Annotated in this window: 29 protein-coding genes; 21 read left to right on the top strand and 8 right to left on the bottom strand. The window is 70.1% G+C overall.

The window, feature by feature from the left end:
* Positions 1-146 precede the first annotated feature (146 nt).
* Positions 147-1,379 (bottom strand): trypsin-like serine peptidase, encoded by a 1,233-nt coding sequence (locus ACFVDP_RS25265; protein WP_383493723.1) that lies wholly within the window; start codon positions 1,377-1,379, stop codon positions 147-149.
* Positions 1,380-1,823: 444 nt separating this feature from the next.
* On the opposite strand from ACFVDP_RS25265, the gene ACFVDP_RS25260 reads away from it, so the two are divergent.
* From ACFVDP_RS25260 to ACFVDP_RS25240, 5 genes are all read left to right on the top strand, one after another.
* The gene (locus ACFVDP_RS25260) at positions 1,824-3,266 is read left to right on the top strand and encodes a diaminobutyrate--2-oxoglutarate transaminase family protein (RefSeq protein ID WP_383493720.1); all 1,443 of its coding nucleotides are present in this window, start codon (positions 1,824-1,826) and stop codon (positions 3,264-3,266) included.
* Positions 3,267-3,816: 550 nt separating this feature from the next.
* The gene (locus tag ACFVDP_RS25255) at positions 3,817-5,889 is read left to right on the top strand and encodes an IucA/IucC family protein (protein ID WP_383493717.1); all 2,073 of its coding nucleotides are present in this window, start codon (positions 3,817-3,819) and stop codon (positions 5,887-5,889) included.
* Between the two features lie 53 nt (positions 5,890-5,942).
* Positions 5,943-6,842: a GNAT family N-acetyltransferase gene (locus ACFVDP_RS25250; RefSeq protein WP_383493714.1), complete on the top strand. Its 900-nt coding sequence runs from the start codon at positions 5,943-5,945 to the stop codon at positions 6,840-6,842.
* A 58-nt stretch (positions 6,843-6,900) separates the two neighbouring features.
* The gene (locus ACFVDP_RS25245; RefSeq protein ID WP_383493712.1) at positions 6,901-8,859 is read left to right on the top strand and encodes an IucA/IucC family protein; all 1,959 of its coding nucleotides are present in this window, start codon (positions 6,901-6,903) and stop codon (positions 8,857-8,859) included.
* 40 nt (positions 8,860-8,899) lie between these two features.
* Positions 8,900-10,873: an ATP-dependent DNA helicase gene (locus ACFVDP_RS25240; protein ID WP_383493709.1), complete on the top strand. Its 1,974-nt coding sequence runs from the start codon at positions 8,900-8,902 to the stop codon at positions 10,871-10,873.
* A gap of 82 nt (positions 10,874-10,955) precedes the next feature.
* Here the strand turns inward: ACFVDP_RS25240 and lexA are convergent, their stop codons facing one another.
* The gene (gene lexA / locus ACFVDP_RS25235; RefSeq protein ID WP_383493706.1) at positions 10,956-11,744 is read right to left on the bottom strand and encodes a transcriptional repressor LexA; all 789 of its coding nucleotides are present in this window, start codon (positions 11,742-11,744) and stop codon (positions 10,956-10,958) included.
* Positions 11,745-12,259: 515 nt separating this feature from the next.
* Between lexA and nrdR the strand changes: the two genes are divergently transcribed.
* The gene (gene nrdR / locus ACFVDP_RS25230) at positions 12,260-12,814 is read left to right on the top strand and encodes a transcriptional regulator NrdR (RefSeq protein WP_383493703.1); all 555 of its coding nucleotides are present in this window, start codon (positions 12,260-12,262) and stop codon (positions 12,812-12,814) included.
* A 135-nt stretch (positions 12,815-12,949) separates the two neighbouring features.
* The gene (locus ACFVDP_RS25225; protein WP_383493700.1) at positions 12,950-15,850 is read left to right on the top strand and encodes a vitamin B12-dependent ribonucleotide reductase; all 2,901 of its coding nucleotides are present in this window, start codon (positions 12,950-12,952) and stop codon (positions 15,848-15,850) included.
* A 100-nt stretch (positions 15,851-15,950) separates the two neighbouring features.
* On the opposite strand, the gene ACFVDP_RS25220 is transcribed toward ACFVDP_RS25225, so the two are convergent.
* Both ACFVDP_RS25220 and ACFVDP_RS25215 read right to left on the bottom strand, forming a co-directional pair.
* Positions 15,951-16,487, bottom strand: a complete 537-nt coding sequence (locus ACFVDP_RS25220; RefSeq protein WP_383493696.1) for a TerD family protein — start codon at positions 16,485-16,487, stop codon at positions 15,951-15,953.
* A gap of 93 nt (positions 16,488-16,580) precedes the next feature.
* Entirely contained in the window at positions 16,581-17,537 is a 957-nt protein-coding gene (locus ACFVDP_RS25215; protein ID WP_383493694.1) for a DUF1152 domain-containing protein, read from the bottom strand.
* 241 nt (positions 17,538-17,778) lie between these two features.
* On the opposite strand from ACFVDP_RS25215, the gene ACFVDP_RS25210 reads away from it, so the two are divergent.
* From ACFVDP_RS25210 to ACFVDP_RS25200, 3 genes are all read left to right on the top strand, one after another.
* Entirely contained in the window at positions 17,779-18,384 is a 606-nt protein-coding gene (locus ACFVDP_RS25210) for a YdbC family protein (protein ID WP_383493691.1), read from the top strand.
* A 98-nt stretch (positions 18,385-18,482) separates the two neighbouring features.
* Positions 18,483-19,142, top strand: coding sequence for a histidine phosphatase family protein (locus ACFVDP_RS25205; protein WP_383493689.1), 660 nt, complete (start codon positions 18,483-18,485; stop codon positions 19,140-19,142).
* Between the two features lie 12 nt (positions 19,143-19,154).
* Positions 19,155-20,069, top strand: coding sequence for an ADP-ribosylglycohydrolase family protein (locus ACFVDP_RS25200; protein ID WP_383493686.1), 915 nt, complete (start codon positions 19,155-19,157; stop codon positions 20,067-20,069).
* A 120-nt stretch (positions 20,070-20,189) separates the two neighbouring features.
* On the opposite strand, the gene ACFVDP_RS25195 is transcribed toward ACFVDP_RS25200, so the two are convergent.
* Entirely contained in the window at positions 20,190-21,707 is a 1,518-nt protein-coding gene (locus tag ACFVDP_RS25195; protein WP_383493926.1) for an MFS transporter, read from the bottom strand.
* Between the two features lie 479 nt (positions 21,708-22,186).
* Here ACFVDP_RS25195 and ACFVDP_RS25190 point away from each other — a divergent pair, with 479 nt between their 5' ends.
* The 3 genes from ACFVDP_RS25190 to ACFVDP_RS25180 all read left to right on the top strand — a co-directional run bounded on the left by ACFVDP_RS25190 (position 22,187) and on the right by ACFVDP_RS25180 (position 24,267).
* Positions 22,187-22,813 carry a TetR/AcrR family transcriptional regulator gene (locus ACFVDP_RS25190; RefSeq protein ID WP_383493684.1) on the top strand — a complete coding sequence of 209 codons (627 nt, stop codon included), beginning with the start codon at positions 22,187-22,189 and terminating at the stop codon, positions 22,811-22,813.
* Positions 22,814-22,864: 51 nt separating this feature from the next.
* Positions 22,865-23,566 (top strand): ribonuclease HII, encoded by a 702-nt coding sequence (locus tag ACFVDP_RS25185; protein ID WP_383493681.1) that lies wholly within the window; start codon positions 22,865-22,867, stop codon positions 23,564-23,566.
* A 68-nt stretch (positions 23,567-23,634) separates the two neighbouring features.
* The gene (locus ACFVDP_RS25180; protein WP_383493678.1) at positions 23,635-24,267 is read left to right on the top strand and encodes a hypothetical protein; all 633 of its coding nucleotides are present in this window, start codon (positions 23,635-23,637) and stop codon (positions 24,265-24,267) included.
* An 82-nt stretch (positions 24,268-24,349) separates the two neighbouring features.
* Here the strand turns inward: ACFVDP_RS25180 and ACFVDP_RS25175 are convergent, their stop codons facing one another.
* Together ACFVDP_RS25175 and ACFVDP_RS25170 are read right to left on the bottom strand one after the other, a co-directional pair.
* Positions 24,350-24,988, bottom strand: coding sequence for a hypothetical protein (locus ACFVDP_RS25175; protein WP_383493675.1), 639 nt, complete (start codon positions 24,986-24,988; stop codon positions 24,350-24,352).
* A 224-nt stretch (positions 24,989-25,212) separates the two neighbouring features.
* Complete coding sequence (locus ACFVDP_RS25170; RefSeq protein ID WP_383493672.1) at positions 25,213-27,375, bottom strand: RecQ family ATP-dependent DNA helicase; 2,163 nt, start codon at positions 27,373-27,375, stop codon at positions 25,213-25,215.
* A gap of 133 nt (positions 27,376-27,508) precedes the next feature.
* Here ACFVDP_RS25170 and ACFVDP_RS25165 point away from each other — a divergent pair, with 133 nt between their 5' ends.
* From ACFVDP_RS25165 to ACFVDP_RS25135, 7 genes are all read left to right on the top strand, one after another.
* Entirely contained in the window at positions 27,509-28,972 is a 1,464-nt protein-coding gene (locus tag ACFVDP_RS25165) for a DUF4192 domain-containing protein (protein ID WP_383493669.1), read from the top strand.
* Between the two features lie 338 nt (positions 28,973-29,310).
* Entirely contained in the window at positions 29,311-31,434 is a 2,124-nt protein-coding gene (locus tag ACFVDP_RS25160) for a glycogen debranching N-terminal domain-containing protein (protein ID WP_383493666.1), read from the top strand.
* A 105-nt stretch (positions 31,435-31,539) separates the two neighbouring features.
* Entirely contained in the window at positions 31,540-32,301 is a 762-nt protein-coding gene (locus ACFVDP_RS25155; protein WP_383493663.1) for an NUDIX domain-containing protein, read from the top strand.
* Positions 32,302-32,521: 220 nt separating this feature from the next.
* Positions 32,522-34,477, top strand: coding sequence for an ATP-binding cassette domain-containing protein (locus ACFVDP_RS25150; protein ID WP_383493660.1), 1,956 nt, complete (start codon positions 32,522-32,524; stop codon positions 34,475-34,477).
* 163 nt (positions 34,478-34,640) lie between these two features.
* Complete coding sequence (locus ACFVDP_RS25145) at positions 34,641-35,525, top strand: FadR/GntR family transcriptional regulator (protein ID WP_383493657.1); 885 nt, start codon at positions 34,641-34,643, stop codon at positions 35,523-35,525.
* A gap of 431 nt (positions 35,526-35,956) precedes the next feature.
* Positions 35,957-37,492 carry an RNA polymerase sigma factor gene (locus tag ACFVDP_RS25140; protein ID WP_383493654.1) on the top strand — a complete coding sequence of 512 codons (1,536 nt, stop codon included), beginning with the start codon at positions 35,957-35,959 and terminating at the stop codon, positions 37,490-37,492.
* Between the two features lie 161 nt (positions 37,493-37,653).
* Positions 37,654-38,484: a S1 family peptidase gene (locus tag ACFVDP_RS25135; RefSeq protein WP_383493651.1), complete on the top strand. Its 831-nt coding sequence runs from the start codon at positions 37,654-37,656 to the stop codon at positions 38,482-38,484.
* Between the two features lie 114 nt (positions 38,485-38,598).
* On the opposite strand, the gene ACFVDP_RS25130 is transcribed toward ACFVDP_RS25135, so the two are convergent.
* Entirely contained in the window at positions 38,599-38,829 is a 231-nt protein-coding gene (locus tag ACFVDP_RS25130) for a hypothetical protein (RefSeq protein ID WP_383493648.1), read from the bottom strand.
* A gap of 442 nt (positions 38,830-39,271) precedes the next feature.
* On the opposite strand from ACFVDP_RS25130, the gene ACFVDP_RS25125 reads away from it, so the two are divergent.
* Positions 39,272-41,395: a type IIA DNA topoisomerase subunit B gene (locus tag ACFVDP_RS25125; RefSeq protein ID WP_383493645.1), complete on the top strand. Its 2,124-nt coding sequence runs from the start codon at positions 39,272-39,274 to the stop codon at positions 41,393-41,395.
* Positions 41,396-41,461: the final 66 nt, after the last annotated feature.

Raw genomic sequence — 41,461 nt, 5'->3', positions numbered from 1 at the left:
CATGTCGTTCGTTCCGGCGGCGACCGACGGACCCAGGACCAAAGAGGGTGGTGCGGGGGTGGCCCCACCCCGGAAGTCCGGGGCGGGCCCACTCACGTACAACTGCCGTGCTGCTACTGGTCTTGCCGGGCCTTTCAGACGGCCTTCTACTGGCCGGCGAACTTCTTGCTCACGGACTCGTAGACCGCCTTGGCCTCCTTGCCCAGCCTCGGACCGGCGAGCCACCCCGAAGTCACCGGGCCGATCGAGGTGTTGGACACCAGCGCAGGCTTGCCGTCGGAACCCTGCCCGACCCAGCCGCCGCCCGACGAACCGCCGGTCATGGTGCAGCCGATGCGGTACATCGTCGGGTCCGTCTCGGCCAGCGAGAGACGGCCGGGCTTGTCCGCGCACTGGAACAGCTTCTGCCCGTCGAACGGCGCGGCCGCCGGATATCCCTTCGCCGTCAGCTGGGAGATCTTCGGCACCGCGGGCGCGTTGAAGTTCACCGACAGGGCCGAACCGACCGTCTCCTCAAGGGACTTGTCGGTGGTGCCCTTCTCCGGCTTCACATGCAGCACTGCGAAGTCGTACGGGGCGCCGGCGCCGCCGGTCGGCCCGCCCTGCTCGATCCACTGGTCGGAGGTCTGCGCCGCATCGGCCCACCAGACGCCGTACGGGGCGATCTCCTCCCGCGTGGCGCCCTGCAGCTGGGCCCCGGACTTGGCGCTGTCGTTGTACGAGGGGACGAACGCGAGGTTGCGGTACCAGCCGCCGTTCTTACCCGCGTGCACACAGTGGCCGGCCGTCCAGACCATGTCGGACTTGCCGGGGTGCGCGGGGTCGGTGACCACGGTCGCCGAGCACTGCGCCTGACCCTCAGGGGTGTCGAAGACCAACTTGCCCGCATACGGGACATTCTGGTGGTAGGTGGCCGGGACGGCAGCCGCCGTCACGGGCCGCGGCTCCGGGTCGGTCACGCCCTGGTCGCCGGAGAGGTCGCTGTCGTCGACCTGGCCGCCCGGGTTCTTGTTGGCATCGCGCATCCGGTCCGAGTCCCACAAGCCGGCGATGATGGGATTGACGAAGTCCTGCGCCTCACGCAGCCACTTGTCCCTGTCCCAGTTCTTCCACTCGCCGTTCTTCCACTTGTCCAGATCGACGCCGTGCTCCTTGAGCCGCTGCTTGATCTTGTCCGGAATCTGGATCTCGTCGCCGCCCGCGGTCGCGGACGCGGATGGCTTGTCGCCGGCGTTGTCGTTGCTGTCGTCGCCCGTCCCACAGGCCGTGGCGGTCAGGGCGAGCGCCGCACCGAGCGCGACCGCAGCCGCCACCGGGGACGTCCTGCCGCGCGCGCTCCGGGCGCGGCGAGCGGCGAACAACGGGCGTATGGGTCGCATGTCTTGAATCCCCCTGGGCTTCGTGGTGGTTGTGCTGTCGTACGCGTGCGACGGGCGAGCGGCGCGCTCCGCCGTCTCCTCCGCGTCCGAACGGCATCCCACACTATGCCGATGCCGTCGGGGACGACCGACGGAACAGCAACGGTTCCGTCACGGAGGGATCTTGGAGAAAGTGCCGTTCGTTGAAAGATGCCCTTCCCGCCGCCGAGAGACGCCTTTTCGGTCATGGGTCGCCCGAGTATCCGTTCCACCCGTGGCCCTCCGCTCCTGTCGTCGTTGGGTACGTACGGGGGGTCCGCATCAGGCGTTCAGTCCTCGGTCCGTCCTGGCTCACCGCCGTCACCGCCAGGACGGACCGAGGTCGCGTCCGCGTGAAATCGCTCCGCCCACAGGTGAGTCGGCAGCAATTGCCGGCCGTACATCCCAGCGGGAGGACCAACAGCCGTGGCCGTGACCGATCCTGCGCCGGTGGCGCTGCCCGCTCCGCACGACGGGGCGGCCCGCGACGAGGCATCCGCAGACGACAGCGCCGAGCACGAAGGGATCCTGCGCCGCCAGTCAGCTCGGGAGTCGGCGGCCCGCACCTATGCGCGCTCACTGCCGATCGTGCCCGTGCGGGCCCGTGGACTCACCATCGAGGGCGCCGACGGCCGCCGCTATCTGGACTGTCTCTCCGGCGCGGGCACCCTCGCGCTCGGCCACAACCACCCCGTCGTACTCGAAGCCATCCGCAAGGTGCTCGACTCGGGAGCCCCGCTGCACGTCCTCGATCTGGCCACGCCGGTGAAGGACGCGTTCACCACCGAGCTGTTCCGCACCCTGCCGCCCGGACTCGCCGACCGGGCCCGCATCCAGTTCTGCGGCCCGGCCGGGACGGACGCCGTCGAGGCCGCCCTCAAACTGGTCCGTACCGCCACCGGCCGCTCCGGCCTCCTCGCCTTCACCGGCGCCTATCACGGCATGACCGCGGGGGCGCTCGCAGCATCCGGCGGCGCGCAGGACGTCCGGGTCACGCGCCTGCCCTACCCCCAGGACTACCGCTGCCCCTTCGGCATCGGCGGTGCGCGCGGTGCCGAACTCGCCGCCCGCTGGACCGAGTCGCTGCTCGACGACACCAAGTCCGGGGTGCCGCTGCCCGCGGGCATGATCCTCGAACCCGTCCAGGGCGAGGGCGGGGTGATCCCCGCCCCGGACGCCTGGCTGCGCCGGATGCGGACCATCACCGAGAACCGCTCCATCCCGCTGATCGCCGACGAGGTGCAGACCGGCGTCGGCCGCACCGGCGCCTTCTGGGCCGTCGACCACAGCGGCGTCGTACCGGACGTCATGGTCCTGTCCAAGGCGGTCGGCGGCAGCCTGCCGCTCGCCGTGGTCGTCTACCACGAGGATCTCGACGTCTGGAGCCCCGGCGCCCACGCCGGCACCTTCCGCGGCAACCAGCTCGCCATGGCGGCCGGCGCCGCGACCCTCGCGTACGTACGGGAGAACAGGCTCGACCGGCGTGCCGCGGAACTCGGAGCCCGCATCATCGGCCAACTGGAGCAGGCCACCAAGGAGTTCGCCTGTGTCGGCGACGTCCGCGGACGCGGCCTGATGATCGGCGTCGAACTCGTCGACCCGTCGGCGGCGGCGACCGCACCGGCCACCGCCGACGACCCCCTCCTCGAAGCCTCTTCGGCAGGGCCGCTCCCCGCGGCCCCCGCCCTCGCCGCCGCGGTGCGCGACGCCTGCCTGGACCGGGGCCTGATCGTCGAACTGGGCGGCCGTCACTCCAGCGTCGTACGGCTCCTGCCGCCCCTCACCCTCACCGACGAACAGGCCGCGGCCGTCGTCGACCGCCTCACGGACGCCCTCGCCGCCGTGGCCCGGGTGGCGGACCGCCTGTAGGCGCGCGGGCCCCGGTGGGAGCCCCGCCGTCGTCCGGACGGCGGCAAAAGCCCCGCCATGTGTCCGGCAAGTCCTTTGCGTACCCGTGTCTTTCGAGGCGCGGGGTCGTTGTGTACCTACGGGGGATCTGCAGTCGGCGCTCAGCGCTCGGCCTGTCCTGGTGCGCGCCCGGACGGTTTCTCGGGGTTGTGGCTGCCCACTCGTCCCGCCCACAGGTGAGTCGACGAGCCCTGTCGACCCTTCGTCCCAGCGGGAGGACCACCAGCTGTGCCTGCGAGCGAACCGACGCCGACGCCGCTGCCCGTCCCGTACGGAGGGCAGACTGGTGGACCGGTGACGCCCGGCCTCCCGCGTCCCCGCACCCCCGTCGCGGCCGGCGCCGTCGCGAGGTGAGTCGGTCACCGATAGCCGCACCGGAGCCGACAGCAGGCCCCGCACCGCGCCCCAGAGCATGCCCCACACCACGCACCACCGGCGCACACGGTGGCTCACCGGAGCAGAGCCGGACCACCGCCGCACGGAGCCCACCACACCGAACAAGGAATCACTCTTGAACGCCACTCCCGCATCCGACGGCCGTCCCCGTCCCACCGCCGGCGGAATCTGCGATACGCAGACCCCGCAGGCGCAGGAACGCGAAACGGTTCCCCGGCAGAAGGGCAGCGGCCAAGAGGCCGAGCGTCCGCGTACGTCCACCGCCGACCTCCTGGACCATCCGGACGCCGCGACCGCCGCCCAGTCGGCGGCGATCGAGAACCTGCTGCGCTGCTGGGTGCGCGAGAACGACATGGCTCCTCCCTCCCACGATGTCCTGCGGATCCCGCTGCCCGCCAGCGGCACCGCTCTCCTTGTCCCCGTCCACTACTGGTCGCCCACCGGATGGCACCGCTTCGGCCTGCCCCGCTTCGAGAACGGCCCCCGAGGCGCTCCTTGCGTCGACGCCGTGACCTTGGCCGCGCTGGTCAGCCGCGAGTCGGCGCGCACCGACTCCGGCGAGACGACCCCGGACGCCAACGGCACCCGGCGGCACCCCCCGGTCCCGGCCTCGGTCACCGTCCAGGCTCCGGCCCCGGACATGGACCCGACCGCGGTGTCGAGCCCGGCCGAGGCAGGTCGACCCGGCCCCTCTTCCGTCGACGCGAGTGCAGGCGCGCCCGGCGACAGCGGTGACCTGGTCGGCCGGGTCGCCGACTCGGTGCGCCGCACCGCCGAGTTCATCGCCGACCGCCGGCGCAGGCCGACCGACGCCGCCGACCCCTTCCTCGCCGCGGAACAGTCCCTCCTCCTCGGCCACCCGCTGCACCCGACACCGAAGAGCCGCGAGGGACTCTCCGAGGCCGAAGCGCGCCTCTACTCACCCGAGTTGCGCGGCTCCTTCCCTCTGCACTGGCTCGCTGTCGCCCCGGACGTCCTCGCCCACGACTCCGCCTGGACCGAGCGGGGCCGCACCGTCCCCGCCGCCGACCTGACCGCCCGGCTCGCCGGCCCCGGCCTCGCCGTGCCCGACGGCCACGCCGCCCTGCCGCTGCACCCCTGGCAGATCCGCGAACTCCGGCACCGCCCGGCCGTCGCCGCACTCCTCGACGCCGGCCTGCTGATCGACCTCGGCCCGCACGGCGAGCCCTGGTTCCCCACCTCCTCCGTCCGCACCCTGTACCGGTCCGGCGCGCCCGCGATGCTGAAGCTGTCGCTCGGCCTGCGCATCACCAACTCCCGTCGCGAGAACCTCCGCAAGGAACTCCACCGCGGTGTCGAGGTCCACCGGCTGCTGCGCAGCGGAATCGCCGAGCAGTGGCGCGCGGCCCACCCGGGCTTCGACATCGTCCGCGACCCGGCCTGGCTCGCCGTGGACCTCCCGGACGGCAGCGCGGCCCCCGGGCTCGACGTGATGATCCGCAACAACCCCTTCGGCCCGGCCGACGACGCCTCCTGCATCGCCGGGTTCGTCTCGCCCAGGCCACCGGCAGACCCCGACGCCGCCGGTCCGCTGGGCCGCGCACCGATGGCCTCACGTCTGGAAGCCGTCATCACCGGACTCGCGGCCCGCACCGGACGCCCCTGCGGAGCCGTGTCCGCCGAGTGGTTCCTGCGCTATCTCGAACACGTCGTGCGTCCCGTGCTCTGGCTCGACAGCGAAGCCGGCGTCGCCCTCGAAGCCCACCAGCAGAACACGCTGCTGCTGCTCGACCCCGACGGCTGGCCCACCGGCGGCCGCTACCGAGACAACCAGGGCTACTACTTCCGCGAGTCCCACCGCGACCGACTCGACCGACGACTGCCCGGCATCGGCACGCTCAGCGACAGCTTCGTCTCCGACGAGGTCACCGACGAGCGATTCGCCTACTACCTCGCCATCAACAACGTCCTCGGTCTCATCGGCGCCTTCGGATCCCAACAGCTCGCCGACGAGCGGGTGTTGCTCGCGGCGTTCCGGCGCTTCCTCACCGAGGCCGCCACCGGCCCCACCCGGCTGCGCAGCCCGCTGCCGAGCCGGCTCCTCGACTCGCCGACGCTGCGCTGCAAGGCGAACCTGCTCACCCGGCTGCACGGCCTCGACGAACTCGTCGGCCCGGTCGACACCCAGTCCGTCTACGTCACCATCGCCAACCCCCTCCATTCCTGAGCCCCCGTTCATGAGGACCACGTCCGACACGACATCCTGAGAGGAGCGCCGCCGTGCCCCCGACCGATGCGAGCACCGACGCCGGCACCACTCCTGTCGCCGACTCCAGCGACATCTCCGAGCCCGCACCCGCACACCGCCCGGAGAACAGCGACTGCCAGGACACCCTGGACCTTCGCCTGCCCGACGAACTCATCGCGCTCATCGCCGAGCAGGACACGCCCCGTCCTGCCCGCCACGAGCCGGACGAAGACCGTCGCGAAGCCTCCGGAACCCCGGCCCCGCCGGCCAGGACCTCCCTGTCCAAGCCGTCCATGAGCAAGACGCCCATGACCAGGACGTCCATGGTCGAGAACCCTGACGCGACGGCTCTCGCCGGGCACGATCTGCTCGACGACGTGGGGGAGTGGGGGCCGGTCACTACCGCAGCGGGCGTGTTCCAGCTCGTCCCCGCCCGCATCGACCGCGACCTGGTGCTCATCAGCCGCTGGATGAACGACCCTGCCGTGGCCGCGTTCTGGGAGCTGGCCGGTCCGGAGAACGTCACCGAGCGTCATCTACGGCCCCAGATCGAGGGCGACGGCCGCAGCGTGCCCTGTCTCGGGGTCCTGGACGGCAGGCCCATGAGCTACTGGGAGGTCTACCGCGCGGACCTCGATCCGCTGGCCCGCCACTACCCCGCCCGCCCGCACGACACCGGGATCCACCTCCTCATCGGTGGCGTCGCCCATCGCGGCCGAGGACTCGGCACCACGCTGCTCAAGGCCGTCTCCGACCTCGTACTCGACCATCGCCCGCAATGCGCACGCGTCGTAGCAGAACCAGACCTTCGCAACACCCCCTCCGTGTCCGCCTTCTTGAGTGCCGGGTTCCGCTTCTCCGCCGAGGTGGACCTCCCCGACAAACGGGCCGCGCTCATGGTCCGCGACCGAGCCCTGCGCGCCGTGCTCTGACCCAGTCACTCTCAGTAACGATGCTCGACCTGATCCGGTTCCCTCCCGAGGAGTCCCCGTGCCGAATCCGCCCGTCGTCCCGAGTTCCGGAGAGCCACCCGTCCTCTACGACCCGCCCGAACTCACGCCCGACAACTGGAACCGGGCAGGCGCACGGCTGCTGGCCAAACTGATCGGTGAGTTCGCCTACGAGGGAATCCTCCGCCCGGTCCTCGACGGCATAGGGGTGCCGGCGGAGCCCTCTCGCTCCCTCTACTCCCTGTACTCCCTGACCGTGCCGGGCGCTGACACGCCACAGGCCGGATCGGAGGATCCCGATGCCGCGCATCCGGGCGAGGGGGCCGAGGAGGGGGGAGTCCTCCGATTCCGCGCCCGCCGTGGCGCGTACGGCAGTTGGCAGGTCGATCCCGCGGGCATCACCTGGACGCCGAACCCGGGGCCGGCCCCGACATCGACTCCGGAGCCGGAGCCCGCGCCCCAGCCCCTCACCGACCCCCTCGCGTTCCTCGTCCGCGCCAAGCACGCCCTCGGCCTCGACGGCATCACCCTCGGCCACATCATCCGCGAGCTCACCGTCACGCTCGCCGCCGACGCCCGGCTCGACCACAGCGCCCTGACCGCGGCCCAACTCGCCGACCTCGGCTACGCCGAACTCGAAGGGCACCAGACCGGCCACCCCTGGCTCGTACTGAACAAGGGGCGCCTCGGGTTCTCGGCGACCGACACCGCGCTCTGGGCCCCCGAGTCGCGCCGCCCCACCAGGCTCCCGTGGATCGCCGTGCACACCGAACTGGCCAGCTATCGGGGTGCGCCGGGGGCGGGCCTGGAGGCCGCCGAGGCCCTCTACGCCCGTGAACTGAACGAAGAGACACGGGAGCTGTTCGCCGGGACACTGCGCGCCCGTGGCCTGGACCCGGCGTCGTACCTCTATCTCCCCGTGCACCCCTGGCAGTGGGACGACGTCGTGCTCCCGCTGTTCGCGCCGGCCGTCGCGGCGGGCACGATCGTGCCGCTGCCCGCCGACAGCGATCTCCGTCTGCCGCAGCAGTCGATCCGTACGTTCCTGAACGCCACGCATCCCGAGCGGCTCACGGTGAAGCTGCCCCTGTCCATTCTCAACACCCTTGTATGGCGCGGACTTCCTACCGAGCGCACCCTGGCCGCACCGGCCGTCACCACATGGATGCACGCCCTGCGCGACGCGGACCCCTTCCTGCGGGACGAATGCGGGGTCGTCCTGCTGGGAGAAGTGGCGTCGGTGGCCGTCAGGCACCCGCTCTACGACGGGCTCGACGAAGTTCCCTACCAGTACAAGGAATTGCTGGGAGCGATCTGGCGCGAACCGGTCTCCCGGCAGCTCGCCCCGGGGGAACGCGCGCGTACGCTCGCCTCCTTGTTGCACGTCGACCCCGAGGGAAGCGCGTTCACCGCGGAACTGGTCGCCCGCTCCGGCCTCGACCCGAGGACCTGGCTGCGCAGGCTTTTCGCGGCCCTGCTGCCGCCCCTGCTGCGCTTCCTTTACCGCTACGGAACGGTTTTCTCACCCCATGGGGAGAACGCCATTGTCGTCTTCGACGACCAGGACGTCCCCGTGCGGCTCGCGGTCAAGGACTTCGTGGACGACGTGAACATCAGCGCGGTACCCCTCCCCGAGCACGACGCCATGCCGCAAGAGGTCCGCGACGTGCTGCTCACGGAGCGTCCCGACTTCCTCACCCAGTTCATCCATTCCGGTCTTTTCGTGGGTGTCTTCCGCTACCTGGCTCCGCTGTACGAGGAACAACTCGGCGTGCCGGAGGGCGAGTTCTGGTCGCTGCTGCGTGCCGAGATCCTCCACCATCACGCCCGATTCCCCGAGCTCAAGGACCGCTACGAGATGTTCGACCTGCTCACCCCGCAGATCGAGCGCCTGTGCCTCAACCGCAACCGGCTGCACCTCGACGGATACCGCGACCGCGCCCACCGCCCGCACGCCGCCGTGCACGGCACCGTCGACAATCCCCTGCACCAGCTGTGATCGCAGGATTGTCAGTGGGGCCCCTTAGGGTGGTCGAGCTATGACGAAGCCCTCACTCCCCGATCTCCTGCACGCCGCCGTGACCGCTGTCGGCGGCTCCGAGCGCCCTGGCCAGGTGACCATGGCCGAGACCGTCGCCGAGGCGATCGACGACGGTTCCCATCTGCTGGTCCAGGCCGGCACCGGCACCGGAAAGTCGCTCGGCTATCTGGTGCCGGCCCTCGCTCACGGGGAGCGCGTCGTGGTGGCGACCGCCACCCTGGCGCTGCAGCGCCAGCTCGTGGAGCGTGACCTGCCGCGTACGGTCGAGTCGCTGCACCCGCTGCTGCGGCGCCGCCCCGACTTCGCCATGCTCAAGGGCCGGTCGAACTATCTGTGTCTGCACCGCCTCCACGAGGGTGCCCCTCAGGAAGAGGAAGAGGGGCTTTTCGACCAGTTCGAGGCGGCCGCGCCGACCAGCAAGCTGGGCCAGGACCTGCTGCGGATGCGCGACTGGGCGGAGGAGACGGAGACGGGCGACCGCGACAATCTCACCCCCGGCGTCTCCGACAAGGCCTGGTCCCAGGTGTCCGTCTCCTCGCGCGAGTGTCTCGGTGCCTCGAAATGCGCGTACGGGCAGGAGTGCTTCGCCGAGATGGCCCGCGAGCGCGCCAAGCTCGCCGATGTCATCGTCACCAATCACGCACTCCTCGCGATCGACGCGATCGAGGGCGCCCCGGTGCTGCCCCCGCACGAGGTGCTGATCGTCGATGAGGCCCACGAGCTGGTCTCGCGGGTCACCGGTGTCGCCACGGGCGAGCTGACCCCCGGGCAGGTCAACCGCGCGGTGCGGCGCGCCGCGAAGCTCGTGAACGAGAAGGCCGCCGACCAGCTGCAGACCGCCGCCGAGGGCTTCGAGCGGATCATGGAGCTGGCCCTGCCGGGCCGACTCGAAGAGGTCCCCGAGGATCTCGGATATGCGCTGATGGCACTGCGCGACGCGGCCCGCACGGTGATCACAGCCCTGGGCACCACCCGGGACAAGTCCGTCCAGGACGAGGACGCTGTACGCAAGCAGGCCCTCGCCTCGGTCGAGACGATCCACGACGTCGCGGAGCGGGTGACGAACGGATCGGAGTGGGACGTCGTCTGGTACGAACGCCACGACCGCTTCGGCGCCTCGCTGCGCGTCGCCCCCATGTCCGTCTCGGGACTGCTCCGCGAGAAGCTCTTCACGGACCGTTCGGTGGTCCTCACCTCGGCGACCCTCAAACTCGGCGGGGACTTCAACGGCGTGGGCGCTTCGATGGGCCTCGCCCCCGAAGGCACCACGGGCGACGACCTGCCTGTATGGAAGGGCGTCGACGTCGGCTCACCGTTCGATTACCCGAAGCAGGGCATCCTCTACGTCGCCAAGCATCTCGCCCGCCCCGCGCGCGAGGGCACCCGCACCGACATGATGGACGAGCTGGCCGAGCTGATGCAGGCGGCCGGCGGTCGCACCCTGGGGCTCTTCTCGTCGATGCGCGGCGCGCAGGCCGCGGCCGAGGAACTGCGCGGCAGGATCCCGGAATTCCCGATCCTGCTGCAGGGCGAGGACACCCTCGGAGAATTGATCAAGGACTTCGCGGCCGATCCGAAGACCTGCCTGTTCGGCACGCTCTCCCTGTGGCAGGGCGTGGACGTGCCGGGTGCCAGCTGTCAGCTGGTGGTCATGGACAAGATCCCGTTCCCGCGCCCCGACGACCCGCTGATGAGTGCCCGGCAGAAGGCCGTGGAGGACGCCGGCGGCAATGGCTTCATGGCGGTGGCGGCGACCCACTCGGCGCTGCTGATGGCGCAGGGCGCGGGCCGTCTCGTCCGTGCGACGGGCGACCGTGGCGTCGTCGCGGTCCTCGACCCCCGTCTGGCGACCGCCCGGTACGGCAGCTACCTGCGCGCCTCCATGCCCAACTTCTGGTACACGACGGACCGGAACCAGGTGCGTCGCTCCCTGGCGGCGATCGACACGGTGGCGAAGGCCGACGGGAATTGACCCACGATCCGGGGCCCGGTGCGGACAGCGCTGGGCCCCGGAACCGGCGCAGTTGGTTCCGGGGCCCGGTCGGGGAGGAGCGTCACACGCGCCGCAGAACGGCCACCACCTTGCCCAGGATGGTCGCCTCGTCACCGGGGATCGGCTGGTACGCGGAGTTGTGCGGGAGCAGCCAGACGTGGCCGTCCTCGCGCTTGAAGCGCTTCACGGTGGCCTCACCGTCGAGCATCGCCGCGACGATGTCACCGTTCTCCGCGACCGGCTGGCGGCGGACCGTCACCCAGTCGCCGTCGCAGATCGCGGCCTCGATCATCGAATCGCCGACGACCTTCAGCACGAAGAGCTCGCCGTCGCCGACCAGCTGCCGGGGGAGCGGGAACACATCTTCGACCGACTCCTCGGCGAGGATCGGCCCACCGGCGGCGATCCGGCCGACCAGAGGTACGTACGAGGCGGCCGGCTTGCCGGCCGTGTCCGTGGGCTGCGCGCTGGGCTGGTCGGAGCCGCGAACCTCGTACGCCCGGGGACGGTGCGGGTCGCGACGCAGGAAGCCCTTGCGTTCGAGCGCCATCAGCTGGTGGGCGACCGACGATGTGCTGGACAGGCCCACCGCCTGGCCGATCTCCCGCATCGACGGCGGGTACCCCCTGCGCTGCACCGAGTCCCGGATGACCTCGATCACGCGGCGCTGGCGGTCGGTGAGCCCCGAACTGTCCGCCCGGATCCCTGGAGGTCGGCCGGGCAGGGAGCGGCCGGGCTTGGGCCCCTCCTGGCTCATGGCTGCGTCATTCATGGCATGCACCGGCTCGAGTCGGCCCTGGGAGCGGCCCTGGGCAGTGATGGTGGCACTGTCTGCGGCGGTCGTGGTCACGTCGGTCGGCCCCTCTCGAGAATGTCTCCCTAGCTAGCCAACGGTAGTTCCTTTCGAAAGGTTGCGCCAAACACACGTTCGAGTGAAAAATCGCAGATTACTTGTTGTGATCATGCGCCTAGGTGTATGGCTACCGCCGCGACAGAGTGACAATTCGGTTTAATCCGGTACTCTTCACCGCCGGGACCGAGACCCGCCGAGCGGGCTCGCCCAGTCTGCCACTCGCCACCCCGCCGTTCAGGCACCGCCCCCACTTCGCGTGCGTCGCGCCGCTGGGGCCCTGTGCCTTGTGGGGTCTGCGTACGGTGCGCCAGGGGTCCGGGACCCGCGACACGCGCTAGGTCCGAAAAAGCAGCCAAACCCCAGATGTAGTGGTTGGATTGCATCAGCAGCCCAGAAGTTGTGGTCCCTGGTCTTCCGGGGCCGTGGCCATCACCTATGCTTGGGGCTGCTGCGAGAGGCGGGATCAGCCTCTCGGGGCTATCGCGTCGTGCCGTGAAGGAGGGTTGGGAGTTATGCACTGCCCCTTCTGTAGGCATCCCGACAGCCGTGTCGTCGACAGTCGCACCACCGACGACGGCACATCGATCCGCCGACGCCGTCAGTGCCCGGAGTGCTCCCGTCGTTTCACGACCGTGGAAACCTGCTCACTGATGGTGGTCAAGCGGAGCGGGGTGACCGAACCCTTCAGCCGCACCAAGGTCATCAACGGCGTACGCAAGGCCTGCCAGGGCAGGCCGGTGACCGAGGACGCCCTCGCTCTGCTCGGCCAGCGGGTCGAGGAGGCGGTGCGTGCGACCGGCAGCGCGGAACTGACCACTCATGACGTGGGCCTGGCCATACTGGGTCCGCTTCAGGAGCTCGACCTCGTCGCCTACCTGCGCTTCGCGTCCGTGTACCGGGCGTTCGACTCGCTGGAGGACTTCGAGTCGGCGGTCGCGGAACTGAGGGAACATGCGCCCGGCGCGGAAGCGGACGGCCCGGGCGGAGAGCGCGTAGAGGGCGACAGCGGGCCCGGAGGGACCGGCGGTGTCCCCGTGGTCCCCGTGCCCGCCCACGCCGCCGACTGACCGGCAGGGGCCGGACGGCGGCGATCCACAGACCTGTTGCGGTCGGCAAAAGCGGCGGCCGCAACACAAGAAATACACAGTGCCACGGGAAGATCGAGGCACTTTAAGGCGTTTTAGCCTGATATGGGAGGCGGCATGACAGAGACGGCGAGCGGCCCGGCGCGAGGTTCCCGCACCAAGGGATCCAAGGCGACCAAGGGTCTGCGGATCGAGCGCATCCACACCACCCCCGGCGTGCACCCGTACGACGAGGTGGAGTGGGCGCATCGCGACGTCGTCATGACCAATTGGCGCGACGGCTCGGTCAATTTCGAGCAGCGTGGCGTCGAGTTCCCCGAGTTCTGGTCGGTGAACGCGGTCAACATCGTCACCAGCAAGTACTTCCGCGGCGCTGTGGGCACCCCGCAGCGTGAGGTGAGCCTCAAGCAGCTCATCGACCGCATCGTGAAGACGTATCGGAAGGCCGGCGAGGACTTCAAGTACTTCGCGTCGCCCGCCGACGCCGAGATCTTCGAGCACGAGCTGGCGTACGCCCTCCTGCACCAGATCTTCAGCTTCAACTCCCCGGTGTGGTTCAACGTCGGGACGCCGCAGCCCCAGCAGGTCTCCGCCTGCTTCATCCTTGCCGTCGACGACTCCATGGAGTCGATCCTCGACTGGTACAAGGAAGAGGGCATGATCTTCAAGGGCGGCTCCGGCGCCGGCCTGAACCTCTCCCGTATCCGCTCCTCCAAGGAACTGCTGTCCTCGGGCGGCAACGCCTCTGGGCCGGTCTCCTTCATGCGCGGTGCCGACGCCTCCGCAGGAACGATCAAGTCGGGTGGCGCCACGCGTCGCGCGGCGAAGATGGTCATCCTGGATGTCGACCACCCCGACATCGAGGACTTCATCAAGACCAAGGTGACGGAAGAGGAGAAGATCCGCGCCCTGCGCGACGCGGGCTTCGACATGGACCTGGGCGGCGATGACATCACGTCCGTCCAGTACCAGAACGCCAACAACTCGGTCCGCGTGAACGACACGTTCATGAAGGCGGTCGAGGAGGGCGGCAAGTTCGGCCTCACCTCGCGCATGACCGGCGAGACCATCGAGGAGGTCGACGCCAAGTCGCTCTTCCGCACGATGGCCGAGGCGGCCTGGGCCTGTGCCGACCCCGGCATCCAGTACGACGACACCATCAACCACTGGCACACGTGCCCGGAGTCCGGCCGTATCAACGGCTCGAACCCGTGCAGCGAGTACATGCACCTGGACAACACGTCCTGCAACCTCGCCTCGCTGAACCTGATGAAGTTCCTGAAGGACGACGGCAAGGGCAACCAGTCCTTCGAGGTCGAGCGCTTCGCCAAGGTCGTCGAGCTGGTCATCACGGCGATGGACATCTCGATCTGCTTCGCGGACTTCCCCACCGAGAAGATCGGTGAGAACACCCGCGCCTTCCGTCAGCTCGGTATCGGCTACGCGAACCTGGGCGCCCTGCTCATGGCGACCGGCCACGCCTACGACTCGGACGGTGGCCGCGCCCTCGCCGGTGCCATCACGTCGCTGATGACGGGTACGTCCTACAAGCGCTCCGCCGAGCTGGCCGCGGTCGTCGGCCCGTACGACGGCTACGCCAAGAACGCCACCCCGCACCAGCGCGTCATGAAGCAGCACGCCGACGCCAACACCGTGGCCGTCCGCATGGACGACCTGGACAGCCCGATCTGGGCCGCCGCCACGGAGGCCTGGCAGGACGTCGTCCGCATCGGTGAGAAGAACGGTTTCCGTAACGCTCAGGCGTCCGTCATCGCGCCGACCGGCACCATCGGTCTCGCGATGTCCTGCGACACGACCGGTCTTGAGCCCGACCTCGCCCTGGTCAAGTTCAAGAAGCTGGTCGGCGGCGGCTCGATGCAGATCGTCAACGGCACCGTCCCGCAGGCCCTGCGCCGCCTGGGTTACCAGGAGGAGCAGATCGAGGCGATCGTCGCGCACATCGCCGAGAACGGGAACGTCATCGACGCCCCCGGTCTCAAGCCCGAGCACTACGAGGTCTTCGACTGCGCGATGGGCGAGCGCTCCATCTCCGCGATGGGCCACGTCCGCATGATGGCCGCCATCCAGCCCTGGATCTCCGGCGCCCTCTCCAAGACCGTCAACCTGCCGGAGACGGCGACGGTCGAGGATGTCGAAGAGGTCTACTTCGAGGCCTGGAAGATGGGCGTCAAGGCGCTCGCCATCTACCGCGACAACTGCAAGGTCGGTCAGCCCCTCTCCGCGAAGAAGAAGGAGAAGGAGAAGACCGAGGTGACCGCGAAGACCGAGGCGACGATCCGCGAGGCCGTCGAGAAGGTCGTCGAGTACCGCCCGGTCCGCAAGCGCCTGCCCAAGGGTCGTCCCGGCATCACCACCTCCTTCACGGTGGGCGGCGCCGAGGGCTACATGACGGCCAACTCCTACCCGGACGACGGTCTGGGCGAGGTCTTCCTGAAGATGTCCAAGCAGGGTTCCACCCTCGCGGGCATGATGGACGCCTTCTCCATCGCCGTCTCGGTCGGCCTCCAGTACGGCGTGCCGCTGGAGACCTACGTCTCGAAGTTCACCAACATGCGCTTCGAGCCCGCCGGTATGACGGACGACCCGGACGTGCGGATGGCGCAGTCGATCGTCGACTACATCTTCCGCCGCCTGGCGCTCGACTTCCTGCCCTTCGAGACGCGCTCCGCGCTCGGCATCCACTCGGCCGACGAGCGTCAGCGCCACCTGGAGACGGGTTCGTACGAGCCGTCCATGGACGAGGTCGAGGTCGACGTCGAGGGCCTGGCCCAGTCGGCGCCGCTCGCCCAGGAGCTGAAGGCCGTCGAGACGCCGAAGGCCGAGGCTGCCGCCGTCGTGCCCGCCCCGCAGCAGGCGCACACCAGCGCCGAGCTGGTCGAGATGCAGCTGGGCATCCAGGCCGACGCACCGCTCTGCTTCTCCTGCGGTACGAAGATGCAGCGCGCCGGCTCCTGCTACATCTGCGAGGGCTGCGGCTCCACCAGCGGTTGCAGCTGATCGCGCGGTCCGGTCCGACCCCACCGGTCGGACCGGGCGCCTGACCTGAGGGCGGCGGAACCCCTGCGGTTCCGCCGCCCTTCGGCATGGGCCGCCGACGCTACAAGGCGCCCATCGCCGAGGCGAAGGCGTTCAGATCACCGTCGAAGCCGTGGATGATCTCCTGGAACGTCCACTCGCCGTCCGCGTCCCGGGTGAACTCCGCGATCGTGGTCGCCGAGTGCGCGGCCACCGCGGAGAGGTCGTGCTCCGACAGATCGGTGTATCCCTCGCGTATGCGCACGGCCGTGCTCGCCACGTTCCAGAACGCCTTCGGCCTGGCGGACGGCTGCTCGTTCTGCTGGAGGGCGACGCCCACCACCACGCGCGCGTACTGCGCGCCCAGACGGTCCAGTTCGAGCGTCATGACCTCGTCGAACCCGAAACCCTGACCGTTCCTGCTGTCCCGGTTCAGGACGATCGTCCCATCGGGCGACCGGCTGTCGAAGTGGACGACATAGGCCGGGGCGCCTCGCGGGTCCTCGCGGGTGTACGTGGCCGCGACCAGATCCAGGTCGTCGGGTGGCGAGCCGACCGGGCTCGGGTCCCACTTCAGACCGACCTCGACCTTCTCGATCCCCTTGCGGAGACTGCTCACCGAACTCCCCCTTCTCGGTGCGACATTGAGTGCTACCCACACGCTACGTCGTCCCACCGACAACGGTGAGTCCGTCTCCGTCCATGGGACCCGTCAGTGGGGTATGCGTCGCGGTGGCCGGGACGGGATCTCCTCGCGGAAGGACTCGATGGCGCTGCTGACCTGGCGCATGAGGTGGGTGTTCTCGATCCGGTCGAGGTAGCGGCAGTGCCGGGCCACTCCGTCGAGTTCGAAGGCGAAGTACAGCGCCATCAGGGGATTGATGAACAGCTCGCTGCCGCGGGTGCGCTCGGTGAACTGCACGTTCCCGAAGTCGCCCTGGACCGCGGCGGCGATGGATCCGTTGACGATGCTCGGGTGCTCAGGAGTGTGCTCCTGGGCGTGGGCGACCGCGTTCAGGAAGAGCGCGCCCTCCTTCGAGGAGCGGGAGAGCGAGAAGGCGCCCAGATAGTGGCCCGCACGCTCCAGCGCGGCGATGTTCTCCAGGACGAGGCCATGGCTGACCCCGTGGTGGGCGTCCACGCCGAACCCCAGGGACAGCACGAGCCGTTCGGGCCCTTCGATCCCCGCGAGCGCGGCGACACTCGTGAGGTCCTCCTCCGGTGTGCCGAGGCCGGACTCGTCGCCGCGCATCAGGATGTCCGTACCGCCGTCGACCAGGACGACCGCGTCGATGTCGAAGTGCTCGATGAGCGCCCTGTAGGCGGCACGCAGCGGCTGCACGCCGATCTGCGGGAAGGCGTGCACGGTGTCGGGATAGCCGTGCAGGCGCAGCCACTGGGCGAGCGTGCGTTCGGGGAAATAGCTCTGATGGGGCGCCGTCTCGGGCGTGATGCGCGCGACGTCCGGGGCGGTCCAGGCATCCAGGGGCAGGCCTTCGACGGCGCTGAAGGAGAGGTTGGCCAGGTGGACCTCCTTGCCTTCGTGGATCAGCGAGAGAGCCACGGGCAGGCCGGAGTAGATGTCGAAGCCTCCTCCCGCGCCCGCGACGAGAACGCGTCGCGCGTCGGCGAGGCGGGCCGAGACGGGATTCGTGAAGAGCGCTGTCATGTCGATCATTGTGCGGAGACCCGGGGTCCGGAAGAACTGGTTTTCGGCACGACGACACAGCGGACGCGGACGCCGCCGTCGGCGTGAGCGGCGTGAACGAGCCGTTCAGACAAGCGAGTTGCGGCAATTGATCGGCCGTGTGTTCGCTGCCGCACTGCGTGATGTCGACCTCCCCGGGCCAGGGCAAGGCGCTGCACCGGAGAGCGACCCCGTGTCACGCACCGCGCCGTACGATGGCGCGGTGCTGGTCAAGTGGATTCGCTGCACTGTGGTGGACCGTCGGGGGTTCGAGCGGGGACAGCGGAAATGGGCGGGGCTCCTCGGGGAGCCGGGGTTCCGGGGGCAGGGCGGGGGATGGAGCAGGCGACGGCCGGATGTGGCCCATGTCTTCGGCTTCTGGGAGAGCCGCGCCTTCTACGACTCCTTCATGGCGCGCGCCCATGACCGGCTCGCGGCCGGCCAGTCAGGGACGTACAAGGACATGCAGGTGAAGCTCTTCGACCACCGCTTCGACGTGAAGACCGGTTTCGAGCCGCTGTTCACTGACGCGGATGTGGTGCGGGTGGCGAACTGCAGGGTGCACGCCGAGCGGGCCGAGCACTTCACCTTGATGCAGCAGAAGGTGTGGAATCCGGCGATGGCCGGGTCGCCCGGCATGGTCCGGGGGCTGTTCGGCGCGGCGTCCGACGAGGAGTTCCTGGTCCTGTCCATGTGGCGGTCGGCGGCCGAGCACGGCAAGTACCAGGTGGACCGGGTGGAGCGGCTGTCCCTGCGCGCCGAGACGGATGCCGACGTCTCCGACGTCTCCGGCGACATTGTGCGGCTGGATCCGACCTGGACGGTCTGAACGCGTCGCCACGCGCGCGTGCCGCCCGGTGCATGCGATCTACGCCGGATGGGCCGTACGAGTGCTCGAACCGGGCCGATCCGATCTAGGGTCGAGGTATGGCACGACCGCGGCGCATCGTTCTTGTCCGGCACGGCGAATCCGAAGGCAATGCCGACGACACCGTCTACGAGCGCGAGCCGGACCACGCTCTGGCGCTCACCGACACCGGCTGGCGGCAGGCCGAGGAGACCGGGAAGGAACTGCGGGACCTGTTCGGCCGCGAGCGGGTGAGCGTCTACGTCTCGCCCTACCGGCGTACGCACGAGACGTTCCGCGCGTTCCGCCTCGACCCCGATCTGGTGCGGGTGCGGGAAGAGCCGCGCCTGCGGGAGCAGGACTGGGGGAACTGGCAGGATCGCGACGACGTGCGACTCCAGAAGGCGTATCGCGACGCCTACGGGCACTTCTTCTACCGCTTCGCGCAGGGTGAGTCCGGGGCGGACGTCTACGACCGGGTCGGCGCCTTCCTGGAGAGCCTCTACCGCAGCTTCGAGGACCCCGACCACCCGCCGAACGTCCTCCTCGTGACGCACGGCCTGACCATGCGGCTGTTCTGCATGCGCTGGTTCCACTGGACGGTCCAGGACTTCGAGTCGCTGTCGAATCCGGGGAACGCCGAGGCGCGATCGCTCGTTCTCGGGGAGAACGGTAAGTACGCACTTGACCGCGAATTCGAACGATGGTGTGAACCGCGGCCTTACGGAGTCACCGGATAGAGTGGCAGGGCGATGACCGCTGACTCCTCTCCCGACCGGCGCATGGACCGCGCCCTGGCCAGCCTGCGGGGACTCTCCGTGGGGGACGCGCTGGGTTCGCAGTTCTTCGTCCCGGCGAACTATCCGTTGCTCAAGCGCCGCGCTCTGCCGGACGGCAGCTGGCAGTGGACCGACGACACCGAGATGGCGTGCTCCGTGTTCGCCGTCCTCGCCGCCCACCGCCGGATCGACCAGGACGACCTGGCGCGTTCCTTCGCGGAACACCATGACTTCGACCGCGGCTACGGCCCGGCGGTGAACCGGCTGCTGCGCCAGGTCCGCGAAGGCGGCGACTGGCGCACCCTCGCGTCCGCGCTGTTCAACGGACAGGGCTCGTGGGGGAACGGGGCGTCCATGCGGATCGCCCCGCTCGGCGCCTACTACGCCGACGACCCTGAGCAGGCCACGCACCAGGCCGAGATCTCGGCGTATCCGACGCACCAGCACCGTGAGGCCGTCGTCGGCGCGATGGCCGTGGCCGCAGCAGCGGCGCTCGTGGCCGCCCCGCAGGGACCGCCCCCGACCCCGCACGACCTGCTGGACGGGGTGATCGCGCTGGTGCCGCGCAGCGCGGTGCAGGCCGGACTGCGCCGGGCCAGGGGCATGCTCGACTACGGCGATCCAGGCACGGTGGCCGCGGTGCTCGGCTGCGGGCGCCGGACGACCGCGCACGACACCGTCCCGTTCGCCCTGTGGTCGGCGGCGCGTGGGCTCGGGGACTTCGAGGGCGCCTTCTGGAGCACCGCCCAGGTGGGCGGAGACCTGGACACGACCTGCGCGATCGTCGGCGGAGTCGTCGCCTCCGGCAAGGGCGGCGCGCCCTCGGCCGAGTGGGTCGAGCGTACCGAGCCGCTGCCGGGATGGGCCCTCGCCGCGTCGTCGCGCTGACCGGCCGGGGCTCTCTCGTACACGTACAGCGCCCTGCTCGACAGTCGCCACTGCCCGGCCCGTCCCTGGTGACAGGAGCGGGCCGGACCTGGACGCCGTGTCCGGGGGACGTGCCTTCGGCTAGAGGGCCGGGGCGCCGCTGAGCGATTCCATGTCGCTCTTGCGTACGCGGATGACGACCGTGGCGACGACGAGGGCGAGTACACCCATGGCGGCCGCGGGGATGAACGCCGTCGATATTCCGTGGGCGAGCACCTCGTGGCTCCACGGAGCCGGCAACTGATGCGTCTTGGCGAACGCGGCCTTCTGCTCCGGGCTCGCCTGGGACATGAACGACGTGACCTGCTTGGTCCCCTCGTTGCGACTGGCGGTGCCGAAGACCGTGGTCAGGATGGACAGCCCGAGAGAGCCGCCGACCTGTTGCGTCGTGTTGAGCAGGGCGGAGGCCGCGCCCGCTTCGTGCGGCGCCACTCCGGAGACGGCCGTGACCGTGACGGTGACGAAGTTGAGCCCCATGCCGAAGCCGAAGACCAGCATCGGCCCGAGCACACCGCCCACGTACGAACTGCCGGGGTCGATCATCGACTGCCAAGCCAGACCGATGGTGACCAGGGTGGCGCCGGTGATCAGGAACGGCTTGGGGCCGAGCGTCGGCAGCAGCCGCTGGGATATCCCCGCTCCGAGGGCGATCACGACGGTGACCGGCAGGAAGGCCAGACCGGCGCGGATCGGGGAGTACCCCAGCACGTTCTGCACGAAGAGCACGATGTAGAAGAACATGCCGAACATCGCGGCGGCGAGGCTGATCATGATCACGTACGTGCCGGAGCGGTTGCGGTCGGCGAACATCCGCAGCGGAGTGATCGGCTCTTTGGCGCGGGACTCGATGAGGATGAAGGCGGCGAGGAACACCGCGGCCGCCCCGAACGCGCCCATGGTGAGTCCGTCGCGCCAGCCGTCGGACGCGGCCCTGATGAAGGCGTAGACGAGCGCGACCATGCCGAGAGTCGAGGTGAACGCGCCGGTGAGGTCGAAGCGGCCGGGATGGCGCTCGGACTCCTTGATGTAGCGCGGGGCGAGCGCGGCGATGAGGATGCCGATCGGCACGTTCACGAACAGCACCCAGCGCCAGTCCAGCCAGTCCGTGAGGACACCGCCGGCCAGCAGGCCCACGGCACCACCGCCTGCGGAGACGGCGGCGAATATACCGAACGCCCTGTTGCGCTCGGGGCCTTCGGGGAACGTCGTGGTGATGAGGGCGAGCGAGGTCGGTGACGCGATCGCGCCGCCGACGCCTTGGAGTACGCGCGCGGCGAGCAACTGCCAGGGTTCCTGGGCCAGCCCGCCGAGCAGTGAGGCGAAGGTGAAGAGCAGGATGCCGGTGATGAAGACCCGGCGGCGCCCCAGAATGTCCCCGGCCCGGCCGCCCAGCAGCAGCAGTCCGCCGAAGGTGAGGGTGTAGGCGCTGACCACCCACGTCAGGTTCGTGGTCGAGAAGTTGAGTGCTGTCTGGATGTGCGGCAGCGCGATGTTCACGATGGTCGCGTCGAGAACGACCATCAGCTGGCAGGCGGCGATCACGGCGAGGGCGATGCCGGGTCGTGGTGAGCGTGCGGCCGGTTTTGGCCGGGTGGGCATGGGGTCGTGCGTCTGGATTTGATCGTGCGTCACAGGATGTCCCCCAGAAGCGAAGTAGTGAACGTATGCGTTCACTAATCGAGACCATAGCGAGCCGCTCTTGGTGAACGCAAGCGTTCTCTAAGGGAGTTGACCCCATGGAGTGGTCCGGGGTTGAGAGTTCAGGTGAATGCTCCGTGCGGGGTCGTCCTGCGCCGCTTGTTCTGGCCCCCGGTGCGCGGCCTGGGCGATTTCGGTGTCCGGGCCGTCGAAAGAAGCTTCCCCGCCTGACATCCTGGTTGAGAGCGGGCCCCGGTCGGGCCCGTTGATCTCGCGCCGACGGAGAGGCTGTCACCATGGATCCCCCATGAGGGCGCTGCTGAACGTCCCCGTCCGCTTCGCCTCGACAGTGGTGGGTCCCCTTCGTCGGGCGTGCCCGTCCGCCGAACTCGCCACACCGCGTCCGGACCGCTCCCGAACCGCTCAACGGAGAGAAGACGATGGTTACTTCGCGCTGGACGGCCGCCCCCGCTCGGCCGGCCGCCTCCCTGCGCAGGCGTGGCCCTGTGCTGGAACGGGCCATCCTCGAAGCCACGCTCGACCAGCTCAGCACGGTCGGCTGGAACGGGCTCACCATGGAGGGCGTCGCCGCCGGCGCGCAGACCGGCAAGGCCGCCGTCTACCGGCGCTGGCCCTCCAAGGAGGACCTCGTGATCGACGCCCTCCAGGCCGGGCTCCCGCAGGTGGACTCCGTGCCCGATCTCGGCAGTGTGCGCGAGGACCTGCTGGAGCTGTGCCGGCAGATGCGCGACGCCATGTTCTCGCGCCCCGGCTCCGCACTCCTTTCCGTCATTCACGAATGCGACACCCTCACTGCGGAACGCTTCCATGGCGTGATCATCCAAGGGGTGATCGAGCCCGGCGTGGAACTGATCAAGGAAGTGGTCAGCCGCGGAATTACACGCGGGGAGGTGCGTCAGGAGGCCACGGGTGCTTCCGTGTGCGATGTCATCCCGGCGATGATGATGTACCGCTCGAAGGTGTGCGGAAGCGAATGGCGGGACCAGGATCTGGTGGAGCTGATCGACGAGGTCATGGTCCCCCTGTTGCTGAGGCACGCGGACTGAGGCGAGCCGGGTGTCGCGCTGGGGGATCGGCGGCGTACGCTGTCTGGCGCCATGCCGTACGAAGCCCCCACCCACACCGTCGAGCGCTCATTGCGCGCCACCACCGGTGCCAAGATCATTGCCGGTGTCGACGAGGTCGGCCGCGGTGCCTGGGCCGGACCGGTCACTGTCTGTGCCGCCGTCACGGGGCTGCGCCGTCCACCCGAAGGTCTCACCGACTCCAAGCTGATCAGTCCCAAGCGCCGTGAGGTGCTCGCGGACCAGCTGGAGGGCTGGGTGACCGCGCACGCCCTGGGGCACGCGTCCCACGACGAGATCGACGATCTCGGAATGACCGCGGCTCTCCGCCTCGCTGCCGTGCGCGCGCTCGAGAGCCTGCCGGTGCGGCCCGACGCCGTCATCCTCGACGGGAAGCACGACTACCTGGGTGCTCCTTGGCAGGTTCGTACGGTGATCAAGGGTGACCGTTCCTGCATCGCCGTCGCCGCGGCGTCGGTGATCGCCAAGGTCCGTCGCGACAAAATGATGGCCGAACTGGGTCTCGACCATGCAGACTTCGGGTTTGCGGCCAACGCCGGATACCCGTCGCCGGTGCATCGCGCCGCGCTGGAGGAGCGGGGCCCCACCCCGTACCACCGGCTTTCGTGGGCGTATCTTGATGCGCTGCCCCAGTGGCGGCACCTCAAGAAGGCCCGCAGCTGGGCGGAAGCAAGCGCTCCAGAGATCGAAGGCCAGCTCGGCTTCGACTTCTGACTCTTGCGTTCGCACTGATGTGCCACCCGCTGGCGCGAACCACACCTGCGTTTGATAGATATCAACCCATGCCTCTCATTCCCGAGGAGCCTCAGATTCACGAGAGCGCCCAGGGTCCCCGCGCCACGGCCAGCAGCCGCACCGCGCCGACCCCCCGTCCTGTTCCCGGCCCGCGTCCCGCGGCGTCGTCGCGACCCGGTCGTCCGGGTCCCGCAAGGCCCGCACCGCCCGCGCAGCGCACGCCGCGTGAGCCGGCCGGGCCCCCCACGCCGGGGCCGAACGCCCCTGCCACTCCTTCGACTTCGGCCGCCCAGCCGCAGGTCCAGCTCATTCCGGCTTCGGCCGAGGGTGCGCTGGACGCCGCTGAGGAAGCCGTCGACCTGCTGCTCGACACCGGTCGCGCGCCGGGCGAGGTGCTGGTGATCACCACTGGTGACCCGCACCCGTGGGCCGCGCACGAGCTGTCGTTCGGCGAGGCCGCCTACTGGGCACAGCACGACGCCGGAGACGACGTCTTCTACGCCGATGCCGCTGCCCTGGGCCGTGCCACGGCGCGCCCGGTGGTCGTCGTCGCCCTGAACGGCGACGCCGACGAGAAGGCCGCGAAGGCGCTGCCGCTCGCGCTCGGCAAGGCCGGTGCCCTGCTGGTCGTCTGCGGCGACCCGCAGCGCGTCAACTCGCTGCTCGGCGCCGGGGTCTGACGCGCGGCTTGCCGGCTGCCCGCACCGGTCGACGGTGACCGGGGAGCCCGGCAGGCCGACGCGCGGCCTCGGCCGCGCTGTTCTAGCGCGCCGCGGCGCGGCGGAGCATCTCCGTCGCGGCGCCGCCGGTGCGCGGCGCCGACTGCTCGCCGCCGCCGAGCACCTCGGCCACTGATCCGACGCTGGGTCGGCGGCCGCCTCGGCCCTCGCCGAGCACCTGCCAGCCGTCACGCGTCATCGTGATGTACGCCCCACAGCGCAGGCCGTGCAGCGTGCAGGCATCGCGCAGCCCCCACATCCACGCACCGTCCTCCTCCGTCCACTGGATGTCCCCCTCACGGCAGTAGAGCAGGACGGCAGTGCGGACCGGGGTGCGGCGGCGCAGGTCGTGCGGGATGACCCGGCGCAGCTGTGACAGCAGGGCGTTGCGGAACGTCCAGCCGTCGGTGCCGTCCTCACGGCGGGTGAACGACGCGCTGGCACGCAGCCGTTCTTCCGGATCGAGCACCGCCACTACAGCGGTGCGCGGGATGGGTCGGTGGCGGGTGTGCAGTCCGCTGACAACCTCGCGCGGATTGCGCAGCAGGGGGATTCCGGCCGCCGCCCACTCCGCGGGTTCCAGCAGCCTGGTCGGTCGGTTGGCGGAATCTGCGGACCTCTCGGCGCGCATCGAGGACGCGGTCATCGATGACGCCGAGGACGGAGCGAATCCGAAGGTCACGGTCCTCCCTTCGGCTACACGCCACCCTTGAGGGCAGGCGGGATCGGACTGGGGGAGCGCACCGCGGCACAGCTCTATCCGGGCCACGGGGGAGCCGCGCGGGGAGCAGCTCCAATTCTTCCCGTCGTACTGGCGCACGGCAACGAGCAATTGGGGCTGGGGACCGGTATTTGGCGATGCGTCGCCAATATCCCTGCCCAAAGGCTGCGCCATGGATGCCTGTGTCAGCCCTGTACCGCGAGGACCAGCGGCAACACTCCCTGCGCGCCGGCCCGGCGCAGCAGCCGCGCGGCCATCGCCAGCGTCCAGCCGGTCTCCATGAAGTCGTCGACGAGCAGCACCGGACCGCCCACCTGTGCGAGTACCTCCGCCAGCTCGGGCGACAGCGTCAAGGTGCCGTCGAGGGCGCGCAGCCGCTGGGCGCTGTTGCTCCGGGGGATGTGCGCGGTGTCGCTGTCCGGCGCGTACTCGACCCGCCCCAGCAGAGGCATCCGGCCGACCTGGGAGATGCCCGCGCCGAGGGAGTCGATGAGCTGCGGCCGGGTGTGCGAGGCCATGGTGACGACTCCCACCGGGCGCGGTGGTGCGTCCGAGGCGCCGGTTGCCCAGCCGCCGGGGCCCTTGGCCCAGTCGGCCAGCACCTCCACGACGGCCCGCGCCACGTCGTCGGGCACCGGTCCGTCCGGTGCCTGTGGCGTGAGCATGGGGCGCAGCCGGTTGCCCCAGCCGATGTCCGAGAGACGGCCGAGAGCCCGCCCCGGCCCCGCCTGTTCGCCCGCGGGGATACGTCCCTTGAGGTCGATGCCCACCGCGGCGAGGCCCGTGGGCCACATCTTGCGAGGCTCCACCTCCACGCCGGGGCGCCCGAGCTCACCGCGTGCCGAGTCCAGCGCCGCCGAGGAGACCGAAGCGTCGAACCGTGGCCCCGCGCAGTTGTCACAGCGGCCGCACGGCGTCGCCGCCTCGTCGTCGAGCTGCAGGCGCAGAAACTCCATCCGGCAGCCGGTCGCCGTCGCGTACTCGCGCATCGCCTGCTGTTCGGCCTCACGCTGCTTGGCGACCCACGCGTAGCGCTCTGTGTCGTACGCCCAGGGCTGTCCCGTGGCGATCCAGCCACCCTTCACGCGGTGCACGGCCCCATCCACGTCCAGGACCTTGAGCATGGTCTCCAGGCGTGAGCGGCGCAGTTCCACCAGGGGTTCGAGAGCGGGCAGCGAGAGCGGTCGGTCGGACTGTGCCAGCACGTCCAGCGTGCGGCGCACCTGCTCCTCCGGCGGGAAGGCGAGGGAGGCGAAGTAGCGCCAGATCGCTTCGTCCTCCTTGCCGGGCAGCAGCAGCACCTCCGCATGCTCGACCCCGCGGCCGGCACGTCCCACCTGCTGGTAGTACGCGATGGGCGATGACGGGGAACCGAGGTGGACGACGAAGCCGAGGTCCGGCTTGTCGAATCCCATGCCGAGCGCGGAGGTCGCGACCAGCGCCTTCACCCTGTTCGCCAGCAGGTCCTCCTCCGCCTGTTGCCGGTCCGCGTTCTCGGTCTTTCCCGTGTAGGAGGTCACGACGTGCCCGCACTGACGCAGATACGCGGTGACCTCCTCGGCGGCGGCGACCGTGAGGGTGTAGATGATCCCGGAGCCCGGCAGTTCGTTCAGATGGTCGGCGAGCCAGGCCAGCCGGTGCGCGGCGTCGGGGAGCTGCAGCACTCCCAGGCTGAGGCTCTCGCGGTCGAGCGGACCGCGCAGTACGAGGGCGTCCGAGCCGCCGCCCGTGCCGAGCTGGTCGGCGACGTCGGCCGTCACCCGCGCGTTGGCCGTCGCGGTCGTCGCCAGCACGGGAACGCCCTGCGGCAGGTCGGCGAGCATCGTGCGCAGCCGCCGGTAGTCGGGGCGGAAGTCGTGTCCCCAGTCGGAGATGCAGTGCGCCTCGTCGACGACCAGGAGACCGGTGGCCGCGGCCAGCTGAGGCAGCACGTTGTCCCGGAAGTCCGGGTTGTTCAACCGCTCCGGGCTGACCAGGAGCACGTCCACGTCGCCCGCCGCGACCTCGACCCGCACGGAATCCCACTCCTCCGTATTGGACGAGTTGATCGTCCGGGCGCGGATGCCGGCCCGCTCGGCGGCTTCCACCTGGTTGCGCATCAGGGCGAGGAGCGGGGAGACGATCACCGTCGGGCCGCTGCCCCGCTCGCGCAGCAGGGCCGTCGCGACGAAGTACACCGCGGACTTGCCCCAGCCGGTGCGCTGCACGACCAGGGCGCGTCTGTGGTCGGCGACCAGTGCCTCGATCGCACGCCACTGGTCCTCGCGCAGCCGGGCCTTGCCGCTCGGGTCTCCGACGAGGCGGGCCAGCACGGTGTCGGCCGCCGTCCGCAGATCTTCGTTGCTCATGCCCCCATGCAACCCGATGGCACTGACATCGCGCGAATGAGCCCGCCGAGCTGTGGACAACTCATGTCGTGTCCCTGATCGAGGTTATCCACAGGGCAAAACGGAATCTTGCGATCCGGTGCATGGTCGTCGCATGACGAATCACATCGAGCCCGTCGGAGCGTCCGGCGCGGCCAAGATCACTCTGCGTACCGCCGGTGAACTGGCGGAGGCGCTGCCGTACTTGCTCGGGTTCCGGCCCGACGACAGCATCGTTCTCGTGGCCCTGTACAAAGGGCGATTCGGCGGGCGGGTACGGCTGGGAATCCCCGAGCGTTCCGAGGACTGGCCCTCTGTCGCGCAGCAGCTGGCCCGCTGCCTGGTCGGCGGGTGCGAGCGCAGGGACGGGCGGCCGGACAGCGTGGTCGCGTTCCTCTGCCAGGACGGATCGGCCCGGAGCGCGGTGTCCGGGCCGCCGGTCGTGGAGCGGCTGCGACCGCTCGCTCAGCTCCTGCGCACCGAGTGCGGTGTGCTGGACGTGCCGGTGACCGAGGCGCTGTGTCTCTCCGACGGGCGGTACTGGAGCTACTGCTGCCCACGCCCCGACTGCTGCCCGCCCGAAGGCAACACCATCGCTGCCGACGGCACGTCGGTGATGGCGGCGACAGCCGCCTACGCAGGCATTCACGTGCGGCAGTCCGTGGCCGAGTTGACGGCGCGACTGGCGCCGCTGGAGACAGCCCTCGTCTCGGAGCAGACCCGCGCCCTGGACGCGGCGGCCATGGATCTCGTGCCGCGGATCCTCGCCGGCGCCCCGCGAGAAGAGGTGGAGACGCAGACCCTGGGCCTGGCCCGGCTCGTCCTGCGTCGACTCGCGGACGCGCCCGGCGTCGACGACGCGCTGGACGCGGACCTCAGGGATGACGAACTCCTCGCCCACGACGAGGCCGCCGTCCTGATCCTGGGGCTCCAGGACAGGCTGACCAGGGATCGAGCAGCCGAGTGGATGGAAGGCGAGGAAGCTCCGGCGGCACTGCGCCTGTGGCGGGCCCTGGCCAGGAGGTGCGTCGGAGGCTACGGCGAGCACGCCGCAGCGCCGCTGACTCTGGCGGGCTGGGTGGCCTGGTCGCTCGGCGACACCGTCGAGGCGGACCAGGCGTTGGAGATGGCGCTCAGCGTCGATCCGCACTACAAGTTCGCCCGACTGCTCAACGAGGCTCGTTCCGAGGGAGTGGACCCCGAGCCGGTGAGGCGGTCGTTGCGCCGCATCCGGGCAGATCGTGAGGCTGAGCCCGTGGTGGGCGACGGGATCGCTGACGACGCGACCGTCGACGACGTGTCTGCGAAGGACGGGGCCGCCGGGAGCGCGACCGATGAGGTCGCGACGCCACACGAGTATCCGGAAGGCGAGGAGGTCAGGAGCTCGGCCGTTGCGGTGCCGGGCGGTGCGGCGGACCCGGGGATCTCCCGGGCGGCCCGTGGTCTGGCGGCCGCCCTGCGCCGCAGGGGAGAGCGTCGTCCGGGAGCGGGCACCCGACCTGCCCGGGCGGGGACGCGGGCGTCACGACGACCGGCGCGGCGGCGCACGGGGCGTCCGCAGTCCCGAGGCGACGGATGAGGAGCACTGCGACCAGGGTCAGGCGGCGGTTGTTCATGGCTCTGTGGCGTTACTTGGGGCGGGGGCGGTCCGTTCACCTGAGGAGCGGTGGCGACGGCCGGGCAGCACCGCACTCCTCTTCAGGTTCCGTCGCCCGGCAGCATGCCGGCGCCTCGCGCGACCGCGCGCGAAAGGAGGCGCCCCATGCGGGAGTTGGAGCCGTGGCTCGTCACCCCCGGTGGCAGCCCCATATTCCGAGCGATGTCCCGGGCCGATACCGGTCCGGGGAACGCTGCCGCACATCTCGCGGGAAGCGAGCGGTGGACACGAGAGGAGCCGGAAGCAGGAGGGGAGAGGCCATGACGTCCGACGCGACATGGCCGTTCACGGGCCAGGCACAGGACGACGACCGGCTGGACCGCCTCGCCGAACCGCGCGGAGTGCCGCAGTCACCGGCACACACCAGGCCGGACGCGGCACCGAACAGACTCGCACGGTCCCAGTCTCCGGCCCCCGTCGCCGCCCAGCGCCGCAGCTGCGAACTGCCGCCCACGCACCGCTCGTTGATCTGCGTCTCCCTGCCCGGTCTCGCGATCTCCTCGGACCAGGGCCAGCTGACCACACAGGGACTGGAAGGCTTCTACCGCGCGGGACGTCGACTTCTGTCCCGCTGTCAGATCCGCGTGTTCGGACGTGAGCCGGTGGCCGTGCAGGCCCGTATGGTCTCCGCCGACCGTGCCCGTTTCGTAGCCGTGGTGCGCGCGTCCCCCGACGCCGGACCCGACCCGGACATCGTCGTGCAGCGGATCCGGCACGCCGACGGCACGGAGCGGATCTCTCTGCACAGCTCGGCGCTGCGGCCCCTCAAGGTTCCCTTGGAGGTGGCGCTGGGCACGGACCTGGCGGAACTCGGCGCGGTGGCCGCAGGACAGCCCGGGCGCGAACTGCCCGCGATGGTCCACGACGCCGGCCTGCGCTGGTCCTCGCCCACCGGCCACGCCATGGTCACGGCGTCCCCGGCACCCACGGACGCACTGGCCTCCGCAGGTCTGCTCCGCTGGGAGTTCGAACTGCCGCCGGGCGGTACTCGCACCGTGGAACTGCGGATTCGCGCGGACGGCGCGGGCAGCGGCAGGGGTGCAGGCCACAGCACGGTCCGGCCGTTCGCCATGGCCCAGGCGCACGGCGACGATCCACGAGTGGGGCCGCTGCTGCGGACCTGCGTCGATGACCTCCAGGCGCTGCTGGTGCGCGACCCCGGGCATCCGTCGGATGTCCACTTGGCGGCAGGGGCGCCCTGGCGTTGCGGTCCGGCCCCGGCGGAGTCACTGGCCGCCGCCAGAATGGCGCTCCCCCTGGGCACCCGTCTGGCCGCCGGCACGCTGCGCGCGCTCGCCCGTACGCAGCTGACCGGACCGGGAGCGGAATTCGGCCGCCTTCCCGGACCGCTGCGGCACGCGGGTCCCCTGGTCCCACCCAGTTGCACCGGTATCGAGGCCACCCTGCTCTTCCCGGTGCTCCTGGCGGAGGCCAGACGCTGGGGCCTTGCCGAGCAGGAGACGGCCGAGCTGCTCCCCGCCGCAGAGCGGTGCCTGCAGTGGCTGCGCACCAGCGCCCGGGAAGAGCCTTACGTGCCGGACCCGGGCCCGGGCGGCCCGCTGCGCTGCGAGACGCAGGCGCACGCGCACCGTGCCGCGCTGATCGGCGCGGATCTGCTCGATGCGTACGGCAGCCCCGGAGCCGTGGAGCTGCGGCAGTGGGCGGAGGAGCTGAGACGGCGATTCAGAGAGGACTTCTGGGTGGACGACCGGGGCGGCGGCCGGCCGGCGGCGGCCCGCACCGCCTCCGGCCGCCCGATCCCGCACCTGGGCAGCGGCGCCGCGCATCTGCTGGACACCGGACTGCTCGGCGCCGGTACCTACGCGCCGGGCCTTCTGGACAAGGTGCAGACCGAGCAACTGGCGCGGCTGTTCGGCAGCCCCGGACTCGACTCGGGATGGGGGCTGCGCACTCTGGAGGCCAAGGAGACGCTGTACAACCCGTTCGGGCACCGGACCGGCGCGGTACGGGTGCACGAGACCGCCGTGGCCGTCGCGGGCCTGTCGACGGCCGGATACGAGAAGGAGGCGGCGTCTTTGCTGCGCGGCACCCTGGCCGCGGCGGAGGCCTTCGCTCTCCGGCTGCCCGAGATGTACGCGGGGGAGCAGCGTGTCGAGGGCGGTGCCCCGCTGGCGCACCCTGCCTCTTGCAGACCGGCCGCCGTCGCCGCGGCGGCGGGCGTGCATCTGCTGGCCACCCTCGTCGGTATCCGTCCCGACGTGCCGGCCGGGACGGTGGCGCTGTCGCCCGTACGCGGGGCCCCGCTGGGGGAGCTGGGTCTGACGGGGCTGAGCGTCGGTGGACACGTGTTCTCCGCGCGGGTCAGCCGGCTGGGACTCGGGATGGTCGAGGAGGCGGCGGACAGTCTGCAGTTGGGGGTGTGACGGGTTCGGGGGCGGCTCTCGGCAGTCGGGCGCGGGTCGTCGATCCGGTGGGGAACGACGGGCGAAGGGAGTGTTTATCGTCAGGCAGACGACTATGATCGTTCCATGTCGCCCTACGACCCGTCGGCCTTCCCGCCTTTCGCAGTCACCGTCGATCTGGTCGTGCTGACCGTGCGCCGTCACGCCTTGTGCGCGCTGGCGGTGCGGCGCGGGGAGTCACCGTTCCAGGGGCGCTGGGCCCTGCCCGGTGGGTTCGTGCGGGACGACGAGGACCTGACCGCGGCGGCCGCGCGCGAGCTGTCCGAGGAGACGGGCCTGTGCGCCCACGACCCGGACGCGCCCGCGCAGGACAATGGCGCGCATCTCGAGCAGTTGGCCACGTACGGCGATCCGAAGCGGGATCCGCGGATGCGTGTGGTCAGCGTCGCCCACCTGGCGCTCGCGCCGGATCTGCCCGCCCCGCGGGCCGGTGGGGACGCGCACAGCGCTCGCTGGGCGCCGGTCGAGGCATTGCTGAACCGCGGTGGGTACGGGCGCGAGGGCGAGCAGGCCGAGCCGCTCGCCTTCGACCATGCACGGATCCTGGCCGACGGGGTGGAGCGGGCCCGTTCGAAGATCGAGTACTCCTCGCTCGCCACGGCCTTCTGCCCGCCGGAGTTCACCGTCGGCGAGCTGCGCCGGGTCTACGAAGCGGTGTGGGGCGTCGCGCTCGATCCGCGCAACTTCCACCGCAAGGTCACGGGGACCCCCGGCTTCCTGGTCCCCACCGGCGGTACGACGACGCGCCAGGGAGGCCGTCCCGCCCAGCTCTTCCGCGCGGGCGGCGCCACCTTGCTCAATCCGCCGATGCTGCGGCCCGAGGTCTGACCAACTCGCGGACACGGCGCCCTCGTTCGGCGCGAGCCCCCAGTCGCGGTGCCGGGGGCTGTATTCCGGCTGGCGTTTTTTCGGTCGTCCGAGCCACCACCCTGCCCTAAATGACAGAAATGTCGCGTTATCTTGCTGTGGTACCCACGGGGTTCGCCTGCCAGGGAAGCGGCGGACGGGCCCCGGCCGCCGAGCGGTCGCCCATCCTGCGAGAGAAGCGATGATCCAGGCCATCGGACTGACCAGCACCGCCCGCAAGGAGAGTCCGCCCACGGTCGACGACGTGTCCTTCGAGGCCGCCACGGGCCGAGTGACAGCACTGCTCGGCGCCCGAGGAGCGGGCAAGACGACCGTGGTGCGGCTGATGCTCGAACTCCAACAGGGCCGCGGTATCACCTACTTCAGGGATCGTCCCCTGCACCGCATCACTCACCCCGCACGCGAAGTGGGCGTGCTCCTCGGCGATGTGCCAGGGCATCCGGCCCGTACCGTCCGCGGCCAATTGCGCATGCTCTGCTCCGCGGCCGGCGTCCCTGTCCAGCGCGCGGACGAAGTCCTGGAGGTCGTGGGGCTCGTCAGCCTGCGCGATCTGCGTCTCGGCACCTTGTCGCGCGGCATGGACCGACGGCTCGGCCTGGCCTGCGCGCTGCTCGCGGATCCGCACACGCTGGTCCTCGACGGCCCGGCGGACGGTCTGTCGGGCCGCGAGAGCAAGTGGCTGCACGGGATCTTGCGGGCGCACGCGACCGTCGGCGGCACGGTGCTGTTCACCACCGACGACGCCAAGGAGGCGGCGCGGGCGGCCGACCGGGTCGTCACTCTCGACGACGGCAAAGTGGTTGCGGACCAGGAGGTCGCCGCCTTCGCACGCACCAGGCTGCGGCCCCGGGTCGCCGTCCGCAGCCCGCACGCCGCGCGGCTCGGAGTCCTGCTGGCCAAGGAGGCCCGCACGGCGAAACGCTCGGTCGAGGTCGTCACCGAGGACGGCAACCGGCTGTCGGTCTATGGCAGCAGTTGCGCGGACGTGGGCGAGACCGCGTTCCGGCACGGCATCCTCGTCCATCAACTCGCCGACGAGACCGGGGACGCGGGCCCCTTGGTGGCACTGTCCCCCCTCGCCGGCTCCGGGCCCGAGGCGGCTGGCGACGATCCGGCGGGCCGGACCGCACCGGCCCCCTCCGGTCCGCGCGCCCACACCGACGCGCGCGCCCTCGCTCCCGTATCCGAGCTGTCGCGCGAACCGTCCGGAACCACCAGCACCTTCGTGCCGCTCGGCGACCGGACGTCGCAGTCCAGGAGCACCAAGGCCATCACGGGCGACGGCCGGGCGAATGACGCTGCGAGCCACCCCCGAGTGTCCGCCGTTGCCCTTCCCTCGCTGCCGCCTCCCATCACGGTCCGTCCCGCACGCAGTCCCCTGCGCCCCCTGCGCTACGAGCTGCGCCGGACGACCGGCATCGCCACCGGGTACGTCACCCTGGCGCTCGTCGTCGCCGTGTCCGCGCTCCTTGCCGTACTGCTCGCCCGCGTGGGGCACACCCCGCAGCCACTGCTGCTCGCCGCATGGCCCCAGGCCCTGCCACTGCCGCCCGCCGCGGTGGGGGCGGGACTGCTCGGTGCCTTCGCCTTCGGGGACGAGTTCCGCCACCCCGCCCTCGCCGCCGACCGTGGAACCGTCCCGCACCGACTGGGGCTTCTCGCGGCCAAGCTGACCGTCTGCGCGGCGACGGCCGTCCTCATGGCTGTCCTCGTCGTCGGCTGCGACGCCGCGCTGCTCCACCTCGTATACGGACGGGAACTCACACAAGTTCCCGCCGACTGGTTGTCGCTGAGCGCGAGTTGGATCGCCCTTGTCGTGGCGTGCGCATGGGCGGGGGTTCTGGCGTCCGGGGTCTTCCGCTCGACGGCGGCCGGTCTCGCCGCCGTGGTGGCGGTTCCGATCGTCATCGTGCCACTCGTACAAAAGGCCCTTGAGGGTCCATCTGTGCGAACGGCGGCTGGGCTGCCGGGACGGCTGCGGGAACTCGCACTGCTGCACTGGCCCTTCGGCGCGGAGCGGTTCGTGGCGGCCGCCGTGCGCATGATCACCCAACCCGTGGGTGGCGCGCTGATGTTGTCGCTCACTGCGCTGCTCTGCGCATATCTGCTCACAGTGCTGCGCCCCAAGGTGCGATGACGACCGTCCTGCGCCTTCCGGAGTCCCCTCGCTCGCAACTCCTTGTGAAACGCCCATTTCTTTCCGATAAGGCGTCAATTGCAGCGAGGGCGGCGATCACCCTTTCGTGTGCTTTTCACCAAAGACCTCAAGGGAGTTGGGAACAGCGCCGACAACAGATTCCGTGAGTACCCTTGCGCACACCATGATGACCGCCGCCCGCTCCGCCGACTCCGGCCTCGCAGGACCGGGCGAAATCGACCGCTACCCCTTCGCGGAGTCGGCCGCCGACAGAGTCGGCGCCTCCGCCTGGGACAGTGCGGACCACGACCTCGGCCGGGTCGGCCGGCGCACCACGGGCAACCGGGGGCGCGGTCTGCACGGTCAACTCGTCCAGCAGCTGGGGCAGATGATCGTCTCCGGTGACCTGGGCGCCGACCGCCCGCTGGTGCCCGAGGAGATCGGCCAGCGTTTTGAGGTGTCCCGCACCGTCGTCCGCGAGTCCCTTCGCGTTCTTGAGGCCAAGGGGCTGGTCAGTGCCCGGCCGAACGTCGGCACGCGCGTGCGTCCGGTCAGCGACTGGAACCTGTTGGACCCCGACATCATCGAATGGCGCGCCTTCGGCCCGCAGCGCGACGATCAGCGGCGCGAGCTGAACGAGCTGCGCTGGACGATCGAACCGCTCGCCGCACGGCTCGCCGCCGGTCATGGCCGTGAGGACGTACAGCAGCGCCTTGCCGACATGGTCGAGATCATGGGCCACGCCCTGGGTCAGGGGGACGCGATCACGTTCTCCCGTGCCGATGCCGAATTCCACTCGCTGCTGACCCACCTCGCCGGCAACCGGATGCTGGAGCACCTCTCCGGCATCGTCTCCGCGGCCCTCCAGGTCTCCGGCGGCCCGGTCACCGGCTGCGACCGCCCCAACGAGACGGCGATCGGCCACCACGCGCGCATCGTCGACGCGCTCGCCGCGGGGGACGGCACCGGTGCCGAGACCGCGATGCGCCACCTGCTCACCGTCCACCCCGAAGGAGAGCGTGTGGTCCCGGCCCCGCGCGAGCACTGAGCGAGCCGAGCGCCGCAGCGAGAGGGAGTCGCGACCAGCTGTCGCCGGACGGTCCCACCACGTGCCCCGAGCATGTGTACGTGGGTTCGATCCGGCGACTCGGTCGTTGGGGGATTCGTCTGGGCTTGTCGCCCGTGTTCGTCGAGAGCCTGCGGAAGCTCGCGGGGTGACCGCATCTGCCCGTATCCGTCAGTTTTTGACCGCTTACGGGGTGTGACTCGGGCCACGCAGATTGGGCGTAACGCTCCTCGGGGCAACGCGATGACCTAAGAGGTGACAGCCGAGGAGGGAATACGGCAGCCGCTTGCGGCGCTGACTATCTCCCCGGTTCCCGCCCACGCCGTCGGCCCATCCCCAAGCCGGCGGTCGTCGGCTCCGGTCCACACAGGACGGGGCCGGAAGCCGTTTTCCAACGTTCCGAGAGGTTGTTCGTGTCGGCCAGCACATCCCGTACGCTCCCGCCGGAGATCGCCGAGTCCGTCTCTGTCATGGCGCTCATTGAGCGGGGAAAGGCTGATGGCCAGATCGCCGGCGATGACGTACGCCGTGCGTTCGAAGCCGACCAGATTCCGGCCACTCAGTGGAAGAACGTTCTGCGCAGCCTCAACCAGATCCTCGAGGAAGAGGGTGTGACGCTGATGGTCAGTGCCGCTGAGCCCAAGCGTCCCCGAAAGAGCGTCGCAGCCAAGAGTCCGGTCAAGCGCACCGCCACCAAGACTGTCGCGGCCAAGACGGTCACCGCCAAGAGGGTCGCCGCGACCACCACCACCGAGTCGACGACCACCGAGGCCGTCGCCGAGGAGGCCGCGCCCGCGAAGAAGGCCGCGGCGAAGAAGACCACGGCCAAGAAGGCCACCGCGAAGAAGACGGTCGCCAAGAAGACCGCCGCCAAGAAGACGGGCGGCAAGAAGGACGACGAGCTTCTCGAGGACGAGGCGACCGAGGAGACCCCCGCGGCCGCCAAGTCCGGCGACGAGGAGACTCCCGAGGGCCAGGGCTTCGTCCTGTCGGACGACGACGAGGACGACGCGCCTGCCCAGCAGGTCGCCGCCGCCGGCGCCACGGCCGACCCGGTCAAGGACTACCTGAAGCAGATCGGTAAGGTCCCGCTGCTCAACGCCGAGCAGGAGGTCGAGCTCGCCAAGCGCATCGAGGCCGGTCTGTTCGCCGAGGACAAGCTGGCCAACGCCGACAAGCTCGCTCCCAAGCTCAAGCGCGAGCTGGAGATCATCGCCGAGGACGGCCGCCGCGCCAAGAACCACCTCCTGGAGGCCAACCTCCGTCTGGTGGTCTCCCTGGCCAAGCGCTACACCGGCCGCGGCATGCTCTTCCTGGACCTCATCCAGGAGGGCAACCTCGGTCTGATCCGCGCGGTCGAGAAGTTCGACTACACCAAGGGCTACAAGTTCTCCACGTACGCCACCTGGTGGATCCGTCAGGCGATCACCCGCGCCATGGCCGACCAGGCCCGCACCATCCGAATCCCGGTGCACATGGTCGAGGTCATCAACAAGCTCGCGCGTGTGCAGCGTCAGATGCTCCAGGACCTGGGCCGTGAGCCCACCCCGGAGGAGCTGGCCAAGGAACTCGACATGACCCCCGAGAAGGTCATCGAGGTCCAGAAGTACGGCCGCGAGCCCATCTCCCTGCACACCCCGCTGGGCGAGGACGGTGACAGCGAGTTCGGTGACCTCATCGAGGACTCCGAGGCCGTCGTCCCGGCCGACGCGGTGAGCTTCACGCTCCTCCAGGAGCAGCTGCACTCCGTGCTCGACACGCTCTCCGAGCGTGAGGCGGGCGTCGTCTCCATGCGTTTCGGTCTCACCGACGGTCAGCCGAAGACCCTCGACGAGATCGGCAAGGTCTACGGCGTCACGCGTGAGCGCATCCGCCAGATCGAGTCCAAGACGATGTCGAAGCTGCGTCACCCGTCGCGTTCGCAGGTCCTGCGCGACTACCTCGACTAGTCACAAGCGCCTGTACGGCCACCAGAAGGCCCGGCACTCCTCTCGCGAGGGAGAGTGCCGGGCCTTCTGCGTACGCGGCTCTGGGCCGATCCTCGCAGTGCGTGCGAACCTCGCGTGGATCACTCTGGGTGTGCCAATGCAACCCAGAGTGAGGAGACCGAATGAGTCGTCACTTCGCGAGAGTGCTGACCGCGTCGCTGAGCGTGTTGGCCACCGCGGCCGTGCTGCCCGCGTCCTCGGCGGTGCCCGCGGCTGCCGACAGCGGGATCATCGGCGGCCGTCAGGTTCGCGTGTCCGACAGCCCGTGGACGGTGGCCCTCTCCAGTCGTGACCGGTTCGGGGGTACGCGCGCGGGACAGTTCTGCGGCGGCGTGGTCGTCGCGCGGTCCACAGTTCTCACCGCGGCGCACTGTATGAGCCAGGGCGTGCTCGGAGTGGCGCGCAGTGAGGTGCGCGATCTCAAGGTGATCGCCGGGCGCGACGATCTGCGCTCGGACGACGGCGCGGAGATTCGTGTCCGGGACGTGTGGGTCAATCCCGACTACGACGGCTCCACGAACTCGGGCGATGTGGCGGTCCTCACACTGGCCACACCGCTGCCCGAGGGATACGTCCTCCCGATGGCGGACGAGGGTGACCCCGCCTACGAGCCCGGCACACAGGCCGAGGTCTACGGGTGGGGCGACACGACGGGTGCGGGTGACTACGCGCGCACGCTGCACGCGGCACAGGTCCAGGTGCTGCCGGACGGCGTGTGCCAGGAGGCGTACCCGGGCAGCGCGGACGGGACGTATCTGCCCGCCTCGATGCTGTGCGCGGGCGAGCCGCGCGGCGGCAAGGACGCCTGTCAGGGGGACAGCGGCGGCCCGCTGGTCGCCCGCGGGAAGCTGATCGGCCTCGTGTCCTGGGGCAGTGGCTGCGGGCGTGCCGGAAGCCCCGGTGTCTATACGCGGGTCTCGGACGTGCTGCGCGTACTGCGGAAGCACTCCTGACGCGTCGTACGGACCGGCGTACCGATATGAGGACGGGCGGCCACCCCTGGGTGCAGGGGTGGCCGCCCGATCACCGGCCTGGTGCCGGAGCTGGCTCGTCGTGGATGCGAGGCGTCAGCGGTCCTCGGTGTCGGCGCTTGCCGGAGCGGCGGTGAGTCGCTCCGTCTCGTCCTGTATCTCAGCGGCGATCTTCTTGAGTTCCGGCTCGAACTTGCGACCGTGGTGGGCGCAGAAGAGCAGTTCACCACCGCTGATGAGGACGACGCGCAGATATGCCTGGGCGCCGCAACGGTCACAGCGGTCAGCGGCCGTCAGCGGGCTCGCGGGGGTCAGAACAGTAGTCACGTCGCCTCTTCTCTAGCTCGACGAGCTGTCGTACCAGGGTCAACATCCAACCAGGCCGAAAACGTTCCCGCTCGCGGCTTTTCCTCGAAAATTTTCTCCGAGGCCGGCCAGGTGCTGCCGGGTGGCGGCGAATGTGCCGTATTGCGTCTCTTACGTGTCTTACGGGTTCGCGCGTTCTGTCAGGTCGGTCCTCCCCGGCCGGCTTGCCGGTTGTTCATGAGGACGTGCCCGGAGCCTAAATGGTTCATGCCTGGAAGGGAACGTGATGTGTGCTTCACTCCATCGAGGGATCGAACATGCATGCGACCTTGGATTAGCCTGGGCTGAAGGTGAGGGTGGCGTGACAACGGCTCTACCAGGCCTCGGTACCCTCTGAGCGTCGACCGACGCCGGCCCTGTACCCACAAGGGCCCCATCTGAAATTCAGCGAGGAGCGAACCGCGTGACCGCCGAAACGTCCGTGCCGTCCACAGCGCTGCTGACCGGAGCAGACCGGGACGCTTCCAACTACACCGCGCGGCACCTCCTCGTCCTCGAGGGGCTCGAGGCCGTACGCAAGCGACCGGGCATGTACATCGGCTCGACCGACAGCCGCGGTCTCATGCACTGCCTCTGGGAAATCATCGACAACTCAGTCGACGAGGCCCTCGGTGCCTACTGCGACCACATCGAAGTGATCCTGCACGACGACGGCTCGGTCGAGGTCCGGGACAACGGCCGCGGCATCCCGGTGGACGTGGAGCCCAAGACCGGCCTCTCCGGAGTCGAGGTCGTCATGACCAAGCTCCACGCGGGCGGCAAGTTCGGTGGCGGCTCCTACGCGGCCTCGGGCGGTCTGCACGGCGTGGGCGCCTCGGTGGTGAACGCGCTGTCGGCGCGTCTCGACGTCGAGGTCGACCGCGGCGGGCACACGCACGCCATCAGCTTCCGGCGCGGCGTCCCCGGCGCCTTCGCCAAGCCCGGCCCCGACGCGCCGTTCGACTCCGCGGCACGCCTGAGCAAGGTCAAGAAGGTCCCCAAGGCACGCCAGGGCACGCGCGTGCGCTACTGGGCCGACCGGCAGATCTTCCTGAAGGACGCCAAGCTCTCCCTGGAGACGCTGCACCAGCGCGCCCGCCAGACGGCCTTCCTGGTGCCGGGCCTGACCATCGTCGTCCGCGACGAGTACGGACTCGGTGAGGGCGGCAGCAAGGGCGAGGAGTCCTTCCGCTTCGACGGCGGCATCAGTGAATTCTGCGAGTACCTGGCCCAGGACAAGCCGGTGTGCGACGTCCTCCGCCTGTCCGGCCAGGGCACCTTCAAGGAGACCGTCCCCGTGCTCGACGAGCACGGTCAGATGACGCCGACCGAGGTCCAGCGCGAGCTCGCCGTCGACGTCGCGATGCGCTGGGGCACGGGTTACGACACGACCCTGAGGTCGTTCGTGAACATCATCGCCACCCCCAAGGGCGGCACCCACGTCAGCGGCTTCGAGCGTTCGCTCACGAAGACGATGAACGAGGTGCTCCGGGCCCAGAAGCTGCTGCGCGTGGCCGAGGACGACATCGTCAAGGACGACGCCCTGGAGGGCCTCACGGCGGTCGTCACCGTGCGACTCGCGGAACCGCAGTTCGAGGGCCAGACCAAGGAGGTCCTCGGCACCTCGGCGGCGAACCGGATCGTCGCCAACGTGATCGCCAAGGAACTCAAGGCGTTCCTGACGTCCACCAAGCGCGACGCCAAGGCCCAGGCCCGCTCCGTGATGGAGAAGGCCGTCGCCGCGGCCCGGACCCGTATCGCCGCCCGCCAGCACAAGGACGCGCAGCGCCGCAAGACGGCCCTGGAGTCGTCGTCGCTGCCCGCCAAGCTCGCGGACTGCCGCAGCGACGACGTGGAGCGCAGCGAGCTGTTCATCGTCGAGGGGGACTCGGCGCTCGGCACCGCCAAGCTCGCCCGGAACTCCGAGTTCCAGGCGCTGCTGCCGATCCGCGGCAAGATCCTCAACGTTCAGAAGTCGTCCGTCTCGGACATGCTGAAGAACGTCGAGTGCGGCGCGATCATCCAGGTCATAGGAGCCGGGTCGGGCCGGACCTTCGACATCGACGCGGCGCGTTACGGCAAGATCATCCTGCTCGTCGACGCCGACGTCGACGGCGCCCACATCCGTACGCTGCTGCTGACGCTGTTCCAGCGCTACATGCGGCCGATGATCGAGGCCGGCCGCGTCTTCGCCGCCGTGCCGCCGCTGCACCGCATCGAACTGGTCCAGCCGAAGAAGGGCCAGGACAAGTACGTCTACACGTACTCGGACCGGGAGCTGCGCGAGACGCTGCTCGACTACCAGCGCAAGGGTGTCCGGTACAAGGACTCCATCCAGCGCTACAAGGGCCTGGGCGAGATGGACGCCGACCAGCTGGCCGAGACCACGATGGACCCGCGTCACCGCACGCTGCGCCGGATCAACATCGGCGAGCTGGAGGCCGCGGAGCAGGTCTTCGATCTGCTGATGGGCAACGACGTGGCGCCGCGCAAGGAGTTCATCAGCAGCTCCGCCGCGACCCTCGACCGCTCGCGCATCGACGCCTGACCAGCGAGGTACCGGGGGCGCGCCGTGCGGCGCGCCCCCTTCGCGTGGTGCGGCTCCACCCGTGGG

It is taken from the genome of Streptomyces sp. NPDC057694, from assembly GCF_042799415.1.
Taxonomy (GTDB): Bacteria; Actinomycetota; Actinomycetes; order Streptomycetales; family Streptomycetaceae; genus Streptomyces.
This window is presented reverse-complemented; position numbering and strand designations above follow the sequence as displayed.

Excerpts from the sequence above, each read along its gene's own strand:
- ACFVDP_RS25265 (WP_383493723.1), bottom strand. The coding sequence starts at position 1,379 with ATGCGACCCATACGCCCGTTGTTCGCCGCTCGCCGCGCCCGGAGCGCG.
- ACFVDP_RS25240 (WP_383493709.1), top strand. The coding sequence starts at position 8,900 with ATGACGAAGCCCTCACTCCCCGATCTCCTGCACGCCGCCGTGACCGCT.
- nrdR (WP_383493703.1), top strand. The coding sequence starts at position 12,260 with ATGCACTGCCCCTTCTGTAGGCATCCCGACAGCCGTGTCGTCGACAGT.
- ACFVDP_RS25225 (WP_383493700.1), top strand. The coding sequence starts at position 12,950 with ATGACAGAGACGGCGAGCGGCCCGGCGCGAGGTTCCCGCACCAAGGGA.
- ACFVDP_RS25215 (WP_383493694.1), bottom strand. The coding sequence starts at position 17,537 with ATGACAGCGCTCTTCACGAATCCCGTCTCGGCCCGCCTCGCCGACGCG.
- ACFVDP_RS25205 (WP_383493689.1), top strand. The coding sequence starts at position 18,483 with ATGGCACGACCGCGGCGCATCGTTCTTGTCCGGCACGGCGAATCCGAA.
- ACFVDP_RS25200 (WP_383493686.1), top strand. The coding sequence starts at position 19,155 with ATGACCGCTGACTCCTCTCCCGACCGGCGCATGGACCGCGCCCTGGCC.
- ACFVDP_RS25195 (WP_383493926.1), bottom strand. The coding sequence starts at position 21,707 with ATGCCCACCCGGCCAAAACCGGCCGCACGCTCACCACGACCCGGCATC.
- ACFVDP_RS25190 (WP_383493684.1), top strand. The coding sequence starts at position 22,187 with ATGGTTACTTCGCGCTGGACGGCCGCCCCCGCTCGGCCGGCCGCCTCC.
- ACFVDP_RS25185 (WP_383493681.1), top strand. The coding sequence starts at position 22,865 with ATGCCGTACGAAGCCCCCACCCACACCGTCGAGCGCTCATTGCGCGCC.
- ACFVDP_RS25180 (WP_383493678.1), top strand. The coding sequence starts at position 23,635 with ATGCCTCTCATTCCCGAGGAGCCTCAGATTCACGAGAGCGCCCAGGGT.
- ACFVDP_RS25170 (WP_383493672.1), bottom strand. The coding sequence starts at position 27,375 with ATGAGCAACGAAGATCTGCGGACGGCGGCCGACACCGTGCTGGCCCGC.
- ACFVDP_RS25165 (WP_383493669.1), top strand. The coding sequence starts at position 27,509 with ATGACGAATCACATCGAGCCCGTCGGAGCGTCCGGCGCGGCCAAGATC.
- ACFVDP_RS25160 (WP_383493666.1), top strand. The coding sequence starts at position 29,311 with ATGACGTCCGACGCGACATGGCCGTTCACGGGCCAGGCACAGGACGAC.
- ACFVDP_RS25155 (WP_383493663.1), top strand. The coding sequence starts at position 31,540 with ATGTCGCCCTACGACCCGTCGGCCTTCCCGCCTTTCGCAGTCACCGTC.
- ACFVDP_RS25150 (WP_383493660.1), top strand. The coding sequence starts at position 32,522 with ATGATCCAGGCCATCGGACTGACCAGCACCGCCCGCAAGGAGAGTCCG.
- ACFVDP_RS25135 (WP_383493651.1), top strand. The coding sequence starts at position 37,654 with ATGAGTCGTCACTTCGCGAGAGTGCTGACCGCGTCGCTGAGCGTGTTG.